Annotated in this window: 51 protein-coding genes, 1 tRNA gene and 3 pseudogenes; 32 read left to right on the top strand and 23 right to left on the bottom strand. The window is 68.9% G+C overall.

Annotated elements, in window-relative coordinates; translation table 11 throughout:
• Positions 1 to 94 precede the first annotated feature (94 nt).
• The 4 genes from AB0D57_RS21495 to AB0D57_RS21510 form a co-directional block, all read right to left on the bottom strand.
• Positions 95 to 751, bottom strand: coding sequence for a DUF433 domain-containing protein (locus tag AB0D57_RS21495; protein ID WP_362075044.1), 657 nt, complete (start codon positions 749 to 751; stop codon positions 95 to 97).
• A gap of 85 nt (positions 752 to 836) precedes the next feature.
• Positions 837 to 1,721 (bottom strand): hypothetical protein, encoded by an 885-nt coding sequence (locus AB0D57_RS21500; RefSeq protein ID WP_362075047.1) that lies wholly within the window; start codon positions 1,719 to 1,721, stop codon positions 837 to 839.
• A gap of 272 nt (positions 1,722 to 1,993) precedes the next feature.
• Positions 1,994 to 2,131, bottom strand: a complete 138-nt coding sequence (locus tag AB0D57_RS21505; RefSeq protein WP_362075050.1) for a DUF397 domain-containing protein — start codon at positions 2,129 to 2,131, stop codon at positions 1,994 to 1,996.
• Positions 2,088 to 3,002 carry a helix-turn-helix transcriptional regulator gene (locus tag AB0D57_RS21510; RefSeq protein WP_362075234.1) on the bottom strand — a complete coding sequence of 305 codons (915 nt, stop codon included), beginning with the start codon at positions 3,000 to 3,002 and terminating at the stop codon, positions 2,088 to 2,090. The genes AB0D57_RS21505 and AB0D57_RS21510 overlap by 44 nt, the downstream gene beginning before the upstream one ends.
• Before the next feature lie 178 nt (positions 3,003 to 3,180).
• Between AB0D57_RS21510 and AB0D57_RS21515 the strand changes: the two genes are divergently transcribed.
• A complete protein-coding gene (locus tag AB0D57_RS21515; protein WP_362075053.1) occupies positions 3,181 to 3,708 on the top strand; it encodes an ATP-binding protein in 528 nt (175 codons plus the stop codon).
• A gap of 123 nt (positions 3,709 to 3,831) precedes the next feature.
• Here the strand turns inward: AB0D57_RS21515 and AB0D57_RS21520 are convergent, their stop codons facing one another.
• Positions 3,832 to 4,116 carry a hypothetical protein gene (locus AB0D57_RS21520; RefSeq protein WP_362075056.1) on the bottom strand — a complete coding sequence of 95 codons (285 nt, stop codon included), beginning with the start codon at positions 4,114 to 4,116 and terminating at the stop codon, positions 3,832 to 3,834.
• Positions 4,117 to 4,553: 437 nt separating this feature from the next.
• Between AB0D57_RS21520 and AB0D57_RS21525 the strand changes: the two genes are divergently transcribed.
• The 4 genes and pseudogenes from AB0D57_RS21525 (at position 4,554) to AB0D57_RS21540 (ending at position 10,803) form a co-directional block, all read left to right on the top strand.
• On the top strand, positions 4,554 to 6,833 hold the full coding sequence (locus AB0D57_RS21525; protein WP_362075059.1) for an Ig-like domain repeat protein: 2,280 nt from the start codon (positions 4,554 to 4,556) through the stop codon (positions 6,831 to 6,833).
• 1,107 nt (positions 6,834 to 7,940) lie between these two features.
• Positions 7,941 to 8,483, top strand: a complete 543-nt coding sequence (locus AB0D57_RS21530; RefSeq protein WP_362075062.1) for a DUF4262 domain-containing protein — start codon at positions 7,941 to 7,943, stop codon at positions 8,481 to 8,483.
• Positions 8,484 to 8,989: 506 nt separating this feature from the next.
• A pseudogene (locus tag AB0D57_RS21535) lies at positions 8,990 to 9,217 on the top strand (site-specific integrase); the annotation flags it as partial.
• A gap of 458 nt (positions 9,218 to 9,675) precedes the next feature.
• Positions 9,676 to 10,803 carry a hypothetical protein gene (locus AB0D57_RS21540; RefSeq protein ID WP_362075065.1) on the top strand — a complete coding sequence of 376 codons (1,128 nt, stop codon included), beginning with the start codon at positions 9,676 to 9,678 and terminating at the stop codon, positions 10,801 to 10,803.
• Positions 10,804 to 11,335: 532 nt separating this feature from the next.
• Here AB0D57_RS21540 and AB0D57_RS21545 read toward each other — a convergent pair.
• Positions 11,336 to 12,583, bottom strand: a complete 1,248-nt coding sequence (locus AB0D57_RS21545; RefSeq protein WP_362075068.1) for an XRE family transcriptional regulator — start codon at positions 12,581 to 12,583, stop codon at positions 11,336 to 11,338.
• A gap of 158 nt (positions 12,584 to 12,741) precedes the next feature.
• Entirely contained in the window at positions 12,742 to 13,122 is a 381-nt protein-coding gene (locus tag AB0D57_RS21550) for a GntR family transcriptional regulator (RefSeq protein ID WP_362075237.1), read from the bottom strand.
• Positions 13,123 to 13,578: 456 nt separating this feature from the next.
• On the opposite strand from AB0D57_RS21550, the gene AB0D57_RS21555 reads away from it, so the two are divergent.
• From AB0D57_RS21555 to AB0D57_RS21620, 14 genes are all read left to right on the top strand, one after another.
• Entirely contained in the window at positions 13,579 to 14,346 is a 768-nt protein-coding gene (locus AB0D57_RS21555; protein WP_362075071.1) for a DUF4097 family beta strand repeat-containing protein, read from the top strand.
• Positions 14,347 to 14,504: 158 nt separating this feature from the next.
• Entirely contained in the window at positions 14,505 to 14,795 is a 291-nt protein-coding gene (locus AB0D57_RS21560) for a hypothetical protein (RefSeq protein ID WP_362075074.1), read from the top strand.
• Positions 14,792 to 14,938, top strand: a complete 147-nt coding sequence (locus tag AB0D57_RS21565) for a hypothetical protein (protein ID WP_362075077.1) — start codon at positions 14,792 to 14,794, stop codon at positions 14,936 to 14,938. The genes AB0D57_RS21560 and AB0D57_RS21565 overlap by 4 nt, the downstream gene beginning before the upstream one ends.
• Positions 14,935 to 15,924: a DUF2637 domain-containing protein gene (locus AB0D57_RS21570; protein ID WP_362075080.1), complete on the top strand. Its 990-nt coding sequence runs from the start codon at positions 14,935 to 14,937 to the stop codon at positions 15,922 to 15,924. Before AB0D57_RS21565 ends, AB0D57_RS21570 begins: the two co-directional genes overlap by 4 nt.
• On the top strand, positions 15,924 to 16,295 hold the full coding sequence (locus AB0D57_RS21575) for an RRQRL motif-containing zinc-binding protein (RefSeq protein ID WP_362075240.1): 372 nt from the start codon (positions 15,924 to 15,926) through the stop codon (positions 16,293 to 16,295). The genes AB0D57_RS21570 and AB0D57_RS21575 overlap by 1 nt, the downstream gene beginning before the upstream one ends.
• 255 nt (positions 16,296 to 16,550) lie before the next feature.
• The gene (locus AB0D57_RS21580; protein WP_362075083.1) at positions 16,551 to 18,779 is read left to right on the top strand and encodes a cell division protein FtsK; all 2,229 of its coding nucleotides are present in this window, start codon (positions 16,551 to 16,553) and stop codon (positions 18,777 to 18,779) included.
• 141 nt (positions 18,780 to 18,920) lie between these two features.
• Positions 18,921 to 19,196, top strand: a complete 276-nt coding sequence (locus AB0D57_RS21585; protein ID WP_362075086.1) for a hypothetical protein — start codon at positions 18,921 to 18,923, stop codon at positions 19,194 to 19,196.
• Positions 19,193 to 19,387, top strand: a complete 195-nt coding sequence (locus AB0D57_RS21590) for a hypothetical protein (RefSeq protein WP_362075089.1) — start codon at positions 19,193 to 19,195, stop codon at positions 19,385 to 19,387. The genes AB0D57_RS21585 and AB0D57_RS21590 overlap by 4 nt, the downstream gene beginning before the upstream one ends.
• A 14-nt stretch (positions 19,388 to 19,401) precedes the next feature.
• Positions 19,402 to 19,866 (top strand): hypothetical protein, encoded by a 465-nt coding sequence (locus AB0D57_RS21595; RefSeq protein ID WP_362075092.1) that lies wholly within the window; start codon positions 19,402 to 19,404, stop codon positions 19,864 to 19,866.
• A gap of 161 nt (positions 19,867 to 20,027) precedes the next feature.
• On the top strand, positions 20,028 to 20,918 hold the full coding sequence (locus AB0D57_RS21600; RefSeq protein WP_362075095.1) for a bifunctional DNA primase/polymerase: 891 nt from the start codon (positions 20,028 to 20,030) through the stop codon (positions 20,916 to 20,918).
• Positions 20,915 to 21,271, top strand: coding sequence for a hypothetical protein (locus AB0D57_RS21605; protein ID WP_362075098.1), 357 nt, complete (start codon positions 20,915 to 20,917; stop codon positions 21,269 to 21,271). The genes AB0D57_RS21600 and AB0D57_RS21605 overlap by 4 nt, the downstream gene beginning before the upstream one ends.
• Positions 21,268 to 22,434 (top strand): DUF3631 domain-containing protein, encoded by a 1,167-nt coding sequence (locus AB0D57_RS21610; RefSeq protein WP_362075101.1) that lies wholly within the window; start codon positions 21,268 to 21,270, stop codon positions 22,432 to 22,434. Before AB0D57_RS21605 ends, AB0D57_RS21610 begins: the two co-directional genes overlap by 4 nt.
• Positions 22,435 to 22,659: 225 nt before the next feature.
• Positions 22,660 to 22,869 carry a helix-turn-helix domain-containing protein gene (locus AB0D57_RS21615; protein ID WP_362075104.1) on the top strand — a complete coding sequence of 70 codons (210 nt, stop codon included), beginning with the start codon at positions 22,660 to 22,662 and terminating at the stop codon, positions 22,867 to 22,869.
• Positions 22,870 to 22,942: 73 nt separating this feature from the next.
• Positions 22,943 to 24,148, top strand: coding sequence for a site-specific integrase (locus tag AB0D57_RS21620; protein WP_362075107.1), 1,206 nt, complete (start codon positions 22,943 to 22,945; stop codon positions 24,146 to 24,148).
• An 83-nt stretch (positions 24,149 to 24,231) separates the two neighbouring features.
• Here AB0D57_RS21620 and AB0D57_RS21625 read toward each other — a convergent pair.
• Together AB0D57_RS21625 and AB0D57_RS21630 are read right to left on the bottom strand one after the other, a co-directional pair.
• Positions 24,232 to 24,305: transfer RNA gene (locus tag AB0D57_RS21625), tRNA-Pro, on the bottom strand.
• A gap of 34 nt (positions 24,306 to 24,339) precedes the next feature.
• A pseudogene (locus AB0D57_RS21630) lies at positions 24,340 to 25,135 on the bottom strand (Pr6Pr family membrane protein).
• Positions 25,136 to 25,261: 126 nt separating this feature from the next.
• Here AB0D57_RS21630 and AB0D57_RS21635 point away from each other — a divergent pair.
• Positions 25,262 to 25,408, top strand: a pseudogene (locus AB0D57_RS21635) (PT domain-containing protein); the annotation flags it as partial.
• Here the strand turns inward: AB0D57_RS21635 and AB0D57_RS21640 are convergent.
• The gene (locus AB0D57_RS21640; RefSeq protein WP_362075110.1) at positions 25,342 to 26,268 is read right to left on the bottom strand and encodes a metallophosphoesterase; all 927 of its coding nucleotides are present in this window, start codon (positions 26,266 to 26,268) and stop codon (positions 25,342 to 25,344) included. The pseudogene AB0D57_RS21635 and the gene AB0D57_RS21640 overlap by 67 nt on opposite strands.
• Positions 26,269 to 26,392: 124 nt before the next feature.
• Here AB0D57_RS21640 and AB0D57_RS21645 point away from each other — a divergent pair, with 124 nt between their 5' ends.
• Positions 26,393 to 26,857, top strand: a complete 465-nt coding sequence (locus tag AB0D57_RS21645) for a GatB/YqeY domain-containing protein (protein WP_362075113.1) — start codon at positions 26,393 to 26,395, stop codon at positions 26,855 to 26,857.
• Positions 26,858 to 27,036: 179 nt separating this feature from the next.
• On the opposite strand, the gene AB0D57_RS21650 is transcribed toward AB0D57_RS21645, so the two are convergent.
• Positions 27,037 to 29,346, bottom strand: a complete 2,310-nt coding sequence (locus AB0D57_RS21650; RefSeq protein ID WP_362075116.1) for a transglycosylase domain-containing protein — start codon at positions 29,344 to 29,346, stop codon at positions 27,037 to 27,039.
• A gap of 419 nt (positions 29,347 to 29,765) precedes the next feature.
• On the opposite strand from AB0D57_RS21650, the gene AB0D57_RS21655 reads away from it, so the two are divergent.
• On the top strand, positions 29,766 to 30,104 hold the full coding sequence (locus tag AB0D57_RS21655; RefSeq protein ID WP_362075244.1) for a WhiB family transcriptional regulator: 339 nt from the start codon (positions 29,766 to 29,768) through the stop codon (positions 30,102 to 30,104).
• Between the two features lie 372 nt (positions 30,105 to 30,476).
• Here the strand turns inward: AB0D57_RS21655 and AB0D57_RS21660 are convergent, their stop codons facing one another.
• A complete protein-coding gene (locus AB0D57_RS21660; protein WP_362075119.1) occupies positions 30,477 to 31,976 on the bottom strand; it encodes an ArsA family ATPase in 1,500 nt (499 codons plus the stop codon).
• On the bottom strand, positions 31,973 to 32,950 hold the full coding sequence (locus AB0D57_RS21665) for an ArsA-related P-loop ATPase (protein ID WP_362075122.1): 978 nt from the start codon (positions 32,948 to 32,950) through the stop codon (positions 31,973 to 31,975). The genes AB0D57_RS21660 and AB0D57_RS21665 overlap by 4 nt, the downstream gene beginning before the upstream one ends.
• 95 nt (positions 32,951 to 33,045) lie before the next feature.
• On the opposite strand from AB0D57_RS21665, the gene AB0D57_RS21670 reads away from it, so the two are divergent.
• From AB0D57_RS21670 to AB0D57_RS21685, 4 genes are all read left to right on the top strand, one after another.
• Positions 33,046 to 33,207, top strand: a complete 162-nt coding sequence (locus AB0D57_RS21670; RefSeq protein WP_143608830.1) for a DUF4177 domain-containing protein — start codon at positions 33,046 to 33,048, stop codon at positions 33,205 to 33,207.
• Complete coding sequence (locus AB0D57_RS21675; RefSeq protein WP_362075126.1) at positions 33,204 to 33,674, top strand: RidA family protein; 471 nt, start codon at positions 33,204 to 33,206, stop codon at positions 33,672 to 33,674. Before AB0D57_RS21670 ends, AB0D57_RS21675 begins: the two co-directional genes overlap by 4 nt.
• Positions 33,675 to 33,942: 268 nt before the next feature.
• The gene (locus tag AB0D57_RS21680) at positions 33,943 to 34,815 is read left to right on the top strand and encodes an NUDIX hydrolase (protein WP_362075129.1); all 873 of its coding nucleotides are present in this window, start codon (positions 33,943 to 33,945) and stop codon (positions 34,813 to 34,815) included.
• Positions 34,812 to 35,642 (top strand): MBL fold metallo-hydrolase, encoded by an 831-nt coding sequence (locus AB0D57_RS21685; RefSeq protein ID WP_362075132.1) that lies wholly within the window; start codon positions 34,812 to 34,814, stop codon positions 35,640 to 35,642. Before AB0D57_RS21680 ends, AB0D57_RS21685 begins: the two co-directional genes overlap by 4 nt.
• A gap of 18 nt (positions 35,643 to 35,660) precedes the next feature.
• Here AB0D57_RS21685 and AB0D57_RS21690 read toward each other — a convergent pair whose 3' ends face one another.
• Entirely contained in the window at positions 35,661 to 36,470 is an 810-nt protein-coding gene (locus tag AB0D57_RS21690) for a nucleotidyltransferase domain-containing protein (protein WP_362075135.1), read from the bottom strand.
• 240 nt (positions 36,471 to 36,710) lie between these two features.
• Positions 36,711 to 37,385, bottom strand: coding sequence for a Crp/Fnr family transcriptional regulator (locus AB0D57_RS21695; protein ID WP_362075138.1), 675 nt, complete (start codon positions 37,383 to 37,385; stop codon positions 36,711 to 36,713).
• Between the two features lie 330 nt (positions 37,386 to 37,715).
• On the opposite strand from AB0D57_RS21695, the gene nth reads away from it, so the two are divergent.
• From nth to AB0D57_RS21710, 3 genes are all read left to right on the top strand, one after another.
• Complete coding sequence (gene nth / locus AB0D57_RS21700; RefSeq protein WP_362075247.1) at positions 37,716 to 38,747, top strand: endonuclease III; 1,032 nt, start codon at positions 37,716 to 37,718, stop codon at positions 38,745 to 38,747.
• A 52-nt stretch (positions 38,748 to 38,799) separates the two neighbouring features.
• Positions 38,800 to 39,504: a CoA pyrophosphatase gene (locus AB0D57_RS21705; RefSeq protein WP_362075141.1), complete on the top strand. Its 705-nt coding sequence runs from the start codon at positions 38,800 to 38,802 to the stop codon at positions 39,502 to 39,504.
• Between the two features lie 123 nt (positions 39,505 to 39,627).
• Positions 39,628 to 40,827 (top strand): MarP family serine protease, encoded by a 1,200-nt coding sequence (locus AB0D57_RS21710; RefSeq protein ID WP_362075144.1) that lies wholly within the window; start codon positions 39,628 to 39,630, stop codon positions 40,825 to 40,827.
• 35 nt (positions 40,828 to 40,862) lie between these two features.
• On the opposite strand, the gene AB0D57_RS21715 is transcribed toward AB0D57_RS21710, so the two are convergent.
• The 4 genes from AB0D57_RS21715 to nhaA all read right to left on the bottom strand — a co-directional run bounded on the left by AB0D57_RS21715 (position 40,863) and on the right by nhaA (position 44,115).
• Positions 40,863 to 41,042: a hypothetical protein gene (locus AB0D57_RS21715; RefSeq protein WP_362075147.1), complete on the bottom strand. Its 180-nt coding sequence runs from the start codon at positions 41,040 to 41,042 to the stop codon at positions 40,863 to 40,865.
• Positions 41,043 to 41,238: 196 nt separating this feature from the next.
• Positions 41,239 to 42,189, bottom strand: coding sequence for an alpha/beta hydrolase (locus AB0D57_RS21720; RefSeq protein ID WP_362075150.1), 951 nt, complete (start codon positions 42,187 to 42,189; stop codon positions 41,239 to 41,241).
• Positions 42,186 to 42,662 carry a phage holin family protein gene (locus AB0D57_RS21725; protein ID WP_362075153.1) on the bottom strand — a complete coding sequence of 159 codons (477 nt, stop codon included), beginning with the start codon at positions 42,660 to 42,662 and terminating at the stop codon, positions 42,186 to 42,188. The genes AB0D57_RS21720 and AB0D57_RS21725 overlap by 4 nt, the downstream gene beginning before the upstream one ends.
• A gap of 55 nt (positions 42,663 to 42,717) precedes the next feature.
• Positions 42,718 to 44,115, bottom strand: a complete 1,398-nt coding sequence (gene nhaA, locus AB0D57_RS21730; protein WP_362075156.1) for a Na+/H+ antiporter NhaA — start codon at positions 44,113 to 44,115, stop codon at positions 42,718 to 42,720.
• A gap of 656 nt (positions 44,116 to 44,771) precedes the next feature.
• On the opposite strand from nhaA, the gene AB0D57_RS21735 reads away from it, so the two are divergent.
• The gene (locus AB0D57_RS21735) at positions 44,772 to 45,887 is read left to right on the top strand and encodes an XdhC family protein (RefSeq protein ID WP_362075159.1); all 1,116 of its coding nucleotides are present in this window, start codon (positions 44,772 to 44,774) and stop codon (positions 45,885 to 45,887) included.
• Here the strand turns inward: AB0D57_RS21735 and AB0D57_RS21740 are convergent.
• A complete protein-coding gene (locus AB0D57_RS21740; protein ID WP_362075162.1) occupies positions 45,884 to 46,390 on the bottom strand; it encodes a metallophosphoesterase in 507 nt (168 codons plus the stop codon). The two genes, AB0D57_RS21735 and AB0D57_RS21740, sit on opposite strands and share 4 nt — an antisense overlap.
• Positions 46,391 to 46,400: 10 nt before the next feature.
• On the bottom strand, positions 46,401 to 47,900 hold the full coding sequence (locus AB0D57_RS21745) for a hypothetical protein (RefSeq protein WP_362075165.1): 1,500 nt from the start codon (positions 47,898 to 47,900) through the stop codon (positions 46,401 to 46,403).
• Positions 47,901 to 48,044: 144 nt separating this feature from the next.
• Here AB0D57_RS21745 and AB0D57_RS21750 point away from each other — a divergent pair, with 144 nt between their 5' ends.
• Positions 48,045 to 48,437: a hypothetical protein gene (locus AB0D57_RS21750; RefSeq protein WP_362075168.1), complete on the top strand. Its 393-nt coding sequence runs from the start codon at positions 48,045 to 48,047 to the stop codon at positions 48,435 to 48,437.
• A gap of 132 nt (positions 48,438 to 48,569) precedes the next feature.
• Here the strand turns inward: AB0D57_RS21750 and AB0D57_RS21755 are convergent, their stop codons facing one another.
• Complete coding sequence (locus AB0D57_RS21755; RefSeq protein ID WP_362075171.1) at positions 48,570 to 51,011, bottom strand: SpoIIE family protein phosphatase; 2,442 nt, start codon at positions 51,009 to 51,011, stop codon at positions 48,570 to 48,572.
• 265 nt (positions 51,012 to 51,276) lie between these two features.
• Here AB0D57_RS21755 and AB0D57_RS21760 point away from each other — a divergent pair, with 265 nt between their 5' ends.
• Positions 51,277 to 53,313 carry a SpoIIE family protein phosphatase gene (locus AB0D57_RS21760; protein WP_362075249.1) on the top strand — a complete coding sequence of 679 codons (2,037 nt, stop codon included), beginning with the start codon at positions 51,277 to 51,279 and terminating at the stop codon, positions 53,311 to 53,313.
• 122 nt (positions 53,314 to 53,435) lie between these two features.
• On the opposite strand, the gene AB0D57_RS21765 is transcribed toward AB0D57_RS21760, so the two are convergent.
• Entirely contained in the window at positions 53,436 to 54,779 is a 1,344-nt protein-coding gene (locus tag AB0D57_RS21765; protein ID WP_362075174.1) for a S1 family peptidase, read from the bottom strand.
• Between the last annotated feature and the right edge of the window lie 625 nt (positions 54,780 to 55,404).

Here is a 55,404-nt window from a genome sequence, read left to right on the forward strand (position 1 = left end):
CCCGCCGACGCGTCAACGTCCTGTGGGCCCTGATCCGTGACCGACGCTGCTACCAAGTCACGCTTCCAGCTTCCGCAGCCGGTTGACAACAGCATTAGGAAGCAAGATGCACCACTGCTTGGCAGAGGGCATCCACCTGCTCAGGTGTCATGTCGTAGTCGTACGCGATGTCCTCGACGGATTCCCCGGCCTCCCACAGGTCGGTGATGGCCTTGACCGAGACCCGGTTGGCGGCCACCACGGGGAGACCGTGACCGAACCTCGGGTCGATCACGACGGGGACAGAGTCCGGGTACTGCCTCAACCGCAGGCTGGAGGGGAAGTCGTCGCCAGGCTCCCAGGTGAGATAGCGGAGATAGTCGGAGACCACCTCCTTGATGGGGACCTGGCCGTCGCGGGCTCTGCGGAGATCCCCCCAACCGTGCTCGATGAAGATGTCCACGCCGTCCGTCGCGATCCGCTTGGACACGAGCCCGTAGGGGGTGTCGAAGGCGTCCCGTACAGCGGCGGCCGCCTCCCTGATCTCGCTCATGCGGAGCCCCAAGGAGCGCAGGGAACGAAGCACGTGCGCCTCGGCGACCGCGATGAAAGGCACCGAAGGCTGTCCCTTCCGTACCGGCTCCACCTGGTGGACCAGAGGCGCTCCGGCGGCCTTGCCCTTCAACCACGAGGTGAGGGTCGACTGCGGAATCTCAAGGTAGGAGGCGGTCTCCGTGGGCGTCAGAAGTCCGTCCTTGAACCTGTCGACCATGCCCCACCTCCTCTTGATGCCGGGTTTCGCATCGTCGCATATCCAGCCTCCCACCCGAGGTCCCACCGCACACCCACCCACCAGCTCAGCCGGCCGCACGGAGACAGTCCCTGGATCGGCAGTCGCGGCAGTGTCCGGGGGCGGAGGCGCGGAAGGCTCGCTCGCAGCCGTCGCAGGTCTGGAAGGGCAGGACAGCTGCCGGACGTTCCACGGGGTGCGCCGACGGGGGTGGAGCGGGCAGGGGCGTCTCTCGTAGGCGGAAGGCGAGGATGGCTGCGGGACGAGCAAGGAAGTTGTCGGGGAGCCCTGCGGTGAGCAGCTCGGTGATCTGGGACGCTCCCACACCCGCCGCGAGCCACTGGGCGACGGCGGGTGCCAGGCGGGCGGCCTCCTTCTCGGACAGGATCAGCCGTCGATCGATCCGGCGCAGCGCGGCGAGTACGGCGACGGCCTGTGGGGCCGCGTCGGCGAGGGGGATCGGCGCCTCCGCCTCGGACTGCGCGGGTGTGTGCACCGCTTCCTGCGCGGTGGCGGACGCAGGCGTGGCCGTCGCTGCGGCGGGCTGCTTTCGGGGCCGACGCGGCTTCGGCGGCTCGGGAGGCCCGTCCGGATCCGGATCACCGCCGGGCACGTCGTAGAAGTACGTCCGGGTACGGATCTGCCCGGTGGACAGTCGCTCGCGGCGGCGTTCCAGGTATCCGGCTTCTTCGAGTTCTCTGAGCGCCCGCGAGATCAGGATCTCGCCCTCGGTGAAGTGCTCGCACAACGCGGCGATGCTCACGGGGGTGCCGGTGGGCAGGGAGAGGATGTAGACCGCCACGCCGACCGTGACGGCGCTGCCGCGCCGCTGCGCGAGGGCGTTCGAGATCACGGTGAAGTCGGCCGTGAGGCGGGTGCGTACGTGGATCACGCCGGAGGTCGGAGCTCCGGCGTCGGCGCGCAGGCGCGCGTTAGACTGCGGGTCAGCCATTGGGAAGGTCGTTGCTTCCTGATCGGTCAGGCCCTCGATCGGGATTGCCGTCCCGGCCGGGGGCCGTATCTGTTTGCGGTTGTCGCGGCGAACGTAACCGTCCGAATCCCGCACCTGCAAGCCGGTCACTCGGACGGGTGACACGGGCCGGGAGGGTGGGTGGGCGGGTAGTTCTTTCCCCCGGTTCTTTGGGAGGTCAGCGGCCCGCCGGGCCCTCGCGGGCAAGGATCCGGTGGACCCGGAAGGCGGGCCGTGACCGGGACCTGGCCGGTTCAGAGGCGGTGCTGACCGGCCTTCAACTCGCCTATGAACGCTGCCCAGGAGCCGACTTCGAAGGACAGCGCGGGACCGTGTGGGACCTTGTTGTCACGGACGGGCACGAGGCCGGGGAACCCGTCCGCCACCTCCACGCAGTTGCCGCCCTCCTGATTGCTGTAGCTGCTCTTGCGCCACGCGGCGCCGTTCAGATCGGGACGGGACCTTCGCTCCACGGTGGTTGCCCTCCATCACGGATCGGATCATGTCGAGCGACATGAGCGGGGGCAGGGCTGCCGCCCGTAGCCGATCGTAGGTCAAGGAAAACCTCCTGACTTCGGCTGGATCCTCGATGAGTTGGCCGTAGTGCGCGCCTTCCGTGTAGGCGACTTCCGAGCCGTCAGACAGCGCGAGAATCGTCAGCGAGCCTCCCATCGCGTCGTGCTCGCCTTGGTCGAACGGCAGTACCTGCACGTCGATATGAGGCTCCGCCGCGGCCTCGATCAGACGCTCCAGCTGCCCACGCATCACTGCATGACCACCGACCGGGCGCCTCAGTACCGCCTCGTCGAGGACGACCCACAGTGCAGGTCGATCAGCTGAGCCGAGCCGCTCCTGACGTCCCATGCGTACAGTGAGCCTCTCCTCCAACTGCGCCTCACTGCTGAGGGTGAGGCCGACGCTCAGGACGGCCCGCGCGTACTCCTCGGTCTGGAGCAGGCCGGGCACCACATGCGCTGCGTACTCTCCGATGGCCACCGCCCGCTCCGAATGCGCCATGAACGCCCGCGACCAGTCCGGGAACGCCTCCCGATACACATACGGCCACAGCTCGACCAACAAGTTGTCCGCGCCCAGGGCAGCGTCGAGCGCCCGTGCCAGTGCCAGCGTCGGTTTCGCCCCGGAGGCCCGCTCGATCTGCGTGATCCGGGTGCTCACCACGTGGGTCCTGTCGCCGAGTTCGGCCTGGGTCAGTCCGGCCGCCGTACGGAGTCTGCGTACCCGTGAACCGAACAGCGCGGCCATCGACGTACTGGGATCAATTCCGTTGGCCAAGGCGTCACTTCCGTTCCTTACGGACTGAAAAGTAAGGCTGTGTCACCTTCCGAGCGTAGGGCCGCCCGACGACTCTTGAGTACGGAACGTGATGACCCGCGTACATCGCGGCACGTCCCGGAACTCGACGGACAAGGACGGTCACGCTGTGCTGACAGGAACGACCACCGCGGGCGAAGACCCCCGAAGGGGCACCGAAGCCCCCGTGACGGAACCCGTCGCGCTCGACGGCGGGGCCACCGAACACCCGCCACTCGCAGCGCAGTTCGCCTCGTCGCCCCGAGGTGCGAGGCTCGCCCGACGCGGCGCCGTGTGGCGCATGGAGGAGTGGGGATACCCGCCGGAGTCGGACGCGTCGTGCGCGGTCGCCCTCGTCGTGGGTGAACTCGCCGCGAACGCCGTCCAGCACGGCCACGTCCCGGGCCGCGACTTCCGTCTCAGGCTCGGCCTCGACGAGGTGGCGGGCCTGGTGCGGATCGAGGTCGCCGACGCCGCCACCGCGAAACGGCCGCCTGCCGCTCCGCCCTCGTCGTACCCCGACGGCGAGTCGGGTCGAGGCCTGCTCCTGGTGGATGTCCTGGCCGTGCGCTGGGGCTCGACACCTCGTCACCCCGTGGGCAAGACGGTCTGGGCAGAGGTGGCGATCGCTGCTTCAGCAGGTCTGAACGCACTGTGAGTTGCGATAACTATGGGTATCGCCAAAATCTTGGATCGAAGAACTGCTCTGACGGGCGACCAGGTGGGCACTGCAGGCCGATACAGCCCTGGAGGCCATCTCACGTGGCTGGTCCGACCGCTGTCATGCGGAAGCCACCACCTCGCCGGCCATGACCTGGGGAGGGTTGGGGAGCAGTGACGCAAGGTTGTCCCGTACGAAGTCCGCAGCCCTGGAGATCGATTCCTCGGCACCGGCCTGGTCCTGGAAGACGCTGGTCGAGACCATCACTCCGTCCCCGGCATCGATCCAGTAGTAGGCCACGAAGCCGGAGACCTGGCGCATGAGCGACACGAACCCCTCGTTCACGAGACGTGCCGCCTCGGCCGAATCGGTCACCCCTTCGTACCGCCGGACTGCTGCGTACATCGCCAAGCTCCTCACGGCGTTCTGGGATCGTCCTTCGCTGAGACTTCGTACCCCTGCGACGGCTGCCTGGCTCATGAGGCGCCCGGCAATCACCTGAAGGGCTGCCTCGGGTGACCCGAACGGCGGCCGCAGGCCCTGACATACGGCATGCGTTCGCGCTTGCACGGCGCCGCGAACGTCCGCGCGCGCAGCACCGGTTTGGCGATCTCCTGCGGATATGCCTGACTCCAGGGGCGCGAGAGGGTGGCTTCGTGCAGGGGGATGGCTTTGTGGGCATCGCCGTGGGAGAGGCCCCGGAATCTCTTCTTCCCGCGCACAACCATTCCGACGGCTCCGTTGTCACACCCGTGTCATAGGCATCCGGAACATGCCGCGCCCGGTGCCTTCCAACCTCCGGTGACGCGCGGCCTCCCACGGCTCATGAGGTTTGAACCACCTTGCGCAACCGCAGAATCTCCACCGCGACGGCACTCGCCGTCCTCTTCAGTTCCATGGCGCTGACGGGCCTCGAGGCCACGGCCGCCCACGCCGACGGCAACGCCGTCCTGCCCGTCGCCTCCGTCGCCGACATCGTCGTGGACAGCGTGCACCAGCGCGTCTTCGTCAGCGACCGGGTCGGCGGCAAGGTCGTCGCCACCGACTACAGCGGCAACGTCGTCGGGACGCTCGGCTCGCTGCCGGAGGCCGACGGCCTGGAACTCTCGGCCGACTCGCAGACGCTGTACGTGGCCGTCGCGGGCAGCGACGAGATCGCGGCGATCGACACGGCCGGCCTCACCGAGTCCGCGCGCTACTCGACCGGTACTGCCGACGCCCCGAGGACCCTCGCCCGCGCCGGCGGGAAGCTGTGGTTCGGCTACGGCACGACGACGCACGGGGACATCGGCTCCCTCGACCTCTCGGGCCCGGATCCTGTCCTCGCCGTGGCCCAGGACAGCGGCAGCCGCTGGTACTACGCGCCCCTGCTGGAGTCCAACCCGGCCGCGCCCGGTGTGCTGGCCGCGGGTGTGCCGGGCCTCAGCCCCTCCGCCGTGGCGACCTATGACGTCTCCGGCACCGGCGCGCCCAGACTCATCGCCCAGGGCCAGGCCGGCAGCAACCTGCGCGACCTCGCGGTGACCCCCGACGGCAACCAGGTCGTCACGGCCAGCGGCGCGCCCTACAAGCACCAGGTGCTGTCCACCACCGACCTGAAGGAAGTCGGCAGCTACCCGACCGACGCCTACCCGAACGCCGTCGACATCGCCGCGGACGGCACCGTCGCCGCGGGCATCGACGGCTCGTACGAGCCGGACGTCTACATCTTCAAGCCCGGTACCACCCAGCCGGTCCGAAAGTACGAATTCGCCGACACCGGCACCGGCACCCTGGTTCCGGACGGCCTGGCCTGGGAGCCGGACGGCAACCACCTCTTCGCGGTCACCGAGAGCGGCAGCACGTACCGCCTCAACACGCTGAACGCGCCGACCAAGGCCGCCACCACGGTGACGGTGAGCGCGCCTTCCTCGGTTGCTCCCGGTAAGCCGCTGACCGTCACCGGGAAGGTCAGCGGTGGTGATGCGCTGCCGGCCGGGACGTCGCTGACGGTCACCCGTACCGATGCGGAGTCGCCGTCGGGCAAGGCGCTGGCCCCGGTGACGACCGGCGAGGACGGATCGTTCTCCTTCACCGACACCCCGTCGGTTGAGGGCGACGCAAAGTACACCGTCTCCTACGCGGGTGACGCCGGCCACGCTCCGGCGTCCGCCACGCGGACCGTGGCCGTCTCCCGCAGCGCCACCACGGTGACGGTGAGCGCGCCCGCCACCGCCACCCGTGCCAAGTCACTGACCGTCACCGGCAAGGTCGCCAACGCCGAGGCGCTGCCGGCCGGCACGGCACTCACCGTCAAGCGCACGGACCTGGAGTCGCCCTCCGGCAAGGCGCTGGCCTCGGTGAAGACCAAGGCGGACGGCACCTTCTCCTTCACCGACACCCCGCCTGCCGGCGGCGACGTGAAGTACACCGTCTCCTACGCGGGCGACGCGACCCGTGCCCCGGCCTCCAGCTCGGACACGGTGGCCGTCTCCCGGACCGCCACCACGCTGAGCCTGAACAACAGCGGCAAGGTGTACTCCTACGGTCAGGACGTCACCTTCACCGCACACCTGGGCACCACCTACAAGAGCCGCACGGTGGAGATCTGGGCCAACCCCTATGGCTCGGACAAGCCCAACGTCCTGGTGAAGAAGGCGACCGTCAACTCCAGCGGAAACGTCTCCGCCGTGGTGGACATGAAGCGGGACACCACCGTCACCGCGGTCTTCGCCGGTGACGCCCGCACCGCCCCGAAGTCGGTCAAGGTCACCGCGTACGCCAAGGTGAGCGTCTCCACCTCGCTGACGAAGTACTACAAGACCGGCAAGGTCAGCACCAACTCCTCGACGTACTACTGGTACCGAAAGAACACCGGCCCGCTGTTCACCACCACGATGAGCGCCTACCCGGGCCGCAGCCACCGGCTGGACATCGACGTCTACTACCAGGGCGCGTGGCACCGCGGTTACGAGGAGTTCTTCGAGCTGGGCGCCGACGGCAAGAGCGTCATCGACCTCGGTGCATCCGACGAGGCAGGCCTCCGCGTCCGGGTCCGGTCGGCCTACATCAACGACTCCTCCGGAGACAACGTCAACTCCACCACCTACAGCTCCTGGAAGTACATCTACTTCACCAACTGACCTGCGGACCCGGGCCGTCGGTGGAGAAGTGCCGCGCCGCCCGTCGGCCAGGGCTTCTGAGAGGGTGGCTGTGACGGGGAAGCGGCGTCACAGCCTGAAGCAAGCCGGGGACAGCCGGGACTCGTCAACGTGTGCGTGTCTCGGCTGTTTGAGCCGGCCAGGAAGCCGGCGGGACACCATTCATGGTTCAGCCCGCGCGTTGGCTGCAAGACCTCGGCCGGGCCAGGCCCGGCTCTCTCATGCGAATCAGGCTCCTGGCCTGGTACTTCCCTGTCGGGGTGGCGGGATGTGAACCCACGACCTCTTCGTCCCGAAGCACCTCGCCTGGACGTTCCACCTTGGGCCGGTCTGCCGCTCACCTGCTGCGATGGTCCGCAGGTGTGCGTGGTTGTCCGCCGCTGTGCGTCCGCGTTGTCACGCAGTTAGACACTCACCTCTGGCGCGAGGACAAGGGCCGTCCACGTCTCATCGGGGTCACGGCGTCAGTCTGACGTCTTGCAGACGACCGCTGTGACAACGACATCGGGCTCCGCGTCGGCGTAGGCGATAACGTCGCGCTCCGTGTCGGCCGACGGTGTCGGCGTCGGCGCCGAACATCCCGAAGAAGAACTCGATGACGACGGTTCCGGCCGGGGACCCGACGTTGGCTCAATCCCATCGTTGATCGACTCCGTGAACGACCAGCTGACGACAACCAGCACGAGCCAACCGCTGATCAGCCACCCTTTCGCGCGCCTGCTCATCACGCCCCCCTCCGAAGTCCCCACGGCAAGCGGCCAGTCTGCCAGCCGAACGACAGCGCCCCTCGCAGACCACCGCATTAGGAGTTCGATCCGAGGCCGCTTTGGCTGGCGTCGGCGACTGGTGTGGCGGCCGGACAGAGACGCTGGCGTACGCCTTCGTCTGGCGTCGTTGATGTCAGCCGTAGATGTCGGAAGCGTTCTGATCCGTAGCTCTAGCCGGATCGGTCAGCGACAGTCATTCCGGTCGCTCCACGGCCCCGGAGGGACGCTACCGGTCGGGGGCGGCTGCTGGGGTTGCGGTATTCGCTGCTGTACGCCTACCCCGGGAGACGGCCCCGTGTGCGAGCAGGCCTACTCTCCTCGGATGGACGACGCCCCTTGCTTCTGCCTCCTCTGCGCCCCGACGGAATGGGGCGGCCCCGTGTCGGAGGAACGCGACAGCCGCATAGCCAAGAGCGTCGCGGACTTCGGCTGGCACGTCATGGGCGTGGCCGGCGGTGATGCCCCCGGCGATTGGGGCTACTCCATCGGCCTCTGGCACACACTGCGTAGCCCCGAGGTAAGCGTGTTCGGCCTGCCGTCGCAGGCCGCGATGCGCGTAGCGAACGCCGCTGGGGCAGCGATACGGGATGGCAACCCACTCGAGCCCGACCAGCGCCGGGGAGACGTCCTCAGCGGCTACGACGTGGCCGTCTGGCCCGTGCACCCCAGCTGGTACCACGACTTCTTCGGCGCAGGCATCGACTTCTACCAGACCCCGCCACTGCCAATCACGCAGTTGTTCTGGCCGGACAAGGCCGGGCGGTTCCCTTGGGAAGAGGGAGCGGACGAGCGTTGCCGCACGGGGCAACCACTGCTCTGGATTCCAAAAGACGAGACCACCGGCCCGTGGACCGAAATCACGTGAGGTCGGTGGAGTTTCAATGGTCGAGTCAACCCGCTTGAGCAATCTTGAAAACCGTCATGGCGCGAGTCACCGTGGGTTCAAATCCCATACCCACCGCAGTGGCTGAGAACCTCTGACCAGCAACATCGGTCGGAGGCTCTCTCTATGTCAGGTATCCATCAGCGTGCTGGACTAACGGTCGCGGCTACGTCGGCGGCGCACTCGCGACACAGTCCAGATCCCGACCCCGATGATTGGGAACACGATCAACGACATCGTCAGAATGGCGGTGATCCCCGCGACGAGGAACGTGATCAGCAACTCCCATATCGAGGGATCCGGTTCCATGCCCTGCCTTCTTGATGTAGTCGCCTGACGTTGTCTGGCGATGACGCATGTGCGGAACCTTCCGGTTCCTCAACGCTCCAGCATCATGCGCCTTCTGCACCCACCACTCACGGCCGGCACTCGCGAACGGCGCCCCCGCCATCCTGGAGCCTGAGCGCCCCCGCCGGAGGCATGTCTTCAAAGACGCCGAGGGGATCAACGCCGACGAGTGGACGCCTCGGGAGCTCCGGCCAAGCTTCGTGTCGCTGCTCTCCGACCGGGGTGTCCCTCTGGAGGAGATCTCCCGGCTCGTCGGGCACTCGGGTACGGCCGTGACCGAGGAGGTCTACCGGAAGCAGATCCGGCCCGTGATTCAGACCGGTGCCGTCGTCATGGACGGCATCTTCAAGCGCGACCCGGAGCGCTAGTCACTCAGATAGACACGCAGCAACGACAGAGGGCCCTCACCGATTCGGTGAGGGCCCTCTGACCTGCTACTTAGCTGTCGGGGTGGCGGGATTTGAACCCACGACCTCTTCGTCCCGAACGCGATCAGGGGCCTACGTGACCTTGCGTCGGCGGTCACCGACCTGCTCGTTCGACTCCGGCACAGTCCATTATTGTCCGCGGCTGTCTTCGTGAGGCTGCCGTGTTTGGCCCCCCGTTTGGCCCCCTGGATCGTCGGCCGCATGGGGGCGTCTTGGCTGGTCAGCTCTTGATCCCGGGGCAGTGACCGCGTAACGCACATGCGAGTGGTTGTAGGGCAGAGCGAGCATGTGACTGCGATGACGTTGTTCGATTGCTTCTGACGTTGCGACAGAGCAAAATTGATCTGCGCTGGAGTACACACCCGGGGTTCTGGCGCTGGCTCAGTAGGGTGGGGGGCATGGGCACGGAGAGTCGCACTTTTGGATCTTGGCGCTTGCGAGGCGGGCGTTACGAGCAACCGGGCCTGCCCGTTGAAGTCCTGGCAGAGTTCGCTAGGTATGAGCGCTTGGTTGTGGACGTGGCCCGAGGTCTCTACAAGCAGCGCCATGCGACGCGACAACGCGTACCCAGGGGTTTCGCCTCATCTTTTTCACTTCGGCTGTCCGATATTCAACCTGGCAGTGTCATTCCCGTTCTAGAGCGAACAGTCGTCGACGCAGATGCACTCTTTGACGATCGCGATGCGGGCATCTTTGAAGAAGCCAGGATGGTAATTCAGGATGCACTACGTTCGATTCAGGCGGGGTCCGGTATCCCTCGGAACTTCCCTCCGCACGCGTTGCGTGAGTTTTCCAGTTTCGGGAGGACTCTGCGAGGTGACGAGTTCATTGAGTTCGATAGTGAGACTCCTAAGGCCGTAATTTACTCGCAGTCAGTTCGCCGCCAGATTCAGGAACAGGCGCGTCTCGAAAGATTCGAGATCGAGACACTCGTCTACGGGCAAGTTACCGGCGTTAGTGCGGATAGGGGCACCTTTGAATTCCGTCTGACTCGGGGTGAGCGGGCAATTCTTGGGCGTTTTTCTTCGGATGACATCGTCGCGGATCTAAGGCAGTATGTCGATCGCTCGACAATGGCGCCAACCGTGGCCATCAGTGCTGTGGCTATTCAGTCGATGGATGAAGAGATCATCGAGATCCAGGATGTTCTTTCCGTCGAACCCGTGCTACCGGCTGATTGGTCTGATCGCCTGAGTGAGCTGCATGACCTTGAGGCGGGATGGCTAGACGGGGTTGGGCGGCAGGTGAGTAGAAAAGTCCTCCGCGAGGTTGAGTCGCTTCTACTCGAATTTCTCGATGAGCAAGTTCAGCGCCCTTACATCTACCCGACGGAAGATGGTGGCGTTCAGCTTGAGTGGCCCTACACGGCAGGGGAAGTAACGCTGACTGTCACGGCGGATGGGAAAGTCGAAGCTTACGCATTCTCAAAGTCGGATGATCAAGAGGATGATAAGACGTTTCACTGGCGACAGCTGAGTGAGATTACAGAGTTCGTGATCGGGGGGATCACAAAGTATGCCGACTGATGGCTCGAACCTTCGACCTGGTGAGATCGAGATAACGGATCAGGAAGAGAGGCTTTGGCGTCAAGTTCACCCGATCTGGATTCATGAAGGTCGAGTCACCAGTCAACTATTCAGTCCCACTCCGAAGGATTCAGGCGAGGTATCTGTAACTAGAGCTTCGCTCGTTAGTCCCGAAGAATCTCATCAGCATCACACCGAAACGCTGGGTTTGAAGTCGGTTGGCGTTTATTGCGTCGACGTTGCAGAGGTTCAAGAGGTAGATCTCAGAGCTGTTGATGACTCTCAAGTTGACGACGGCGAAGAGCGCCCTCCGGCGCATGCCTTTGTTGACTTCAAGGCTGTTGCGAGCCCCAAGCAGCAAAAGAAGCGCGCGAGTCTCTTGCGTGACAAAGCTGAGAAGCGCGGATGGCAATACGGGCCGACAGCCTGAGGGCTGTTCCTCGGTTTATCTCGCGCGCACCTGCCTAAAGCCGATGTTCGCAGTCGTTGTGGACGTCTTCGTTCGGACGTCCACAACGACTGACTAGCCCGTTCATCGGGGCATGAATCCGGGCTTCTGCTCAGCGAGCGAGTGAAGCCGTCCGAGGTAGTCCTGTGCCGCCGGTTCGGAGCTGTACCGGCGCCGCATCTCTGCAGCGAGTTCGCGGCTGGTCATGATGAGCGACGGCACCGACTGCCGGTCACCTTCGAGGGCCCGCTCACCCATGAGGAGTGCCTGTTCCAAGTCGCCTTCACGCGCCGCCGTGACGCCCAGCGTGACGCGGGCTTCAGCGTTGCGCATGGGCGAGCGCTCGATGCCGTCGAAGTCCGTTCCTGCCCTCAGCACCTCTTCGGCGAGCGTGCGCGCGAGCTTGTCCTCACCGACCAGGCGGTAGCAGTCCATCGCGTAGAAGTCGAACTTGGCCGGGTCCACCACGAAGTGGTTGTCCAAGTTCTCCGGGTACGGCATTCCTTCAAGGATTCGCCGCCCCTTGTCCAAGGCCACCTCGACTTGCCTGCGGTCTCCGAGCCGGGCCCATGCCTTGGCTTCCTGGGCAGCGAGCTGCACGGCCACGCCATGGTGTGCTGCCGTCTCCGCTCCGGCCCGTGCCGCCGCGATAACACCGCGGTAGTCGCCAGTCGTGAGGGCGAACCATGCCCGCATCTCGTGTGCCCACCCGGCGACCTCTGCATGGCCCGCCTCGCTCGCGAGCGAAAGCGCGGCCTGTCGCGTCGACTCGGCCGCGTGGCGGTCGCCCGTGTCGTACTCGACACAGCCGACCAGTAGCGCAAGCCAACCGGACAGTGCGAGCACCTCGCGGTGCTGCGCGAGCGTGAGGCTCTTCTTATGCAGGTCGACGACCCGGCGGAGCCACTGGCGGCCCTCGATAAGGAGCTGTTCGCTCGGCATGAACGGATACTCCGAGCTGAGCCGGTCCGCCGTGATCCGCAGAGCATCGAGCGTGGAGCTGTCGACGTCGGACCTGTTGAGACGGCTCACGATCTCAAGCGTCTCCATGCCGGACGCTGCCAGAATTTCGCTGTCCCCGTCGCGCCGTGAGGGCGCGGGGAAGAGCGCGTGTGTCACGGTGCCGAACGTGGCCGCGATGATCGGTTGGTAGAAGTCGTTCGGTGTCTGGCCGGACTCCCAGCGCTTCCACTGGCGGATCATGCTGTCTTCCGCCGGCAGCTCCGTTGGAGCGTGCGCCCGCAGAGCCCTGACTGCGTCACGTTGCGACCAGTCGCGCGCCGCGCGTTCAGCCGCGATGCGTCGCGCCCATGCGGGCCTGTCGTCGGTCATGCGCCCTCCTCCGAGTACCTGCTCCGAGTCTCGCGCGCGAGCCGGGGGGACAGGGAAGGTGACAGGGGGGTGTCACCGGGCATGTCCCCTCCCCTGCTCTGCCGTCCCCTGGCTGTCACTTACCTCACAACTCCCGTTCCACGCATGCTGGTTGCAGATCACGCACCACCCGGTTCGGAGCGATTTTCGAGAGCTTCGACCCTGCCGCGAAGTTCCGAGACTTGGGAGGTGAGATGTTCGAGCCGGCGCAGCACTTCGGGAACGTCGACAATCGCGTCGGTTCCGCTGCCTTCGCCGGCCTGCTCCGGGTCGCGGGCATAGCTGCCCCGCGACGTCGTCATGATGAGCCCGTCCTCACGGAGGATCGCAAGGGCCCGCTGCACTGTCATTCCCGAGATCTTGAACCGTTCGGTCAAGTCTCGCACGGAGCCCACATGCCCTCCGGGCTTGATGTCACCACGCAGGATCTCTTGCCGCAGGATGTCGGCCGCCTGCTCGGACTCTGGCCTTGGGTCGTCTTTCGAGATTTCAGCGCTCATCACGCCATCGAGCGTACCCACCCCTAGTACGACCTAGCACGAGTCTGTGGCGACCTCTTGCGCCATGGTGCGTGCTAGTACATGCTGTTACAAGTTAGTACGGCAAGCCCGGAAGGGCTCAGTCGACTGCACCCGTAAGCGCTTGAACTGCAAGACCGCACGACCAGGAGCCCCGCATCGGACGGGGGGAGGCGACCCGGCGCCTTGGCATTCACCGGAGGGCTCAGACCGAAAGGTCACGTCTCCATACGCCTACTTCGAGGCCGGACAGCTCTACCTGACACGGGAGCGCGGTCGCGATGAAGGAGACACGCACCACCTCAACTTCCGCCGTCCCGCCGCTTTGCAGCGTGATGGCTCTGCGGGACGGCCGCGTCTCACCACTTCACTGCCGCGGCCGTTCCGCCTGTTCGCGCACGTCGTGTCCCACTCCAACAAGCCTTTGGGGGCTTACCCATGACCGAGCGCATTTTCGACTCCGAGACCTCCGGTCCGATCGTGCTGGGACTGTCGCTGCCGGTCGGCAGCGTCCGTGTCCAGGTGATCGAGAACCTGCTCACCGCCCGCGTGGTGCTGCGCACCGACGACAACACGGGGCCCGCGGCCGACGCGATCAACCGTGCTCGCAGTCAGCAGAACGGGCAGGCGTTCGGCATCGAGGTACCGGAGATGCCGAACGGCGTGATTGTGCAGGGTCGCCGCGGCACCGTCATTCAGAGCGTCCGCAGCATGAACGTCGTTGGCGGCACGGTCCGGATCAACGGTCGTGTGGTCTCTGGCGGCATGGCCGACATGCCGACCGTCAGCCCGATCGAAGTGACGGTCAACCTGCCCGCGCAGTCCTCCCTTGCGGTCGTCTCGCAGTCTGCGGACACCGAGGTCTACGGCTACGTCGACCGTATGGAGTTTCGCTCCGTCTCCGGTGACCTCGGAGTTGATGGCGTCCGTGAGCTGCGAGCCAACACCACCTCAGGGGATATCCGCGTCGGTCGGGCCACCGAGCAGATCAACGCGCACTCGGTGTCCGGCGACATCAAGGTCCGGCTGTACGACGGTCGCAGCGCCGCCCTGAACACCACCTCTGGGGATGTCGAGGTACAGGCCACCAGCGGCGCCGCCGGGCACGTCAGCGCCCACAGCATCTCCGGCGATGTCGAGGTATCCGGCGCCCGCCACCTGAACGTGTCCGCCGACAGCGTCTCCGGCCGCGTCCGCAACCGCTGATCGCTCTACCGCCCCGATGGTCGCACGGACCGTTCGACTCGGTCCGGGGGCGCTTTCCCCTGCCGCGCTGCGGCTCGGGTTCTTCCGGAAAAGCCGCCGTCTCACCAAACGCCTGCGGCTGCTCCGGCTCTATGTCCCTCCCACTTCAGGAGCCTTCCATGCGCACGTACATCGGCCGTCAACAGGCCGTATCCGCCGAGGACTTCGCGGAACTCGCGCTCGGTACCCCGGTTGAGCTGTGGCTCGGGGTCGAGGGCGAGAGCGACGAAGAGCGCGCGGCCCGCCTGGACGCGGCGCGCGACATCCTCGCTGAGCACCCCGAGATGCCCGACGACCTGGTCCGCATCGCGGCCGAGGTTGTCGAGGCGCACCCCGAGTTGTTCGACGTCATCCCCCTGGTTCGGTTCGCCGGCCGCCGCCGCTCCGTACGGAAGGGAGCGGCGGCATGAGCGATGACCTGAACTTCGACGACCGCATGTTCCTGGAGAGCCAGGCCGTCTACGAGCAGATCGTCGCCGGACAGGTGGCCGACGTTCAGGCAGAGCTGATGAACGCACAGCTCCGAGCCTCCCAGGGTGGTGAAGCGGCATGACCGCCACACCGACCGCCCTTGCGGCGCCCCCGTCCGGGGTGCCGCCGCTGACCAGGCCGGAGATGGGTCTCGCCGGAGTCGCCGCGCTTGCCGCGGCCGGAGTCGGTGCGCTCGGTCTCATTTCCTCCTTCGACGCCGTGTCGGCGGCTGCGGCCCGCTGGGGATTCGGCGAGCCGTGGATGCTGCCGGTCGGTATCGACGTGGCCATTCCGGTGTTCACCGTGGCCAACCTGCTGTTGATCCGGATGGACATGGCTCTTGCGTGGGTCCGGTTCGTGCCTTGGGTGCTCACGCTCATCACGTGCGGGCTGAACGTTGCGGCCGGACAGGGCATGTGGGCCAAGGTCGCGCACGGCACCATGCCGCTGCTGTGGGTGGTGTTCTCCGAGATCGGCGCGCACATCTACGCGGCACGAATCGGCGCGGCCACCGGTCGACGCATGGAAAAGATCCGGTTCTCTCGATGGCTGCTCGCGTTCCCGTCGACGTTCGCCCTGTGGCGCCGCATGACGCTGTGGGAGGTCACCTCCTACTCGGAGGCACTGACGCGGGAGAAGGAACGGCAGTTGGCCAGTGCGGACCTGCGCGAGCGGTACGGCCGCAAGTGGCGCTCGAAGACCCCGCGGCGCGAGCGCGTGATGCTGCGCATGGGCGAACTGGCCCCTACCTCCGAGCAGGAGGCGCCCGCCGTGCCCCCGCCGGTACCTCCGGCCGACCCCAAGCCGCGCCCGCGCCGGCAGACGAACTCCAAAGCCAAGGCCAAGCCGCAACGCACCTTCGAGGAACTACTCACCGAAGCGCGCACGGCTACCGCAGAGTGGGCCGACTCGGAGCTGACGGCGGATCGCATCCGTACTGCCGTGCACGTCTCGCAGGCCAACGCTCGCAAGCTGCGCGACCAGTTGCAGACCGAGCGCGCCGACGGCCGCCCGCTGCACTCCGTTGCCGACTCGGACGGCGACGGCACAGCGGCTGAGGCTGCGTGATGTACGGCAAGTGCTTCGACCCGACCGGCGCGACGTACGGACTGCCCACCTACCCGTGGCGCTACGCCCCTGACGGACTCGCCACCAAACGGCAGTTACGGTCCCGCGGCTTACGTCCCGGCGGGCAGTCGATCGCGGCACAGATCATGCGCCCGCGCTACAGGCGCGGCCCGCTGGTCGCCTACCTCTACCGCGTCGACCGCGCCAAGCCCGTCCGGCCGATGACACCGGGCAAACGGGCCGCGCTTGCCAAGGCGATGCGCGCTCGCCGAACCTGTCCGGCCTGCCGTCAGGACGCCGGATACGTCATCCCTACCTCGCTCGGCACGTGCGTGCCCTGCGCCTATCCCGAGGAACAGCGCGCTGCGTGACCTACCAGATGTCCAGGAACTCCCAGACAGCTTCCGCGATTCGGTTCCTGCGGCGGTGTGCCTTGCTGCAAAAACGCCGCCTTCGCCAGCGGCTTTCTGGCTGCTGCACCGGCTTGCCGCACCACTCGCACGGCCGCGTCTTGGACTCAGATTTCCCCATGCCACCCCCCGTAGCACCGCCGTGCGGGGTCCGTCCGCCCACCTCCTACAGCGACGGCCGGACCCCGCCCTGCCTCCCATTGGAAGGAACCTTCAGTGAAGCACCCCGACGACGAGAACGAACTCTTCCACCGCCTCGAAGCCGACATGGCGGCCGACTCCGGGGGCGAGGTAGTCGACCTCGACAAGGCACGGTCGGCCCGCGACCAGTCGGCCGACCCGACCGCCCGACCCGACTCCGACCCGTCGGCCGACTCCGTGCCGGACCGGTCGGGTGGCGAGTCGGGCGACCCGACCGCACGCCGGTTGGTCGACCTTCCGACCGCCAAGGCGGCCGGTCCGGGCTACCTCGGTCGGCTGCTCGCCGCACAGCGCCGGCCGGTCGTTCCGCTGTGGCTGAAGTCCGTGGCGGAACTGAAGACCGCCGCGGCGTGGGTGGCCCGCCACTATGCCCACTCGGTCGGCTACCACGCGCTTCGCTCCCCGGTCTACGCCGCGCGCCTGACTCTCCAAGCACCCTCCGGTGCCGCGAAGTTCGTCGGCGGCACGATGCGGTGGGCGGCCGACCGTGAGGGCGAGCCGGTTCGACTCGCCGCGGTCCGGCGCGAGGACGCGGCCGAGTACCTGAAGCTGTCGCGGCAGCGCGACGGACGGGTCCGACTGCGCGCCCTCGTGACAGTGCTCGCCATGTTCACCGGGCTCGGTGCCGCGCTCGCCCTGTACGTGCTCGCCCCCGACTGGCTTCAGGCGGTGTCGGTGGGCGCGGTCGTCATGGCGCTCGGGGTCGCCGGCCGCCGTGCGGACGCCCCGGTCATCCACCGCGCGGTGGAACTGCCCAAGGCGGTCAAGCTCACCTCAGACATCGTGCTGCGGTCGCTCGGCTCGCTCGGCATCCCCGCCATCAACCAGGCGCAGGGCAAGGGTCGCGACGGGTTCGAGTTCACCGCCCCGATCACTCGCGACGGTCCGGGCTGGCGTGCGGAGGGCAACCTCCCGTACGGCGTCACGGTCACGGACATCATCGAGCGGCGCGAGCGGCTCGCTTCCGGCCTGCGCCGCCCGCTGGGCTGCGTGTGGCCGGAGGCAGTGCCCGACCAGCACACGGGGCACCTGGTGCTGTGGGTCGGGGATCAGGACATGTCCAAGGCCAAGAAGCCTGCGTGGCCGCTGCTGAAGTCAGGCAGTACGGACCTGTTCAAGCCGGTCGCGTTCGGCACTGACCAGCGCGGACGCTGGGTCGAGATCACGCTCATGTACATCGCGGCCGTCATCGGCGCGATTCCGCGCATGGGCAAGACCTTCCTGCTTCGTCTGCTGCTGCTCATCGCCGCGTTGGACCCGCGGGCGGAACTGCACACGTACGACCTCAAGGGCACCGGCGACCTGGACCCGGTTGGCGAGCGCGTCGCCCACCGCCACCGCGCCGGCGACGAAGAGGAGGACATCGAGTACGCGCTGCGCGACCTGCGCGCGCTGCGCGAGGAACTGAGGCGCAGGGCAAAGGTGATCCGCTCGCTGCCGCGGGACATCTGCCCCGAGTCCAAGGTGACGTCCGAACTGGCCAACAAGAAGTCGTTGGGGCTGCACCCGATCGTGGTCGGGGTGGATGAGTGCCAGGTCTGGTTCGAGCACGAGAAGTACGGCAAGGAACTCGAAGAGATCTGCACTGACCTGGTCAAACGTGGTCCCGCGACCGGGATCGTGCTGCTGCTCGCCACGCAGCGGCCGGACGCGAAGGCGCTGCCCACGGGCATTTCCGCCAACGCGTCGGCTCGGTTCTGCCTCAAGGTCATGGGGCAGTTGGAGAACGACATGGTGCTCGGTACGTCCGCTTACAAGCGGGGCGTCCGCGCGACCATGTTCTCTTGGGGTGACAAGGGCATTCACTACTTCGTCGGTGAAGGGTCGGACGCCCGGATCGTCGGCTCGGTGTATGTGGACGCGCCAAGCGCGGAGAGCATCGCCGCCCGTGCCCGCAAGTTGCGCGAAGCCGCCGGCACACTGTCCGGGCACGCGCTCGGGGAAGAGCCGGAGGCGGACGCGAGTACGTCGTACGACCTGCTTGCCGACATCCTCGCAGTCATCCCCGCCGATGAGCCCAAGGTGTGGTCCGAGACCGTCGTGTCCCGACTCGCCGAACTGCGGGCCGACGTCTACGACGGATGGGCGCCGGAGGCACTGGCCGCGGCCCTGAAGCCCCACGGCGTCTCCACTGTCCAGGTGGGCCGCCGTGTGGACGGCAAGGTCGTCAACCGGCGCGGTGTCGACCGCTCCCACATCGTGGCTTCGATTGCGGAGCGTGACGGAAGCCGCGACGCGGGATGACCGTCCGGGGCCGCTAGCGCTAGCGGCACACACCGCTAACGTTAGCGGCCCCGCTAGCGCCCCAAACCTGCTCTGATCTGGCCGCTAGCGGATAGCGGCCCACCTGCGGAAACCCCTGAAACCCGCCTGGAAGGGCCCGTGATGACCCCTGCCCTGCTCGCTATCACCCTCATGCTTGGCGTGACACTGTGTTACATCGCTGTGTGTGCCGCCTCCCCGTTCGGCAACTGCCGCAAGTGCAGCGGATGGGGCTTCCGGATGAAGACCGACCGCAAGGGCCGCATGAAGCGCGGGAAGGACTGCCGCCGCTGCAAGGCGACCGGCAAGCGCATACGCGTCGGCCGCTGGCTCTACAACCGCTGGGCCCGCGTCTACCGCGCCGGCACCGACGGCCCCCGTCCGGAGGCCTCCCGATGATTCTCACCTTCTCGGCGGTGCTGCTGTTCGGTATCGCCGCCTTCGTTGCCGTCAAGACCAAGGCGACCGGCGCGGGCGCCGCGGTGGTTCTGTTCCTCTTCGGTTTCTTCACCGCCGGGACCGGCGCCGACGGCCCGGTCCGTGACTTGGTCCGGGCGTTCGCTCACTTCCTTGCATCGCTCGGCACCTGACAGGAGGACCCGTCGTGAACGAACCCGTCAAGCCCCTCGTACCCGGCCACTGTGAGGCGACCGTGGAAGTCCACCGGCCCATTCCGCTCGCCCCCGTGCCGTCCGCACCGCTCGTGCCCATGCAGCAGGGCGCGATCCCGACGGTGACGAGCATCGTCCTACCGGACGGCCGCGTCGTCACCGGCTACTCCCTCGAGCCCGCCAAGCCCGGACCCGTCGCGGGCAAGCCGCCTGTCTCCCGCGCGGCGGTGAACATCGCCCTCGGAGGCATCGGGTTCGGCGCCGTCTGCGGCGGTCTGTTCCTGCTCACCGCGTTCATCACCGCGCTGACAGCGCTCATCACCCAGCTCATCACTCTCGCCGCCGTCATCTTTGGCGGTTGGGTCGCCGTGCAGGTCTTCAGCGCGAGCGGCCACAGCGGCGGCAACACGTTCCACATCCGCAAGGCCGTCTTCAAGCGCAACCACTTCCGCGGCTAGCTACGCCCGAGGCGGGCGCCGTCTCACCACAAGCCTGCGCCCGCCCCGGTTCTCCTGTCCCTCCAACAGAACAAGGAGACCTCAAGCATGACCCAACGACCGGCATTCGGCGAGAGCCGTCCGGCCCTTGCCACCCCATCGAGCGGATTGGAGGTGGCCGCATGAACCGCCACCTCCTGTACGCCGCGCTGGACGCTGCGGAGCGAGGTTGGGCAGTCCTGCCCCTTCGCCCCAGTGACAAGCGCCCCGCCCTGCACGGTGAGGACGTCTGCCCCGGCATCGGAGACTGCGCCGGCGGTCACCGGAAGTGGGAAGAGCGCGCCACGATCGACCCGGACCGCATCCGCCGGGCATGGGGCGACCTCCCGTTCAACGTCGGCATTGCGACCGGCCCGTCCGGGCTGGTCGTCGTCGACCTCGACATGCCCAAGCGCAAGTGCAGTACGGACACGCCTAACGGCATGACGACCTTCACAGCGCTCTGCGAGCGCGCCGGGCATGCCGTCCCCACCACGCGTACGGTGCGGACCGCGGGCGGCGGGATCCACCTGTACTTCGCGGCGCCGCCCGGTGTCCGGCTCGGCAACACGGCTGGACGTCTCGGCAAGCGCATAGACACCCGGGCATGGGGCGGCTACGTCGTCGCGCCCGGAAGCCTCACCAGCGCGGGCGCGTACGCGATCGTCAACGACGTGCCGCCCGCACCGCTGCCGGATTGGCTGTGCGCCCGCCTGACGGTCCGTCAGTCCTCGCGGGCACTAACGGCTGCACCAACGGCTGTACGAGCCTCTCGCTACGCGGCAGCGGGCTTGAACGCGGAAACCGCGAGCGTCCGAACGGCACCGGAGGGCGAGCGCAACGCCACGTTGCTGCGGGCGGCGCGAGCCTTGGGGCGGTTTATCGCGTCGGGCGACCTTCCCAGGGAGCAGGTTGAAGAGGCTCTTCAGTGGGCGGGGGAGCAGGCCGGTCTCTCGCCGCGGTCCTGTGAGGCGACCATTCGCAGCGGTCTGAACTGGTCGATTGCCCGAAACCAGCACCGGAGGGCGTCATGAGCACCCCTTCTGGCCCCCTCCTGAAGAGCCTCCCCGTTCTCCCGTCCGGCCCGCGCGCCGCCGCACAAGCCGCGCTCGGTCCGGCCGTGGGCGAGCCGACCGGCGCCGCCCGCAAGGGCGTCCGCTCTGCTGTTGGCCCTGACTCGCAGCAGGGAGACGGGCGGTACCCGGTCGCATGGCTGCGCATCTCCGCACCGGGCGGCGCCGTGCCTACCGCCACCTCGAAGTGCCTGTGCGGCAGGGACCGCAGCGCCGTCGGCCACACGAAGGTGCACGCCCTGATCGCAGACCACACCGCCCACCGCGACGTATGCCCGCTCCGCACCAACCAGGAAGGGAGGCACGCGGCATGAGCGCCAACTCGCCGGCACCCGTCATGGACGGCTCCGTACTGCTCGATGAGGTGGAAGCCTTCCACCGACGCTTCAACATCTTCCCGCTCGAAGCCGCGTACGTCGCCGTGACGCTGTGGGATGCGCACGCGCACATGCTCGACTGCTTCGACTCCACACCGCGGCTCGCGTTCCTGTCGCCGGAGCCGGGGTCGGGCAAGTCCCGCGCTCTGGAGATCGTGGAAACCCTCGTGCCGCAACCGATGGTGGCGGTCAACGCATCCGCGTCCGCACTGTTCCGTGCGGTGTCCGGAATGGAGGGACGGCCGACGATCCTGTTCGACGAGATCGATACGGTCTTCGGGCCCAAGGCCGGAGAGAACGAACAACTCCGGGGATTCCTGAACGCAGGACATCGCCGCTCCGGAGTCATGTGGCGCTGCGTGGGCGACGGCTCCAATCAGCAGGTACAGGAGTTCCCGTCGTTCTGCGGGGTCGCGGTCGCCGGGCTCGGCTCGCTGCCCGACACGATCTTGACTCGCTCGGTCATCGTCCGCATGCGGCGCCGCGCACCGAACGAGCAGGTCGAACCCTTCCGGCAGCGCATCCACGAGAAGGAAGGACACGAACTGCGCGACCGGCTCGCCAATTGGGCACAGTCCATCCGCCACCTGGTCGACGGAGTGTTCCCGGAACTGCCGGACGGCATCAGCGACCGGCCCGCGGACGTATGGGAGCCCCTGCTCGCCGTGGCCGACGCGGCGGGCGGCACGTGGCCGGAGCGGGCCCGCGCTGCGTGCATCGAGCTGGTGAACGCGGCCAAGACCAGCGACAAGGGCAGCGTCGGCATTCGCCTGTTGATCGACCTGCGCGACTACGTGTTCAACGGCATCGACCGTCTGCCTACCGTCGCCATCCTCGACAGGCTGCACAGCCTCGAAGAGGCGCCGTGGGCAGACATGAGCGGCAAGCCGCTCGATGCCCGCGGCCTCTCACGGATGCTGCGTGAGTACATGACCGCGGACAACGCACCGATCGCGGCCCGCAACATCAAGGCCGGCGGAAGCGTCATGAAGGGCTATTACGCGTCCGACCTTCACGACGCGTGGCAACGCTACTGCCCTCCCCCTGCGGAAAGTGCGCTACTTCCGCTACCTCCGCTACCGGGCAGGTCAGAACCCTAAAACCGGTAGCGGATCGGCACTCCGCATCCGCTACCGCGCCGCCCGTCCGCTACCCGCCCCGCGGCCACGATCCCGGGGCCGGTAGCGGCTCCATCCGCTACCGCTACCCATATCCGCTACCACGATCATGCCCTTGACCAGGGCGGTAGCGGAGGTAGCGGAAGTAGCGGACCTGACAGGAAGGGGGCCACCGCCCCTGACTCCCTGCCGAGGAGGCACCGCCGCATGAGCACCGCCGTTGCGTCTGCTGAACAACTCCTCTACCGGCCCGAAGAGGCCGCGAAGGCTCTCCGGATCGGCCGCTCGATGGTCTACGAGGAGATACGGCTCGGACGACTCCAGACCGTTCGCATCGGTCGACGTCGACTCGTGCCGCCTGAGTACATCGCGAAGTACGTCGAACTCCTCAAGCGTGAGGCAGAAGCCACCGCCTGAATTCCCCACCACCCATCACACCAGGGCCGCGCCCCTCAAGGCGCGGCCCTGTCCTATGGAGGCACGACACAGCATGACCGAGACCCCGAAACGCGCCACCAGGGCGGGCCACGGTGCGGACACGATCTATTGGGACCCCAAAAAGAAGAGCTTTGTGGGGGCCGTTTCTCTGGGTCACGCCCCGAATGGCAAGCGCCGTCGACCGAAGGTGTACGGCAAGACGAAGACCGAAGTCCGCAACAAGATCCGGGACTTGAAAAAGGAGGTACAGACCGGCGTCAAGGCGCCGGCCAACTACACCGTGGCGGACGCGGTGAACGACTGGTTGGAGCGCGGACTCAAGGGGCGCGACGAGAAGGGCACCATCGGCAAGAACCGCTCGATGGCGAACAAGCACCTGATCCCGTTCATCGGCAAGGCCAAGCTGAAGGAACTCAGCGCGGACGACGTCGACGACTGGTTGGACGACAGGGCCGAGTTCCTCGCGACGCGAAGCCTGCGTGACCTGCTCGCCATCCTGCGCCGGTCCACCGCGCACGCTCAGCGGCGGGACAAGGCAGCGCGCAACGTCGCCCTTCTCGTCACCGCACCGGAGGGGCGCCCCGGTCGACCGAGCAAGGCACTGAACTTGGATGAGGCGAAAGCCGTGCTCATTGCGGCACGCCCGTCACGGCTGTACGCGTACCTTGTGCTCTCGCTGCTCAGCGGCGTTCGTACGGAAGAGGCGCGGCCTCTCACCTGGGATCACGTCTTCCTTGAGACGAAGGACGACGTTCCGCCGCACGTCGCGGTGTGGCGCTCGGTGCGCAAGCACGGGGAGACAAAGACCAGGAAGAGCCGGCGGACCATCGCTCTGCCGAATCAGGTGGTCGACGTGCTCGAAGAGCATCTGAGGTGGCAGAAGCAGGAACGGGCGTCGAAGGGGAAGGAGTGGGACCCGACCGGCCGCGTCTTCACGACCCGGAGCGGCGAGCCGCTCGATGCCGCCAACGTCCGGCGCGACTTCAAGGCCATCGTGAAGAAGGCAGGGATGAAGCCGGAGTGGACACCGCGGGAGCTACGGCACAGTTTCGTGTCGCTGCTCTCGGACCATGGCATCCCGTTGGAGCGCATCGCGCTGTTGGTCGGTCACAGCAGTCAGGCGACCACGGAGGCGGTGTACCGCAAGCAGCTCCGACCGGTGATCACACAGGGGGCTGAAGCAATGGATGAGATCTTCGCTGAAGATCAGGAAGGGGGAAGTGCGGAGGACCAGGCCGAGGGCGACGCGGTGGCCTGACTCAATCCCTTTGGCCCCCCGTTTGGCCCCCCGAGCACAACAGAGGCCCATTCGCGATCAAGCGAATGGGCCTCTGACCAGCGTCGGGGTGGCGGGATTTGAACCCACGACCTCTTCGTCCCGAACGAAGCGCGCTGCCAAGCTGCGCTACACCCCGATTGTCGCTGCTTGTCGCGGCGACGTCGTTTACTTTAGCCCACTGGTGGCCGGAGACGAAATCCGGTTTTCGGGGCGTCGGCCGCGGCGGCGGAGTGGGTCGGGGCGGAGGTGATCGAGGGCGACGACGAGGAGGCAGAGGGCGTAGAAGGTGACGCCGAGGATCGCGGCGTTGCCGAGGATGCCGATGTAGCCGTGCTGGTCCACGTCCACGAAGGGGTAGAGGTAGCGCTCCGGGGTGCCCGTGGGCAGGATCGCGCCGCGGGTGAGGGAGAAGGCCAGGTAGGCGAGGGGATAGAGGAGCCACGTCGACGCGTGCCGGAACGCCAGCCGGCCGGGGCTGGTCAGCAGGAGCCAGTCGACCAGGACGGCGATAGGCGTCACGGTGTGCAGGATGTGGTTCGACACCGCCTTCCAGCCCGTGAAGGTCGTGATGTCCCCGGTCATGGAGAAGGGGCTGGACAGGTCCGCAAGGATCAGGTGGTACACCAGGCCTGTGATGGAGATGTAGAGCAGAGTGCCGCCCGTCAGTACGGGGGGTAGCGGACGTCGGGCCGTCCATGCCCGGCGGGCCGAGGCGGCGAAGACCACCGCCACCAGCAGGTTGCTCTGGATGGTGAAGTAGCTGAGCACGCGCGGCGGGCTGCCCAGCAGCAGATCGATGACCACGCCCGTCACGGCGACGAGGGCTACCAGGATGCGGAAGACCGCCGCCAGTCGGCGGCGCGCGGGGGTCACCACCGCTGTCGCCGGGACGATGGAGGGGGGCAGAGCCGGGATGCCCGGGATCGCGGGCAGGCCGGGTATGTCCTTGGGTATCGGGGCGATCATGCCCTCACGCTAAGCGGGGCGGGCGAATCGGGCGATATGGGTCGTCTGGGTGGGTTACGGCGGGGCCGTGCCGTGCCGACACCGCCCCGTCGACCGCCCCGACTGACCGACTGACCGACTGACCGACCGACTGACCGGCCGACTGACCGGCCGACTGACCGGCCGACCGACCGGCCGACCGACCGGCCGACTGACCGACCGGCCGACTACTGCGGGCTCACCAGCGTCAGCAGCGAGGCCTCCGGCGGGCACGCGAACCGTACCGGCGTGTAGCGGTTCGTGCCGCAGCCCGCCGAGACGTGCAGGTACGACGTCTGCCCTTCCGCCGTATGTGTGGACAGGCCCTTCACGCGGTCCGTGTCCAGGTCGCAGTTGGTGACGAAGGCGCCGTAGAAGGGGAGGCAAAGCTGGCCGCCGTGGGTGTGGCCGGCCAGGATCAAGGGGTAGCCGTCCGCCGTGAACGCGTCGAGTGTGCGCAGGTACGGGGCGTGAACGACGCCGAGCGAGAAGTCGGCCGAGTCCGACGGGCCGCCGGCCACGCGCGCATAACGGTCCCGCCTGATGTGCGGGTCGTCGAGACCGGTCAGCTCGATCTCGGCGCCTTCTATCTTCAGCGTCCCCCGCGTGTTCGTCAGATTCAGCCAGCCCGCCGTGTCGAAGCCTTCACGCAGGTCCTCCCACGGGTTGTGGACGGCGTCCACGACCGGCTTGTTGCCGTTCAGCCCGTGGCGGCCCTGGGTCTTCTCCACCAAGTACCGGGCGGGGTTGCGGAGTTTGGGGCCGTAGTAGTCGTTCGAGCCGAAGACGTACGCGCCCGGGAACTCCCTCAAGGGACCGAGGGCGTCCAGGACTTCGGGGACGCCCTCTGGATCGGAGAGGTTGTCCCCGGTGTTGATGACGAAGTCGGGGCGCAGTCCGGCCAGGGAGCGCAGCCAGCGCTGCTTCTTGCGCTGGCCGCTCACCATGTGGATGTCGGAGACCTGGAGGACTCGGAGCGGTCGCATGCCCGGTGGCAGGACCGGGACCGTCACCCGCCGGAGGCGGAAGGAACGGGCCTCGAACCCCGCCGCGTACAACAGTCCGGCGGCGCCCACCGCCGTGATTCCCAGGGGTACTCCGTATAGCGCGCGCATACGACCATCGTGTCAGACCCCGCGTCCCCCGCGTGCCCCCCTGTGGACAACCTCGGGCGCGCGCGGGCGGCGCGCGCCGAAATCAGCAGGCGACCGGCTCACCACACCTGCGACAATCGACGACATGACCACGCTCAAGTCGAAGCTGCAGGAAGACCTCAACGCCGCCATCAAGGAGCGCGACGAGCTCCGCTCCTCGACGCTCCGGCTGACCCTCTCCGCGATCACCAATGAGGAGGTCGCGGGCAAGACGAAGCGCGAGCTCTCCGACGACGAAGTGCAGAAGGTGATCACCCGCGAGGCGAAGAAGCGCCGTGAGGCCGCGGACGCCTTCGCGAAGGGCGGCCGCGCCGAGTCCGCCGAGCGGGAGAAGGCGGAGGGCGTGATCCTCGCCGCCTATCTTCCCCAGCAGCTGTCCGACGAGGAGCTTCAGCAGATCGTCGCGCAGGCCGTCGAGGAGGCCAGGGCGGCAGGCGCCGAGGGGCCGCGCGCCATGGGCCAGGTCATGAAGATCGTGAACCCCAAGGTCGCGGGGCAGGCCGAGGGCGGCCGCGTCGCCGCGGTGGTCAAGCAGCTGCTCGCGGGCTGATCCAGCGCCGGGAGGTTCTCGGCCAGGGGTTCACCGCCCCGACGCGGGGCAGCTCTCACAGGCCGGGCCCGGGCCCGTAGGTCTGATCGACACGACAGGGAGGGCTTGGCCAGTCAGGCCAGGCCCTCCCTGTCGTGGAGTCGTGGAGTTACAGGGTTACGGGGTCTCCCGTTACCCCGTTACCCGTTACGACCCCCCGTGCCGTCCTGCCCTTGAATGAAGCCCTCGGGAATCGAGAAGGAAGGCGTCGGGATCGTGCCGCCGCCCGTCTGGCCGCCGTCGGTGCCACCGGTGGTGAGTCCGCTGATGGTGTTCCCGAAGGTCGTGTTCCCGTTCCCGCCCCCGTTCCCATTGTTGCCGTTGCCGTTGCCGCCGTTGTTCCCGTCGCCCCGGCCCTTGTCCTTGTCCTTGTCCTTCTCGACATCGGGAATGGTGACGAGATTGAAGGAGGGGGACTCCTTGCCCGCGAGGGCGCCGGTCATGGCGTCCTTCCAGATGGGGCCCGGCACCTGGCCGCCGTAGACCTCGGCGTGGTAGACGCCGCCGATCTGGATGTTCACCATCTTGACGTCCTGCTTGGGGCTGCCGACCCAGACCGCACCCGACAGGTTCGGCGTGTACCCGACGAACCAGGCGTTCCTGCGCTCGTCCGTCGTACCCGTCTTACCGGCGTTGGCGCGGTCCGTCAGACCGGCCTGCTGACCCGTACCGGAGTCGATCACGCCACTCAGCAGGGTGTTGATGCTGTCGGCGGTCTTCTCCGACATCGCGCGCGAGCACGTCGACTTCGGTACCTCGAGCGACTTCTGCTTGCCGTCGACCTGCTGGGTGATCGACTCGATGGCGATCGGTGTGCAGTACATGCCCCGGCTGGCGAAGGTGGCGTACGCGCTCGCCATGGTCAGCGGGGAGATGCCCTTGGAACCGAGGGTGATGGCGGGCACCTCGGGCAGCTTGTCGCCGTTGCCCTGAACGACGTGCAGCTTGTTGGTCAGGTTCACCACCGGGCAGATGCCGATGTCCGAGATCATCTGCACGAAGTAGGTGTTGACCGAGAGGGCCATCGCCTCCTTCAGGGGGTAAGGGCCCTTCTCCGAGGTGCTCTCGTTCGACAGCGTCTCGTTGCCCTGGTTGGTCCAGGGAGCGCTGCCGCACGTCTGGACGGGGCTGGGGTAGGACATCTTGTACGGCGCCGAGTACTGCTGTGTCACCGGGCGCCCCTCCTCCAGCGCGGCCGCGGCCACGAACGGCTTGAACGTCGAACCGGTCGGGAAGCCGTAGTTCGAGCCGCCCATGTCACGGTCGACCGAGTAGTTGTACTCGGTCTCGTTCTTCGCGTAGCCGTACGGCTTCGACTGGCCCATGCCGACGATCTTCCCGGTGCCCGGCTCGACCAGCGTGGCCGCCGTGGCGACCGAGTCCGACTTGTTGACGTGGCTCTTGATCGAGGCCTGCACCGAGTCCTGCGCCTGCGGGTCGAGCGTCGTCCGGATGGTCAGGCCGCCCCGGTTCCAGATCTTCGCCCGGTCCTCCTTGGTCTTACCGAAGACCGGGTCGCTCAGGAAGACCTTCTCCACGTACTTGCAGAAGAAGCTCGCGCCCTTGACCGCCGTGATGCAGCCGTTCTTCGGCTGGCTGACCTTGAGGCCGAGCTTCGTCTCCTTGGCCTGGTCGGCGTCCTTCTGGGAGATGTCGTTCACGTCGGCCATGCGCTGCAGCACGGTGTTGCGGCGCTTGGTGGCCTCCGCCTCGTCGTTGACCGGGTCGTACCGGCTGGGCGACTGGACGATACCCGCGAGCATCGCCGATTCCTGGAGGTTCAGCTCCTTGGCCGACTTGGAGAAGTAGCGCTGGGCGGCGGCCTCGATGCCGTACGCCTGCTGACCGAAGAACGTGATGTTCAGGTAGTTCTCGAGGATCTTCTTCTTGCCGAGCTTCTCCTCGAGCTGGATCGCGTACTTGAGCTCGCGGACCTTGCGGCCGAGGGTCTGCTGGGTGGCCTGGCGAACCTTCGTCGGGTCGTCGCCGGCCTCCTCCACGAAGTAGTTCTTCACCAGCTGCTGTGTGAGCGTGGAGGCGCCCTGGGCCACTCCGCCGTTCTGCGCGTTCTGGTTCAGGGCGCGCAGGATGCCCTTCAGGTCGATCGCGCCGTGCTGGTAGAAGCGCGAGTCCTCGATCGCGACGATCGCCTTCTGCATGTACGGCGAGATGTCCTTGAGGTCGACCACTGTGCGGTCGCGCGAGTAGACCGTCGCGATCTGGCCGCCCTCGCTGTCCAGGATCGTCGTGCGCTGACTGAGCGCCGGACTTTTCAAGTTGTCGGGGATCTCGTCGAATCCCTGGACGGATCCCTTGGCCGCGAGGCCGAGCGCGCCCGCGGCGGGCAGCGCGATTCCGGCCGCCACGGCTCCCGCGAGCACACTGACACCGAGGAACTTGGCGGCTTGCTGCGTAGCCGACAGACCCCCACCCGAGCGCTTCTTTGGCATGAGGGCAGCCTACGTTCTCATTCGCCGGACACGCGTATAGGCCTTGGCCTAAGCTGCTCTCAACTGTCACAGCAGTATGGCCACGTATCAATACGTCCGGCGACCCCGAATCGTTCCGGAGGTTCCCCAACTTTTTTGTCGGGGGTTCGTTGAGGTCGTGTCCGAATGAGCCTCATGTGTTACCGGGCGTCCGTTGTGACTCAGCTGAACTGCCCCGCTTTGCCGGGATGGTTACGCATGTCCTCGGCTCACTCCCCCGGGTGATCTGTCGCTTACGCATAGTCCGTTCGGGCCATTCAAGATTGGGCCCGAAGGGGGTGTTGCGCTGTGCCCACCTTCCGTAACGTCCTCAACTGGCGGCGGTGAATATGCCGCTGCCGCCGTGGGGGAGCCTCGATTCGGGAGAGGACGGCGCCGGTATGGGCTGGGTAACCGACTGGAGTGCGCAGGCGGCCTGCCGCACTACCGATCCAGATGAACTGTTCGTTCAAGGAGCAGCGCAGAACAGGGCGAAGGCAGTGTGTACCGGATGTCCGGTACGCACGGAGTGCCTCGCCGATGCGCTCGACAATCGCGTCGAATTCGGCGTGTGGGGTGGCATGACGGAGCGGGAGCGCCGCGCACTGCTGCGCAGGCGTCCCACCGTCACCTCGTGGCGTCGCCTGCTGGAGACCGCGCGTATCGAGTACGAGCGCGGTGCGGGCTTGCTGCCCCTCGACGAGGAAGAGGTGTACGAGCGCTACGCGGCGGCGGGCTGAGGGCGTCCCCCTCGGGCCACCGGGTGGGACGGGGCGGTCACCCCCGGCCCCCCTCAGCCACGCATGGGCCGGCGCACGCATGGGCCGGCAAGGGCCACGGCTCCGGGGCTCCGGCCGCGCTTGGGTCCGCGAGGGTCATGGCTCCGGGGCTCCGGCCGCGCTTGGGTCCGCGAGGGTCATGGCCCGCGGGCCCGGTCGTATCGGCCTGCCCGGTGCGCGGCTGGTCACGTCTGCCTGGCTGGTCACGTCGGCCTGCCTGGCCAAGGGCACGTCCGTGCCCCTGTTGTGTCCTGTATTCGCCATGAGGCCGGTGCAGGGCCACCCATAGGCGATCAGGTGATGCGGCATCAGCCAGGCCCTCGCGGCCTCGGCTCAGATGCCGGAGGTGGGCAGCTCGGGCCGATTGGCCGCGAGCCGTTCCCCGATGTTCCGCAACCCCGCGAGGTCATGCACATCGCCGGGCAACGCGGCCACTTCGGCCACGGCCACCTCGGGGTGGAGCGAGGTGAAGCGGTCACGCGTGCGCTGCTCGCGGGAGAGCAACTGCATGCGCTCGGCGTGCAGCCTCAGCAGGCCTGCGGTGAGCTGTTCGACGGTCCGGCCGGTGTCGTCCGTGGCGGCGGGGGAGCCTTCGTCAGGATCGAATTCGGCACCGGATTCAGGGTCGGATCCGGCATCGGAGTCGGCATCGGACTCGGGATCGGTTTCAGGACCAGGGTCAGGAGCTGGTGCTTCGGAAGCGAGAGATTCTGAACTGCCGTACGTGTCGGGAGAGTTACGAAGTCCAGCTTTCCCGCCCTCCTGATCGACAATGCGGGTGTCGTCAAGATTTTCTGCGGCCGCGGAGTCAAGATCTTCCGCGGCGGCGAGTGCCCGCTCGGCCGACAGCTGGGCGGCGCCGCTGCCGTGCACCCGATTGAGCACCAGACCGGCGAACGGCATGTCCTCGGCGGCCAGCCGCTCCACGAAGTACGCGGCCTCGCGCAGCGCGTCCCGCTCCGGGGCCGCCACCACCAGGAAGGCCGTGCCGGGCGCCTGGAGCAGCTTGTACGTGGCGTCCGCGCGCGTACGGAACCCGCCGAAGGTCGTGTCCATCGCCGCCACGAATGTCTGGACGTCCTTGAGGAGTTGTCCGCCCAGCAACTTCCCCAGGGTGCCGGTCATCATCGACATCCCGACGTTCAGGAACTTCATCCCCGCGCGGCCGCCCAGCTTCGCCGGGGCCGTCAGAAGCCGGATCAGCCGTCCGTCGAGGAAGGAGCCGAGCCGCTTCGGCGCGTCCAGGAAGTCGAGCGCGGAGCGGGACGGCGGCGTGTCGACGACGATGAGGTCCCATTCCTCCCGCGCCCGCAGCTGCCCCAGCTTCTCCATCGCCATGTACTCCTGCGTGCCCGCGAAGCCCGCCGAAAGCGACTGGTAGAAGGGGTTGTTCAGGATCGCGGCCGCGCGCTCGCCGTCCGCGTGCGCCTCGACGATCTCGTCGAAGGTGCGCTTCATGTCGAGCATCATGGCGTGCAGCTCGCCGCCCGCGGAGTCGTCGATGCCTTTCACCCGGCGCGGGACGTTGTCCAGCGAGTCGATGCCCATGGACTGGGCGAGCCGTCGCGCCGGGTCGATGGTGAGCACGACCACCTTGCGGCCGCGCTCGGCGGCGCGCAGTCCCAGGGCCGCCGCCGTGGTGGTCTTGCCGACGCCACCCGAGCCGCAGCACACCACGATGCGGGTGTCCGGATCGTCGAGCAGCGGGTCGACGTCCAGGATGCGGGCGGAGCCGATCGCGCGGGCAGGATCATGTCCGCGGGCCGGGTCGTGTGTGTGGGTGGGGCTCTGGGCGTGTTCGGAGCCCTGGGGGTGGGCCGGGTCCGGACTCATGAGATCCCTTGCTGACGCAGTTCCGTGGCCAGTTCGTACAGGCCCGCCAGGTCCATTCCCTCGGCGAGCAGGGGGAGTTCGTGCAACGGCAGGCCCTGCTCGGTCAGGACGGCCCGCTGCTCGCGCTCCAGGGTGTGCCGCTCGGCGTACTCCTCGGCCTGCTCCATGAGGGGGCCGACGAGCCGCTCGGCGTTCCCCCCGCGGCGTGCGCCGCCGAGTCCCGCCGCGGAGAGCGACTTGGCGATGGCGCTGCGGGAGACGGCGCCGGTGAGCTCCAGGTCGGCGTCGTCGAGGAGCGCGGGCCGCGCCATGTTCACGATGATCCGCCCCACCGGCAGCGTCGCGGCCCGCAGCTCGGCGATGCCGTCCGCGGTCTCCTGGACGGGCATCTCCTCCAGCAGCGTCACCAGGTGCACCGCCGTCTCCGGGGACTTGAGAACGCGCATCACGGCCTGTGCCTGATTGTGTATCGGGCCGATCCTGGCGAGCCCCGCGACTTCGTCGTTGACGTTCAGGAAGCGGGTGATGCGCCCTGTGGGCGGCGCGTCCATGACCACGTAGTCGTAGGCGAACCGTCCGCTCTTGTCCTTCCTGCGTACGGCCTCACACGCCTTCCCCGTGAGGAGTACGTCCCTCAGGCCGGGCGCGACGGTGGTCGCGAAGTCGATGGCGCCGAGCTTCTTCAGGGCGCGGCCGGCGCTGCCCAGTTTGTAGAACATCTGGAGGTAGTCCAGAAGGGCCAGTTCGGGGTCTATGGCGAGGGCGTGCACCTCCCCGCCCCCCGGAGCGACGGCGATCTTCCGCTCCTCGTAGGGCAGCGCTTCTGTCTCGAAGAGCTGCGCGATGCCCTGTCTGCCCTCGACCTCGACGAGGAGAGTGCGCTTGCCCTCGGTGGCGAGGGCGAGCGCGAGGGCCGCGGCTACCGTGGTCTTGCCGGTACCGCCCTTGCCGCTGACGACCTGGAGCCTGCTCACGTCTTCGAGCCTAACCAGTCTGCCGCCGGACTACGCAGGAGGCTGTGGACAACGTGTGCGTGAGGCCCCGGACGGCAACGGCTACAGTCGGCCATATGACCAAGTGGGAATACGCAACCGTGCCGCTGCTCGTCCACGCCACGAAGCAGATTCTGGACACCTGGGGCGAGGACGGCTGGGAGCTCGTCCAGGTCGTGCCCGGGCCGAACAACCCTGAGCAGCTGGTGGCCTACCTGAAGCGCGAGAGGTCGGCATGAGTGGCGCCGTCGAGGCGAGGCTCGCGGAGCTGGGGCTGAGTCTGCCGGACGTCGTCCCGCCGCTGGCCGCGTACCAGCCGGCCGTGCAGTCCGGGGTGTACGTCTACACCGCCGGCCAGCTTCCGATGGTGGACGGCAAGCTTCCGGTCACCGGCAAGGTGGGCGGCGAGGTCACGGCCGAGGAGGCCAAGGAGCTGGCCCGCGTCTGCGCGTTGAACGCGCTCGCAGCCGTCAAGTCGGTGGCGGGCGACCTGGACCGTATCGCGCGGGTCGTGAAGGTCGTCGGCTTCGTGGCCTCCGCCGCGGACTTCACCGGGCAGCCGGGGGTCCTGAACGGTGCCAGTGAGCTGCTGGGCGCGGTCCTCGGCGACAAGGGCGTGCACGCCCGTAGCGCGGTCGGCGTGGCGGTCCTCCCGCTGGACGCCCCGGTGGAGGTCGAACTCCAGGTGGAGCTGACGGGGGCGTAGGCGGGAGACGCCGGGTGCGGGTTTCGTCCGCCTCCGCCGGACAGGCATTTCAGCCCGTCCGGCGTTTGAGGACGAGGCCTTCGAGGCCGATACGGGGGGTCCTGGGGGCGGAGCCCCCAGGGATGATGGGGGTCCCCCCTGCTCGAGCGAAGCCGAGAGCTTGGGGGAGGGTAGGGGCGGCGGGGGCGAACACCCGTGGCCCAGCCCCCCACCCCGCGATCCTCCACGGGCACTCGAACATTCGCCCGGCTCGGGATAGCCTCCGGCCATGGCGAATGGGCAGTGGTATCCACCGGAGTGGCCCGAAAGGATCCGCGCGCTCGCGGAGGGCACGCTGACACCGGTGCCCCCCAGGCGTGCGGCCACCGTCATGCTGCTCAAGGACACCGACGGCACCACCCCCGTGGTGCACATGCTGCGCAGACGCGCCTCCATGGCTTTCGCCGGAGGCGCGTACGCGTATCCGGGCGGCGGCGTGGACCCGCGCGACGACGACCACCAGATCCGCTGGGCGGGCCCTACGCGCGCGTGGTGGGCGCAACGGCTCGGCGTCGACGAGACGTCCGCCCAGGCCATCGTGTGCGCGGCAGTCCGGGAGACGTATGAGGAGGCCGGCGTTCTGCTCGCGGGCCCCACCCCCGACACCGTGGTCGGCGACACCACTGGCGACGACTGGGAGGCGGACCGCGCGGCACTGGTCGCCCGCGATCTCTCCTTCGCCGAGTTCCTCGACCGCAGGGGGCTCGTGCTCAGGTCCGACCTCCTGGGCGTCTGGACCCGCTGGATCACCCCGGAGTTCGAAACCCGCCGCTACGACACCTGGTTCTTCGTGGCCGCCCTCCCGGAGGGCCAGCGCACCCGCAACGCCTCCACGGAGGCCGACCGCACCGTCTGGATCCGCCCCGCGGACGCGGCCGACGGGTACGACAAGGGCGAGCTCCTGATGATGCCGCCCACCATCGCGACGCTGCGCCAGCTCATCCCGTACGACAGCGCCGCCGACGTCCTCGCCGCCGCGCCCGCCCATGACCTGACCCCCGTCCTGGCCAAGGCCCGCCTGGAGAACGACGAAGTGATCCTCGCCTGGCCCGGCCACGACGAGTTCACCAAGCACATACCGACCGGTGGAGCCCCCGCATGACCGACGCCGCCGCCCTCCCCGGCCAGCCGCGCGGTGAGGTCCTCTCCGGCCCCGCCACCGCGCGTGCCGTCAACGTCCTCGCCCCCAACGCGTCCGCGATGACCCTGGACGGCACCAACACCTGGATAGTCGCGGAGCCGGACTCCGAGCTCGCGGTGGTGATCGACCCCGGGCCCCTGGACGACGTACATCTGCGCCAGGTCGTGGACACCGCGGAGAAGTCGGGGAAGCGGGTCGCGCTGACCCTGCTGACGCACGGGCATCCCGATCACGCCGAGGGCGCCGCGCGGTTCGCTGAGCTGACGGGGACGAAGGTGCGGGCGCTGGACCCGGCGCTGAGGCTCGGGGACGAGGGGCTGGCACACGGGGACGTCATCACCGTCGGCGGCCTCGAGCTGCGCGTCGTACCGACCCCCGGCCACACCGGCGACTCGCTGTGCTTCCATCTCCCGGCCGATCGGGCCGTCCTGACGGGTGACACCATCCTCGGCCGTGGCACGACCGTGGTGGCCCATCCCGACGGCCGCCTGGGCGACTATCTCGACTCGCTGCGGCGGCTGCGCTCGCTGACGGTCGACGACGGCGTCCACACGGTCCTTCCGGGGCACGGGCCCGTCCTCGAGGACGCCCAGGGCGCCGTCGAGTTCTACCTCGCCCACCGCGCCCACCGCCTCGCCCAGGTCGAGACGGCGGTCGAGAACGGCTACCGGTTGCCGACCGAGGTCGTCGCGCATGTGTACGCGGACGTGGACCGTTCGCTGTGGCCCGCGGCGGAACTCTCGGTCCGGGCCCAGATGGACTACCTGCGCGAGCACGGCCTCATCTGATCCGGATCTGATGCGGATTCAGTCCGGCCGCGGAGCCTTGACGCCGTGCACGCGCGCGTACTCCTCGGCCAGCCACGGTCCGAGGTCGTCGACGTACGACCGCAGGACGGCGGGGTCGCCGCTCGGCTCGTAACCGAGGGCGGCCGCCTCCCGTAGTTGGGCGGCCCGCTCCGGGTAGTACGCGCCGAATGCCTCAGCCATCTCCTTCAGGTCGCTGGTCCAGCCGTTCCAGCGGGGCATGACCAGCGTGAAGCAGGTCCGGACGAGATGGCGTGACATGAAGCGGACCAGCGGGCGCCGGGCCTCCTCGGTGTCGGCGGCCAGATCGATCCGCTCGCGCCAGCGCGGCAGGAGCAGGGCGAGGTCGCCGTTCGTCTCGCGGGCGAGGCGGGAGTCGGGGCGGTAGCGGGGCAGGTCCTCGGCCAGGTCCTCGCCCAGGAGCGGCGTACAGAGGCAGGCGACGAACCAGCCGAGGTCGTACGTCTCCAGGTCGCTCAGCAGCCGCCCACGGCTGAACAGCAGCGTTCCGGCCCCGTCGATCTGCGCGAACTCCTTGTCGAGCGACTCGTCGAGCGCCCGCGCGTCCGCCCGGTCCGACTCAGTGGGCTCCTCGCGCAGGGCGAGCAGCAGATCGAGGTCGGAGCGGCCCACGCGCGCGGTGCCGCGCGGAATCGACCCGTAGAGGTACGCGCTCGTCATCCGCGACCTGAAGACGTCCAGCAGCCGGTCGCGGGCCGCGGCGACCACCGGCCGGAACTCCCGCGGGATCAGTCCGAGGGAGCCCTCGCGCGCGATGTATCCCTGGCCGTCGAGTCCCTTGTCGTGCATGAGACCACTGTGCAACGGCGGGAGGCAGGGGTTCATGACATTTCCCGTGTCAGGGCGCGCTCGGCTGCTCCGCGTTCTCGCTCACTGCGTGGAGGGTGGGGAGCACCCTGGCCGCGGCGCGTCCCACATCCTGCGACACGTGAAGGGCCCCGCCGTTCGACGGGGCCCTTCACTACGGCGGTGTACCAGCACGTCGCCCAGGTACTACGGGACGTCCTGCGAAGAGGTGAAGATGCTCGGTCAGCGCGAGCGCTTCGCGAGTCGCTCCACGTCCAGCAGGATCACCGCGCGGGCCTCCAGGCGCAGCCAGCCGCGGCCCGCGAAGTCGGCGAGCGCCTTGTTGACCGTCTCGCGGGACGCGCCGACCAGCTGGGCCAGCTCCTCCTGCGTCAGGTCGTGCACGACGTGGATGCCCTCCTCCGACTGCACGCCGAAGCGGCGGGAGAGGTCCAGGAGCGCGCGGGCCACGCGGCCGGGCACGTCCGAGAAGACCAGGTCGGACATCTGGTCGTTGGTCTTGCGCAGGCGCCGGGCGACGGCGCGCAGCAGGGCGGCGGCGACCTCGGGCCGCGCGTTCAGCCAGGGCTGGAGGTCGCCGTGGCCGAGGCCGAGCAGCTTGACCTCGGTCAGCGCGCTGGCCGTGGCCGTGCGCGGACCCGGGTCGAACAGCGACAGCTCGCCGATGAGCTCACCGGGGCCCAGGACGGCGAGCATGTTCTCGCGGCCGTCGGGGGAGGTGCGATGGAGCTTCACCTTGCCCTCGGTGACCACGTAGAGGCGGTCGCCGGGGTCGCCCTCGTGGAAGAGAGCGTCGCCGCGTGCGAGCGTCACCTCACTCATGGAGGCGCGGAGCTCCGAGGCCTGCTCGTCATCGAGCGCCGCGAAGAGCGGGGCGCGCCGCAGAACGTCGTCCACGAGTTCTCTCCTTGTCGACCTGCTCAGGGGATCTTGCTCCCCGGTGCTACCAGGGGACCGTGCTCCCCATCTTGCCGGACGGTCCAAACAGTGTGATCAGTCACAAGTCTGCCGCACCGGCGTCCCGGGCAGTGCGGCAGGGGGCCAATTGGGGGCTGATCTTCTGGGTCCAGGGCGGATGTCGGTGGTGGGCTTTAGGCTGGCCGGGTGTCCAAATCACCGGTGAGAGCACAGGCCAAGGGGGCTGGGCGGGTGGTTGTACGGAAGGATTCCGCTGTGGGCGAACAGGCCTCCGGCGGAAGCAAGAAAGCGACAAAAGCGACAAAGTCGATGCCGGTGGAGGTGGCGACAAAGAAGTCCGCCAAAAAGGCGACAGCCGCGACCAAAAGGGCGTCAGACGCGGAGGCTGTCGGCAAGAAGCCGCCCACGAAAGCCGTCGGCCACAAGCCGCCCGCGAAGGCTGCCGCCGAGAAGTCGCTCACGGATGCTGCCGCCAAGAAGTCGCCCGCGAAGGCTGCCGCCAAGTCGCCGACGAAGGCTGCCGCCAAGAAGCCGCTCCCGACAGTCGTTGCCAAGAAGCCGCCCAAGACCGAGTCCCACACCGCCCTCGTCCGCCGCGCCCGCCGTATCAACCGCGAACTCGGCGAGGTGTACCCGTACGCCCACCCGGAGCTGGACTTCGAGAACCCCTTCCAGTTGGTGGTCGCCACCGTCCTGTCGGCCCAGACGACCGACCTGCGGGTGAACCAGACGACGCCGGCGCTCTTCGCCAAGTACCCCACCCCCGAGGATCTTGCCGCGGCGAACCCGGAGGAGGTCGAGGAGATCCTGCGCCCGACCGGGTTCTTCCGGGCCAAGACCAAGTCGGTGATAGGGCTCTCCAAGGCTCTGGTGGACGATTTCGGGGGCGAGGTCCCCGGCCGCCTCGAAGACCTCGTCAAGCTGCCCGGAGTGGGCCGCAAGACCGCCTTCGTGGTGCTCGGCAACGCCTTCGGGCGGCCTGGACTCACCGTGGACACCCACTTCCAGCGGCTCGTGCGCCGCTGGCAGTGGACCGACGCGACCGACCCGGACAAGATCGAGGCGGCCGTCGGCGCGCTCTTCCCGAAGAGCGAGTGGACGATGCTGTCCCACCACGTGATCTTCCACGGCCGCCGCATCTGCCACGCCCGCAAGCCCGCGTGCGGCGCCTGCCCCATCGCCCCGCTCTGCCCGGCGTACGGGGAGGGCGAGACGGACCCCGAGAAGGCCAGGAAGCTGCTGAAGTACGAGAAGGGCGGATTCCCTGGCCAGCGCCTCAACCCCCCGCAGGCCTACCTGGACGCGGGCGGCATCCCGGCACCCCCACTGGGCGCCGGATGACGGAACGAACACGGCGCCGCCCGGCGTTGGGAACAGCAGAACGGGGGTGGCGATGACGCACGTGAGCCATACGGGCAACGCGCACGACGGTCAGGTGCAGGTGAGCAAGGACGGCCTGCCCGCCTGGCTCACCCCGGTGGTGCGCGCCGCGGAGACGGTGGAGCCGCTCCAACTGAGCCGCTTCCTGCCGCCGACGAACGGCGCGGGGCGGCAGTCCGCCGTCCTCATCCTCTTCGGCGAGGGCGCCCGGGGCCCCGAGCTGCTGCTGATGGAGCGCGCCAGCTCGCTGCGCTCGCACGCCGGGCAGCCTTCCTTCCCCGGTGGCGCCCTCGACCCCGAGGACGGCGACCCGAAGGCCGACGGGCCGCTGCGGGCCGCGCTCCGCGAGGCCGAGGAGGAGACCGGCCTCGACCCCCGGGGCGTCCAGCTCATCGGCGTGCTGCCCAAGCTGTACATCCCGGTGAGCGGCTTCGTGGTCACCCCGGTGCTGGGCTGGTGGCGCGAGCCGACCCCGGTCGGTGTGGTCGATCCGGCCGAGACGGCCCGCGTCTTCACGGTCCCCGTGGCGGATCTCACGGACCCCGCCCACCGCGCGACGACCGTGCACCCCAGTGGCCACCGAGGTCCGGCATTCCTGGTCGAATCGGCCCTGGTGTGGGGCTTCACGGCGGGGATCATCGACCGATTGCTGCACTACGCGGGCTGGGAGCTGCCCTGGGACCGTGAGAAGCAGGTCCCGCTCGACTGGCGCGCATGACAGGGTGGCCCCCGTGCTGTGTTCTCCCGGGGTGCGCAGTGCTGTTCCATTGCCGCTGTGCGGCGGGCCGGACCCCCGGCCGGACGATCGCGACCGGAAAGTGACGAGGCGGGGCTTGAAGCGGTGAACGTGCTGGACATCCTGTTGCTGGTCGCCGCTGTGTGGTTCGCGATCGTGGGCTATCGCCAGGGCTTCGTCGTCGGCATCCTGTCGGTGATCGGCTTCCTGGGCGGTGGCCTCGTCGCCGTCTACGCGCTCCCCGTCATCTGGGGCTGGGCGACCAACGACACCGAGGTGAGTACGACCGCGGCCGTCGTCGCGGTGATCGTCGTGATCGTCTGCGCCTCCGTCGGCCAGGCCCTCACCACCCACCTCGGCAACAAGCTGCGCCGCTACATCACATGGTCCCCGGCCCGCGCCCTGGACGCGACGGGCGGCGCCCTCGTCAACGTCGTGGCGATGCTCCTGGTCGCCTGGCTGATCGGCTCGGCCCTCGCCGGCACGACGCTGCCGACGCTCGGCAAGGAGGTCCGCAACTCCAAGGTCCTCCTCGGCGTCTCCAGGGCTCTGCCGAACCAGGCCGACACCTGGTTCGCGGACTTCTCCTCGGTCCTTGCGCAAAACGGCTTCCCGCAGGTCTTCAGCCCGTTCGCCAACGAGCCCATCACCGACGTCCAGCCCCCCGACCCGGCCCTCGCGAGCAGCGCTGTGGCCATCCGCGCACAGAAGTCCATCGTCAAGGTGATGGGCACCGCCACGAGTTGCGGCAAGGTCCTCGAAGGCACCGGCTTCGTCTTCGGCGACCGCCGTGTGATGACCAACGCGCATGTCGTCGGCGGAGTCGACGAGCCCACCGTCCAGATCGGCGGTGAGGGCAAGAGGTACGACGCCACGGTCGTCCTGTACGACTGGGAGCGCGACATCGCCGTACTCGACGTACCGAACCTGGACGCGCCCGCCCTGCAGTTCACCACCGAGGACGCCAACAGCGCCGACAACGCGATCGTCGCCGGCTTCCCGCAGAACGGGTCGTACAACGTCCAGCCCGCGCGCGTGCGCGGCCGCATCACGGCCAACGGCCCGGACATCTACCACCGCAAGACGGTGCGCCGCGACGTCTACTCGCTCTACGCGAACGTGCGCCAGGGCAACTCCGGCGGCCCCCTGCTCACACCCGAAGGCAAGGTGTACGGCGTGGTCTTCGCGAAGTCGCTCGACGACGCCAACACGGGGTACGCGCTCACCGCGGACGAGGTCCAGGAGGACATCACCAAGGGGCGTACCGCGAACCAGCAGGTGGACAGCGACAGCTGCGCGCTGTAGGTCCTAGTGGTGCGGGGCCCGGTGGGGGCGGCCGGTCAGCCGCGAGGATGCCGCAACCGCACGGAGACCCAGCGGGCCCGCCGACGCAGAATGTGCGGGATCCCCACTCGGGGGTCCGCGCCCGGCAACTGCGGGGTGCCCCTCTGGTGGGAGCTCAGGCCCGTGGCCGAGCGGCGTGTGCGTGCTACGTCACTGTAGTCGTGCGTCCAGCCCATACCCCGACGTCTGCCCCTGCCCCAAGGTCGATAACCGCGCCCGCGCTCCCCAATTGGCCTATGCGCGAGGCACTTGGCTGTTCGTAGGACACGCGTTCCTGTCCGCATAGCGGACGCGGTGCCGGGTGCGGTGCCGGGCGCGATACCGGACGCATTCCGACGGTCATCGACAGGCCGTCGACAGATCACCGATGGGTCACCGATCGGGCTCGGGGTCCTTCAGCCAGTTGATCAGTTCGGTCGAAAACGCCATGGGGTCCTCCTCGTGCGGAAAGTGCCCGAGACCGTCGAACAGCCGCCAGCGATACGGCGCTTCGACGTACTCCCCGGAGCCCGCCGCGCTCCGCGTCCGCATCACCGGGTCGAGCGAGCCGTGCAGATGCAACGTCGGCACCCGAACCGGCCGCTTCATGCGCCGGTTGAACTGGATCCCGTCCGGTCGGGCCATGGACCGCACCATCCACCGGTACGGCTCGATCGAGCAGTGCGCCGTGGAGGGGATGCACATGGCGCGGCGGTACGTTTCCACCGCCTCGTCGTCCGGCAGCCGCGGCCCCGACCAGTCCCGCATCAGACGGCCCACCAAGGCGCCGTCGTCCGCGACGAGTTGACGCTCCGGGATCCACGGCCGCTGGAATCCCCAGATGTAGGAGCCCGCGGCCGTCTGCTTGACGTCGGAGAGCATGGCCGAGCGCCAGCGCCGGGGATGCGGCATCGAGGAGACGGCGAGCCGGCGGACCAGCTTGGGGCGCATCGCGGCCGCCGTCCAGGCCAGATATCCGCCCAGGTCGTGCCCGACCAGTGCCGCGTCCGGCTCACCGAGGGACCGTACGACCCCGGTGATGTCGAGCGCGAGATTGGCGGGGTCGTAACCGCGCGGGGTGCGGTCGCTGCCGCCGACTCCCCGCAGATCCATGGCCACGGCCCGGAAGCCGGCGTCGGCGAGCGCGACCAGCTGATGGCGCCACGTCCACCAGAACTGTGGGAAACCGTGCAGCAGCAGCACGAGCGGCCCGTCGCCCATCTCGGCGATGTGGAAGCGCGCACCGTTGGCGGCGACATCCCGATGGGTCAGCTCCTGCCCGCCGGGGACGTCGAGTCGTACGACCGAGGTGGGTTGCGCCGAAGGTGTGGCGGGGTCCGTCATGAGGATGAGCGTGTCACAGCTTCGACGGCGTCCTCGACCCGCTCCGCCCGGGGGTGAGGCTTGGCGCTCTGCAGGACGCCCGCCGTCTCCTTCATCGAGGCGGCGACCTTCTGGGGACCCTTCCCCTTCTTGGCCTTCTTCGCGAAGACGACACCCATGAGTGCGAGGACGGCGGCGACCAGCACGTTCGCCGCGAACGACAGCAGGAAGCAGATCGCGAGATTCCAGTGGCTCCAGGTGCGGATGCCGTACGCCAGGGCGAAGTTCAGCATCGGCAGGGAGAAGATCAGCACCGCGCCGGCCGCGGAGAACGAGCCGCCGCTCACCGCACCGCGCTTGACATCGTGCTTGAGCTGCGCCTTCGCCAGCGCGATCTCGTCGTGCACCAGTGCGGACATTTCGGTCGTCGCCGAGGCGAACAGCTGGCCGATGCTGCGTTCGGCGCCGACCGGGCTGCCGTCGGGTGCGCTCATCGCGGACTCCCTGTTTTTGCGTGCTGGTCTTCTTGGTTTGTTTTGTCGTGTCCGATCATGCCGGACCGTCGTTCTCCTCGCTTGCCCCGCCCGTTACTTCGGCAAGCCTCCGGTGTTCAGCGGCCTTCCGCTCGTGAATCTCGGCCATCCGCAGGTGGTATGCCGGGTTGTCCTGCTCGTAGATGTCCGGGATGCCGTCGAGGTCCTCGTCTCGCTCCTCCGTCTCGCACAGCGCACGGTACTTGGCGTTACGTATCTTCAGCAGCGCGGTCGCGCATACGGCGGCTATGAGCGAGCCGATCAGGACGGCGGCCTTCACCTCGTCGGTGAGCGCAAGGTCGCTCTGGAAGGCGAGCTCGTCGATGAGCAGCGAGACGGTGAAACCGATACCGGCGAGGGAGGCGATGGCGAAGACGTCCGGCCAGACCAGATCGTCGCTGAGCGAGGCCTTGGTGAACCGGGCCGTGAGCCACGTACCGCCGAAGATGCCGACCGCCTTGCCGACGACGAGTCCGAGCACGACACCCAGTGTCTCGGGCCGCGTGAACACATCCCCCAGCGCCCCGCCGGAGACCGCGACCCCCGCGCTGAACAGGGCGAACAGGGGAACGGCGAGTCCCGCCGACAGGGGCCGCACGAGATGCTCGATGTGCTCGCCGGGGGAGTGCTCCTCGTCCTCGTGCCGGTGGCAGCGCAGCATCAGGCCCATCGCGACACCGGCGATGGTGGCGTGCACGCCGCTGTTGTACATCAGGCCCCAGTTGGCCAGCGCGAGCGGTACATACACGTACCACCCGCGTACGCCCTTGCGCAGCAGCAGCCAGAACACGGCGAGCCCGATGACGGCCCCGCCGAGAGCCGCGAAGTCGATCCTGTCGGTGAAGAAGATCGCGATGATGAGTATCGCGAACAGATCGTCGACGACGGCGAGGGTGAGCAGGAAGGCGCGCAGGGCGGACGGCAGCGACGTCCCGATCACGGCGAGCACGGCGAGCGCGAAGGCGATGTCGGTGGCGGTCGGTACGGCCCACCCCGCGAGGGACCCGTCCCCCATGACATTGGTGAGGGTGTAGACGAGCGCCGGTACGGCCATCCCGCAGATCGCTGCGGCGACCGGCAGCAGGGCGGCCCTCGGATCCCGGAGATCCCCGGCCACCAGCTCTCGCTTGAGCTCGATACCGGCGACGAAGAAGAACACCGCGAGCAGTCCGTCGGCCGCCCAGTGCTGGACGGACAGGTTCAGGCCGAGCGCCGCGGGCCCGAGATGGAAGTGGCTCACGTCCGCGTAACTGTCCCGCAGCGGCGAGTTCGCCCAGATCAGTGCGGTGACGGCAGCGACCAGCAGCAGCACGCCGCCCACGGTCTCGGTCCGCAGTGCGTCGGCGACGAAGTTCCGCTCGGGCAGGGACAGCCGTCCGAGGAACTTGCGGGGGTTCGTGCTGGGCGCGGCCACGGGGTGCACCTTCCGGGTCGGTATCAGTTGCTGACGGCCGTCACGAGGGGTCACTGACGACGTTGCCGACCAGACTTCCCGGCGCACCCTATGGCCACTACTTTACCTTGTCATTACGGACGCATATCTCGCATTCTGAACATGCGGCCCATAGCGCGCTCCGCCCAGCCCTCTGCCGCCCTGGTCCGCCCCACGGGAGAACGACGCCGTTCAGCCCTCTCGCAGCACCGCGAAATACCTGACGGGGTCGCCAACAGATGCGGGGAGCGCGCTTCGCCCGCGTGCGGCAGCACCTGCACGGGGACGCTGGGAAGGCCCCCTCAGCGGCCGGAGGGTGCGGATGAGCGGGGGGCGGGGAAGACGGTCCGCCGGCGGGACAACTGCGCGCGGACGCGGCCCTGGGGCCCGGCGGGCAAAGAAGAGCACGCGCGGGGGACCCGACGGACGCGGCTTCCCGCCGGGACGCAGGTCCGGCGCGCTCCGCTCGCCGGGTGGTGTGGGGCGTGCGGGCTGCTGCCGGGGTGCAGGGGCCACTGGGGTTGCCGTTTGCGGGGGCGCGCGGTCTTCCGCCGGGGTGCTGGGGCGGAGCCCCGCGGTCGCCGGCGAGAGGAGCGGAACCTTGAGTGGGACGCACCCTGCGGAGAGCGGAGCGAGCCATGCGTGAGATCCTCCCGGCGCTGCACCGGTGGTACACGGCGGGGACCCCGTTCGGGCTCGCCACGGTGGTGGCGGTCAGCCGCAGCGCGCCCCGCGACCCGGGAGCCGCCATGGCGGTGGGGCCCGGCGACGAGGTCGTGGGCAGTGTCTCGGGCGGCTGTGTCGAGGGGGCGGTCTTCGAGCTGGCCCAGGAGGTGGTCGAGTCCGGCGAGGCACGCCTCGCGACCTTCGGATACAGCGACGAGGACGCGTTCGCGGTCGGCCTCACCTGCGGCGGCGAGATCACCCTGCTCGTCCGCCGGGTGACGCCCGACGAGGATCCCTCCTTCGGCGCGGTGGCCGAGTCGGTGGCCGACGGACGCCCCGTGACCGTGGCGACGGTGATCGGCGGACCGGCGCCGCGCGGGGCCACGCTCGCCGTCTGGCCCGACCAGGTCGCCGGCTCCCTCGGGGCGACCGGTCTCGACGTGGCCGTCACCGCCGACGCCCGCGGCGAACTGGCCCAGGGCGCCACCGGACAGCGGCACTACGGTCCGAACGGCGAGCGCCGCGAGGACGCCGTCACCGTCTTCCTCCACTCCTTCGCACCGCCGCCGCGCATGCTGGTCTTCGGCGCGATCGACTACGCGGCCGCGGTCGCCCGCATCGGCGACTTCCTCGGCTACCGCGTCACCGTGTGCGACGCCCGCCCTGTCTTCGCCACGCCAAAGCGGTTCCCCGAAGGCGTGGAGGTCGTCGTCGACTGGCCGCACCGCTATCTGAGCGCTACGACGACCGACGCGCGCACGGTGATCTGCGTCCTCACCCACGACCCGAAGTTCGACGTGCCCCTGCTGGAGGAGGCGCTGCGCCGCCCCGCCGCGTACATCGGGGCGATGGGCAGCCGACTTACCCACGACGACCGGATGCGACGGCTGCGGAACGTCGGGCTCGATGAGCGCGAGCTGTCACGGCTGCGTTCGCCGGTCGGACTCGACCTGGGCGCGCGTACACCGGAGGAAGTGGCCGTGTCCGTCGCCGCGGAGATCGTCGCGCTGCGGTGGGGCGGCAGCGGGACGCCATTGACGGCGACGGGCGGCGCGATCCATCCACGGCACCTCGAACCAGAGAGCTAGCCGGCGCGGGGCGAAAGCCGGTGCAGGGTCACGTCGGCCAACTGTCCGTCGGCCACGGTCGCGGTCATGTACGTGCAGTGGGGCTGGCGACGACGGTCGGTCGGGGAGCCCGGGTTGAGGAGGCGCAGGCCGGTCTCCGTGGTGGTGTCCCACGGGATGTGGCTGTGGCCGAAGACCAGGACGTCGAGGTCGGGGTAGCGCTCGGCGCAGCGCCGCTCGCGGCCCTCGGCGGCGCCGGTCTCGTGGACGACTCCGAGGCGTAGGCCGTCGAGTTCCACGCGGGCGACCTCGGGGAGGCGTGCGCGCAGGGCCGCGCCGTCGTTGTTGCCGTACACCCCGACGACCCTGTGTGCACGCTCCTCCAGGAGATCGAGGGTGGCGGTGTCCACCCAGTCGCCCGCGTGGACGACGACGTCGGCGCGCGGAAGTTCGGCCAGCAACTGCAGGGGCAGTTCCTTGGCCCGCTTGGGGAGGTGGGTGTCGGACATGAGGAGCAGACGCACGGCGTCCAGGCTATGTCCTGCCGTCCAGGGGTGCCGCCGCGAGTCGGCGGATGGTGTCCGCGTCCCATGCCGGGTTCGCGGCGGCCACGTGGGCCAGTTCCTCGTCGTCGAGGAGTTCCGCCAGCCGGGGTGGCGGGAGGTTCGGGTGGCGTGCCAGGGCGGCCCGTACGGCGGGGTCCGGGTCCCGGGTGAGGCGTTCCACGGTTGCCGGACCTGTCTCGGGGTCGAGCGCGACCAAGGCGCGGACCTCGGGGTCCTCGTGGTCGGCGAAGGCGGCCAGTCCGGTGGTCGGGAAGTTCGGCCGGGTGGTGAGATGGGCGCGCTCGCGGCCGGTGTACTCCAGGAAGCTGCGCAGCAGGAGGGGCGCCGGGGCGTGCGGATGGTTCTGGGCCAGCAACACGCGCACGCCGAGGTCCTCGTCGGCGGCCAGGCGTGCCACGAGGTCCGGCGGCAGCGAGTGGTCCCCGGCCGCCTTCCGGCGTAGCAGCGGGTGGGCGGAGAGTGCGTCGCGGCGAACGGCCTCGGGGGCCGGGGGCACCTCGGGCGCGTGTCGGAAGGTGAAGCCGCAGTCCATGGGGACCTCGTAGTCGATGGCGGCCCGCTCCTTCTCGCTCAGCTCGGGGTGCACGGACACCGCCAGTCGCACCTTCGGGTCGGGGTCCACGGCGAGTCCGCGGCGCTCATCGGGCCCGAGGTCCGCGCGGGACGCGATCCTCCTCCGTACCTCCGGGTCCGGATCGGCGGCCAGCAGGACCACCACGTCGGTGGGGAGGCTGGGGTTGGCGGCGATCGTCGCCCGCTCATCCTCTCTGGCCGGAGCGGTGAGGACGCCGTCCACGACTGCTCTGCTGAGGGCCCGGTTGAGCAGGATGTCGGTGCGTCCGTGGCAGGGCCTCGCGGGCAACTCCCTCTCCATGCACGCCGGATCCTCGTAGCGCTCGTGCCGCTGCGCCCGCTCCCGGACATCGGCGTCGGGGTCCGCCAGCAGCGCGGCCCGCGCATCGGCGGACAGCCCTGACCACCTGCCGACCCCCCAACAGCGGACCTTCGCGACCGGATGCGTGTGCAGGGACCGTCTCAGCCCGGTGGAGATCTGCTGGTAGAAGCCGAGGCTGCCCATGTTTTCGTCCTCGTACGTGCTGATCATGTGCACGATGGCCTCGTCGGGCAGCGGCTTGGGCCGTGCCGGGCTGGGCATCCGGGGCCCCTCGGCGAGGTGGGCGCGGACGAACCACTCCGGGTCGTCGATCAGCCGTGCCCGCTGGGCCGGATCGACGTGCGGGTTACGGGCGAAGAAGCTGCGGGTGTACGTGTCGGGGTGCTCGATCACGGCATCGACGACGGCGTCGGGCAGGATCCGGTCCCGGCACAGCACCATCCGTACGGCGAGCGGACCGTCGGCAAGCAGGCGCAGCAGGACGTCCTGCGGCGCGGACGGGTTGAGCGCCAGCCCGGCGAGCCGTCGGGTGGGCAGATCGGCGTCGTTCCATATCTGATCCGGCGTCTGCATGCCTGGTGCCCCCTGTGTCGACCGGCCCATTCGGAGCGTCTGGTCCGCGACCTTATCCGCCTTACCCACACCAGCCCCACAGACAACTGCCGCTTCGAGGGCCAGCTGTCAGGGCCTCGAAGCGCCGGGGCCACAATCATCGTCATGTGGAGGAGAAAGAAGCACGACAGGCCCGAGCGCACACCTGCCGAGCGCTTCATCGCACCGCTGAAGAAGAACATGCAGGGCGCCGGAGACTTCAGCCACGAGGCCATCCGGAAGCTGGGGAACCCCGTACCCATGCTGGTACAGAACGACGGCACCGAGTTGCTGGAGCTGTGGCTGGAGCCGTTCGGCCAGGACTACTGGCTCCTGCCTGGAGAGGTGGTCAGGGTCACGTCGTACGGGCACTGGGACGACCACCCGTTCCATACGATCCACGAGCCGGACCGCATGACGGTCTGGGCCACTTCCTGGTTCGCCACGGTCTCCGACAGCAACGGCGACGAGATACCCGGTGCGCATCGGCGGCCGAAGGGGAAGTACGAGGATGTCTGACGCCACTTGAGCAGGCGGACGGCCGGTCGAGGACCGGCGGCGAACGGGGTGGTGCACCGGTGAACCCCTCCGTCGGCCCTTTGGAGGTCGCGGCAATCCGGCCGGCGCCGCGGGTGCGTCGAAGAAACGAGCTCAGTCCAGAAGGATCTCACTCCACACCTGCTTGCCGCCACTGACCGGCACCGTGCCCCAGGCCGCCGACATGGCCTCGACGAGGAGGATGCCGCGGCCGCCGGTGGCCTCCCAGCCGATGCTGGTGGGCTTGACGGGTGTCCGCGGTGAGGAGTCCGCGACGGCGATCCGCAGGCGGTGGTTGATGAGCATGAGGTCGAATCGGACCGGACCGTCGGTGTGCACGAGGGCGTTGGTGACGAGTTCGGAGACGACGAGGAGCGCGGCGTCGATCTCGTCGCCGACACCCCAGGCGCGCAGGGTGCGCCGGGTGAAGCGGCGGGCGTGCCGGACCGCCTCGGGAACGCGCCAGACCGTCCAGGTCTCGCGCAGCGGGCGCACTGCCAAGCCGTCGTAGCGCATGAGGAGAAGGGCGACGTCGTCGCTGCGGTTGGCGCCCGTGAGGAGTCCGTCCGCCACCACTCCGAGGTGTGCGGGGTCGGAGGCGGCGAGCTCCCCGGCGAGCCGGTCCAGGCCGTCCTCGATGTCGACCTCGACGGATTCGACGAGCCCGTCCGTGGTCAGGGCCACGATCGTGCCGGGCTGGAGCCGCAGCGGGCTCATCGGGAAGTCGGCCTGCAGGACGACGCCGAGCGGCGGCCCGCCCTCGGACTGGACGATCTCCGTACCCCCGTCCGGGTGGCGCAGCACCGGCGGATGGTGTCCGGCGCGTACGCACCAGGCGGAGCCCTCCTCCATGTCCACGTCGACATAGCAGCAGGTGGCGAAGAGGTCGGTCTCGAGGTCCATGAGGAGGCGGTTGGCGTGCGAGACGACGACGTCCGGGGGGTGGCCCTCCACGGCGTACGCGCGTAGCGCTGTGCGCATCTGGCCCATCAGCGTCGCGGCCGAGGCGTTGTGTCCCTGGACGTCGCCGATGACGAGGGCGACGTGGTTGTCGGGCAGCGGGATCACGTCGTACCAGTCGCCACCGACCTCCAGGCCCGCCGTGGTGGGCAGATAGCGGGCCACGGCGACCGCTCCGGCGAGCTTGGGCAGCCTGCGCGGGAGCAGGGTGCGCTGGAGCATGCCGATCAGCTCGTGTTCGGCGTCGAAGGCGTGGGCGCGCATCAGGGCCTGGCCGGCGAGGCCGGCGGACGCGGTGAGCAGGGCGCGTTCGTCGGTACCGAACTCGTGCGGGGAGTCCCAGCCGATCAGGCAGGCGCCGGCGATGCGCCCACCGGCGGGCAGCGGGAGGACGGCGAGACCGCCGGGACCCACGTCGGCGAGCGCGGGTTCCAGGGGTGCCCCGGCGGGCCAGACGACGGGGCGCCCCTCGCTGAGGGCCGCCGCGAGCGTCGGCATGGAACGTACTGGCGCGTCGGGCCACTCCGAGCGCCACTCGGTGCGCCACAGGTCGGGCCAGGCATCTGCTTCGGGCGGGTCAAGGACGGTGACGACCAGGCGGTCTCCCTCGAGCTCGGCGAGGGCGATCCGGTCGGCCTGGAGGGGCGCCCGCAGCGCGGCGACCACGGCCCGGCCGACGTCGCGGACGGTGCCCGCGGTGGCGAGGGCGGCGGCGAGCCGCTGGACGCGGGCCACGTCGTTGACGCCGGGGCGCATGCTGGAGGCGTCGGAGACCGTGCCCACCAGCCGGGCCGGGCGGCCCTCTCCACCGGGCAGGAGGCGGCCGCGCAACCGTAGCCACTTCTGCTCGCCGGAGGGCTGCAGGATGCGGAACTCCAGCTCGCGGTCGCCGATGGACATGTGGTCCGCCTCCACCACGGACATCAGCGAGGGCAGGTCCTCCGGGACGGTCAACGACAGCAGGGTCTCGACCTTGCCGTCGAATTCGGCCGGGCCCAGGCCGAACAGCTCCAGCATCTCGTCGTCGACCTCGACGTGCCCGGTGTCCATGGCGAGGTCGAACGAGCTGGCCGGCAGTTCGTCGTGGTCGACCGCGGCGGCGGGGGGCGGGGAGACTCCGGCCTCGGCGATCAGCGCCAGACATTCCCGGTTCTCGGGGTCGAATCCGCCCGGCTTCTCGCTGACGGCGACCAGGCAGCCGGAGTCCCGCAGCGGCAGGACGGCCAGCCAGAAGTCCTGGGACGGCAGCCGACGGGCATCGGCGCAGCGGCCCAGTTCCGCCGGGCCGAACCACCGCGGGCGGCCCGAGCGCTGTACGTCCGCCGCGAGGGATTCGCCGGTGAGGAGATAGCTGTCGCGCAGCCCGTAGAGCGTCCTGGGCACGCCGACGGACTCGGCCAGGCGGAGTTCGTCACCGCTCTGTGTGGGCGAGTACACCGCGACGATGGTCGCGTCGGCGAAGACGAGGGCCTGTTCGAGGAGGCGGCGCAGTCGTTCGAGCGGTTCCAGGTCCGTGGTGAGCGTCTTGAGGGCAAGTTCGGCACGCAGCGTTCTCGTTCCGCGTTGCGTCGCGCCCTCACTTGCCACGTCCGTCATTACAGCGCTTCCGGGGCGCTCGCGCAGCCCTTGTGACCGTTCCGAGGCCGTCGGGCCTGCGGCGGAGCCCAGCAGCCGCACCCCACGCCGGGCGTGGCTCGCCGTGCGGAAAGCTCGGTCAAGGGGGAGCCTTGATCCCTGGGACCTTCGCGCGGCCTGCTAGGAGGTGGTCGGCGTGTCCGACAGGCAGGGGTCCGAGCGGGCGTCGGCCGAAGGGGCGGCGCCGGTCGAAGGGCCGCTGCTGTCGTTGACGCTGGCCTCGCTGATGGACGACGTGCACGCCCTCTCGGGCGGGGTGTATCTGCTGGCGTCCGGCGAGCCCGTCCTGGAGATGGCGGTGATGGCAGGCATGCCCAGGGCGTTCGCCGCGCCGTGGGAGCGAGTGGGGCTCAACAGTCCGATTCCGGTAGCCGCGGCGGTGCGCGAGTGTCGGCCCATCTGGGTCAGCGGCGAGGAGGAGATGGCCCGCCGCTTTCCCCGGGTCGCCGTGGTCCTGCCCTACCCCTTCGCGCTGGCAGCCCTGCCGGTGGCGACCGAGAAGACCACCTACGGCGCCGTCTTCCTGCTCTGGCCCGGCGCCCGTCCGCCGGAGCTGTACGAACGGGTCCGCGGCCGTATCACCGCGGCCTGCGACCGGCTCGCGCTGCACCTGGAACGGGCGGCGGAAGAAAACCGGCCGGTCGACCACGAGCCGGATCTGCTCGCCGGCCCGCTCGGCGCGGCGGAGGTGACGCGGATGGTGGCCCGGCTGCCGTACGGGCTGTGCGCACTGGACCTGAACGGGCGGGTCAGCTTCGCCAACGCCGCGACGGCCGAGCTGCTCGGCGTCCCGGTGGGTGATCTGCGGGGCACCCGGCTGTGGGAGACCGTGCCCTGGCTGGACGACCCCGTTTACGCGGACCGATACCGCGGCGCGCTGATCAGCCAGCAAGTGACGTCGTTCGTGGCGCTGCGGCCGCCGGGCGACTGGCTGTCGTTCCGTCTCTATCCCAGTACGAACGGGTTGAGCGTACGCATCTCCCGGGCCCGGCCGGTGTCCAGGTCGAGCCGCGGCGGGGCGCAGGACGGCGACGACGCCATCCCGGGTCTGGTGACCATCTCCCATGTGCTCAGCCTGGCCAGCGCGCTCACCGAGGCGGCGAGTGTGCAGGACGTGGTGCAGCTGGTCGCGGACGAGATCGCGCCCGCCGCGGGAAGCCAGGCCCTGGCCGTCCTCGGTTCCCGGGCGGGCCGCCTGCATGTGCTCGGACACCATGGGTACCCGGACGCGCACATCGTGGAGCGCTGGGAGGGGCTGCCGCTCAGCGAGCACACGCCGGGCACCCAGGCCCTGAACACCGGGGTGCCGGCCTTCTTCGACTCCCGTCAGCAGTTGGAGCACCTCTATCCGGCCCGGCGCGCGACACCCGACGGCATGGCGGCCTGGGCGTATCTGCCGCTGATCGCGTCCGGACGTCCGGTGGGCACCTGCGTCCTCGGGTACGCGCAGCCGCACACCTTCCCGGCGGAGGAGCGGGCGGTGCTGACGAGCCTGAGCAGTCTGATCGCGCAGGCGCTGGAGCGGGCCCTCCTCTATGACGCCAAGCTGCGGCTGGCGCACGGTCTGCAGGCCGCACTACTGCCGCACTCACTGCCTTCGCTGCCCTCGATCGAGGCGGCCGCACGTTATCTCCCGGCCACCCAGGGCATGGACATCGGCGGCGACTTCTACGACCTGGTGCCCTCGCACGGGCGGGCCGCGGCGGTCATCGGAGACGTCCAGGGCCACAACGTGACGGCGGCGGGGCTGATGGGGCAGCTCCGTACGGCCGTACGCGCGTACACGACCGTCGGTCAGCCACCGGAGGAGGTCATGCGCAGCACCAACCGGCTCCTGATCGACCTGGGTACCGAGCTGTTCGCGAGCTGCCTGTATCTGTGGCTCGACCCCGCGCGCGAGGTGGCCGTCATGGCGCGGGCGGGACACCCGCCCCCGCTGCTGCGCCGGCCGGACGGCCGGGTGCGGGTGCTGGACCTGGCCGGAGGGCCGCTGCTGGGGATCGACGCAGACGCCAGGTATCCGACGACCGAGGTCCCGTTCACCCCGGGTTCCGTGCTCACCCTCTACACGGACGGCCTGATCGAGTCCCCCGGCACGGACATCGAGGACGCCCTGGCCGACCTCGGGCGGTGGCTCGCCGAGGGCGACGACCTGCCGTTGGACGCGCTGGCCGACAGCCTGGTCCAGCGGAGCCTGGCGGCGATGCGGGAGCGACGCGACGACGTCGCGCTGCTCCTGCTGCGGGCGCGACCGCACGACTGAGGCAAGCCTCAGGGCGGTTACGCCAACAGTGCGGTCCGGCCCTCCCGCCGGAGGGCCGGACCTTTCCACTGTCGACCGGGACCGTTGTTCCGGGCCAGGTCAGTGGCTCTGCGTCACCGGCGTCACGGGGTGACCAGGCCGGAACCGTCGTCCACACCGGTGCCGGACTCGTCACCCGCGGCGCCCGACTCCTCGGCGCCGGCCCCGGCCTCGTCACCCGCGGCGGGGTCGCTGGGCTCGGCGCTCACGTCTCCGGCGCCACCCTCGGCGTCACCCGCGCCGCCTTCGGCTTCACCCACGCCGCCCTCGGCGTCACCCACGCCGCCTTCCGCGTCACCCTCGCCGCCGATGGCGTCACCCGCTCCCAGCGTCGCGCCGACCGCCTCCAGCGCGGTGGTCACAGGCTGGAAGAAGGTCTCGCCGCCCACGGTGCAGTCACCGCTGCCGCCCGAGGTCAGGCCGATCGCGCTGCCGTCCTGGGTGAAGAGCGAGCCGCCGCTGTCGCCCGGTTCGGCGCAGACGTCGGTCTGGATGAGCCCGGTGACCGTGCCCTCCGGGTAGTTCACGGTGGCGTCGAGTCCGGTGACGGTGCCGTCGAACAGACCGGTGGTACTGCCCATCCGGAAGACCTCTTGGCCCACCGCGGCGTCGGCGGCCTGGTTGATCTCGACGGTCTGGCCGTCTCCGACGTTGACCACGCTGTTGGTCACCGTGGCCGGGTCGTCGTACTTGACGAGGGCGAAGTCGCCGTCGCCGGGGAACGTGGCCTGGTCGACGGTGGCGATCGGCTCGCCGTCCTGCGCGTCCGACCACGCGGCCGCGGCGACACCGCAGTGGCCCGCGGTCAGGAAGGCGGGGCTGCCGTCGCCCGCGGTGACGTTGAAGCCCAGCGAGCAGCGGGCTCCGCCGCCGAAGATGGCGTCGCCGCCGTCCACGAACGTCTTGAACGTACCGGCGGACTTCTTGACGGTGGCCACGCCGGAGCCGAGCGAGTCGACGGTCGACGTCAGCTGGTCCCACTTCGCACCTGTGACGGTGGTGTCGGCGGTCACCTGTATCTGGTTCGTCTTGGGGTCGACGGACCATGCCGTGCCGGGGATGGTCGCGTCCTTCTTCAGCGTCTGGGCCGCGGTCTCAAGGGCGGCCAGGCTGTTGTCCACGCTGCGCGGGACGGCTCCGGCGCTCTCGATCACCTGGACGACACTGCTGTTGTCGCCGACGACGTTGATGATGACCTGCTGCTTCGCGGCGTCGTAGTACGCGCCACCGAAGGCCTCACCGAGCTGGGAGGCGAGGAGGGCAGCGAGGTCCGAGGCGTCCGCGGCCTTCAGCGTCTTGGGCGCGGCGTCGGTCGCATCGGTCTGGGACGCATTGGCGTTGGGCAGCAGCAGGGCCGCCGCTCCGAGCGCCGCGACGCTTCCTACAGCCAGTGCGGCCTTGCGCTTGGGAATCCTTTTGTGACTCAACTCTTGACCTCCTGGGGACGGGGTCGATGCCGCCGTCCGGCAGCTGACTAGGGGGGCGCCTGGATGCTTGTTGGTACGCGTGAGCCGCGTGGGTTGTTCAACTGCCTTGAAGAAAACCAGGAGTTGCATCGGTGAAAGGTACGGATTACCAGGCAATCGGGCCTTTCCGCTGCCCCCGGGAGCTCGAGCTGCCTGTCGGCCGACACGGCGCGCACGAGCAGCGCGCACGCACCCCTCGACCGAACAGCACACCGTCCGCCACCACTTGGTGACGCTCCGTCTCCCTGCCGGATCGGAATCCCTGCTTCAGGGAATCTGCACATCGAATACGCAGGCGCGTCACGGCGTGCGACAGATCTGCACAGTCGCGTCGGCCGCTCCGCGCCATTGCGGTGGGACTGTCCCTTTCGCTCACGGGGAGGCAAGGGCCGGCCCAGGACTTTGCTGTGCAGCATGTGAAGAACTGGCCGTCGATACGTGCGCACACCTGCACGGTTGGACCGCGACGGTGCTCAAATCCCCTGGTGAGAGCCCTGGTTGATTGGATGCGTACCCTGCGGCCGTGCTTTGATCCGTTGCACCGCGGAGGTCGCAGCAAAGCTCCGGGAACGGGGACCACACGGTT

It is taken from the genome of Streptomyces sp. NPDC048275, assembly GCF_040652275.1.
Classification (GTDB): Bacteria; Actinomycetota; Actinomycetes; order Streptomycetales; family Streptomycetaceae; genus Streptomyces.

Bases quoted from the DNA above. Each gene is read 5' to 3' on its own strand.
- AB0D57_RS21495 (WP_362075044.1), bottom strand. From the start codon at position 751: ATGGTCGACAGGTTCAAGGACGGACTTCTGACGCCCACGGAGACCGCC.
- AB0D57_RS21500 (WP_362075047.1), bottom strand. From the start codon at position 1,721: ATGGCTGACCCGCAGTCTAACGCGCGCCTGCGCGCCGACGCCGGAGCT.
- AB0D57_RS21510 (WP_362075234.1), bottom strand. From the start codon at position 3,002: ATGGCCGCGCTGTTCGGTTCACGGGTACGCAGACTCCGTACGGCGGCC.
- AB0D57_RS21520 (WP_362075056.1), bottom strand. From the start codon at position 4,116: ATGTACGCAGCAGTCCGGCGGTACGAAGGGGTGACCGATTCGGCCGAG.
- AB0D57_RS21530 (WP_362075062.1), top strand. From the start codon at position 7,941: ATGGACGACGCCCCTTGCTTCTGCCTCCTCTGCGCCCCGACGGAATGG.
- AB0D57_RS21540 (WP_362075065.1), top strand. From the start codon at position 9,676: ATGGGCACGGAGAGTCGCACTTTTGGATCTTGGCGCTTGCGAGGCGGG.
- AB0D57_RS21545 (WP_362075068.1), bottom strand. From the start codon at position 12,583: ATGACCGACGACAGGCCCGCATGGGCGCGACGCATCGCGGCTGAACGC.
- AB0D57_RS21550 (WP_362075237.1), bottom strand. From the start codon at position 13,122: ATGAGCGCTGAAATCTCGAAAGACGACCCAAGGCCAGAGTCCGAGCAG.
- AB0D57_RS21555 (WP_362075071.1), top strand. From the start codon at position 13,579: ATGACCGAGCGCATTTTCGACTCCGAGACCTCCGGTCCGATCGTGCTG.
- AB0D57_RS21560 (WP_362075074.1), top strand. From the start codon at position 14,505: ATGCGCACGTACATCGGCCGTCAACAGGCCGTATCCGCCGAGGACTTC.
- AB0D57_RS21565 (WP_362075077.1), top strand. From the start codon at position 14,792: ATGAGCGATGACCTGAACTTCGACGACCGCATGTTCCTGGAGAGCCAG.
- AB0D57_RS21570 (WP_362075080.1), top strand. From the start codon at position 14,935: ATGACCGCCACACCGACCGCCCTTGCGGCGCCCCCGTCCGGGGTGCCG.
- AB0D57_RS21575 (WP_362075240.1), top strand. From the start codon at position 15,924: ATGTACGGCAAGTGCTTCGACCCGACCGGCGCGACGTACGGACTGCCC.
- AB0D57_RS21585 (WP_362075086.1), top strand. From the start codon at position 18,921: ATGACCCCTGCCCTGCTCGCTATCACCCTCATGCTTGGCGTGACACTG.
- AB0D57_RS21590 (WP_362075089.1), top strand. From the start codon at position 19,193: ATGATTCTCACCTTCTCGGCGGTGCTGCTGTTCGGTATCGCCGCCTTC.
- AB0D57_RS21600 (WP_362075095.1), top strand. From the start codon at position 20,028: ATGAACCGCCACCTCCTGTACGCCGCGCTGGACGCTGCGGAGCGAGGT.
- AB0D57_RS21605 (WP_362075098.1), top strand. From the start codon at position 20,915: ATGAGCACCCCTTCTGGCCCCCTCCTGAAGAGCCTCCCCGTTCTCCCG.
- AB0D57_RS21610 (WP_362075101.1), top strand. From the start codon at position 21,268: ATGAGCGCCAACTCGCCGGCACCCGTCATGGACGGCTCCGTACTGCTC.
- AB0D57_RS21615 (WP_362075104.1), top strand. From the start codon at position 22,660: ATGAGCACCGCCGTTGCGTCTGCTGAACAACTCCTCTACCGGCCCGAA.
- AB0D57_RS21620 (WP_362075107.1), top strand. From the start codon at position 22,943: ATGACCGAGACCCCGAAACGCGCCACCAGGGCGGGCCACGGTGCGGAC.
- AB0D57_RS21640 (WP_362075110.1), bottom strand. From the start codon at position 26,268: ATGCGCGCGCTATACGGAGTACCCCTGGGAATCACGGCGGTGGGCGCC.
- AB0D57_RS21645 (WP_362075113.1), top strand. From the start codon at position 26,393: ATGACCACGCTCAAGTCGAAGCTGCAGGAAGACCTCAACGCCGCCATC.
- AB0D57_RS21650 (WP_362075116.1), bottom strand. From the start codon at position 29,346: ATGCCAAAGAAGCGCTCGGGTGGGGGTCTGTCGGCTACGCAGCAAGCC.
- AB0D57_RS21655 (WP_362075244.1), top strand. From the start codon at position 29,766: ATGGGCTGGGTAACCGACTGGAGTGCGCAGGCGGCCTGCCGCACTACC.
- AB0D57_RS21660 (WP_362075119.1), bottom strand. From the start codon at position 31,976: ATGAGTCCGGACCCGGCCCACCCCCAGGGCTCCGAACACGCCCAGAGC.
- AB0D57_RS21670 (WP_143608830.1), top strand. From the start codon at position 33,046: ATGACCAAGTGGGAATACGCAACCGTGCCGCTGCTCGTCCACGCCACG.
- AB0D57_RS21675 (WP_362075126.1), top strand. From the start codon at position 33,204: ATGAGTGGCGCCGTCGAGGCGAGGCTCGCGGAGCTGGGGCTGAGTCTG.
- AB0D57_RS21680 (WP_362075129.1), top strand. From the start codon at position 33,943: ATGGCGAATGGGCAGTGGTATCCACCGGAGTGGCCCGAAAGGATCCGC.
- AB0D57_RS21685 (WP_362075132.1), top strand. From the start codon at position 34,812: ATGACCGACGCCGCCGCCCTCCCCGGCCAGCCGCGCGGTGAGGTCCTC.
- AB0D57_RS21690 (WP_362075135.1), bottom strand. From the start codon at position 36,470: ATGCACGACAAGGGACTCGACGGCCAGGGATACATCGCGCGCGAGGGC.
- nth (WP_362075247.1), top strand. From the start codon at position 37,716: ATGCCGGTGGAGGTGGCGACAAAGAAGTCCGCCAAAAAGGCGACAGCC.
- AB0D57_RS21705 (WP_362075141.1), top strand. From the start codon at position 38,800: ATGACGCACGTGAGCCATACGGGCAACGCGCACGACGGTCAGGTGCAG.
- AB0D57_RS21715 (WP_362075147.1), bottom strand. From the start codon at position 41,042: ATGGGCTGGACGCACGACTACAGTGACGTAGCACGCACACGCCGCTCG.
- AB0D57_RS21720 (WP_362075150.1), bottom strand. From the start codon at position 42,189: ATGACGGACCCCGCCACACCTTCGGCGCAACCCACCTCGGTCGTACGA.
- AB0D57_RS21725 (WP_362075153.1), bottom strand. From the start codon at position 42,662: ATGAGCGCACCCGACGGCAGCCCGGTCGGCGCCGAACGCAGCATCGGC.
- AB0D57_RS21735 (WP_362075159.1), top strand. From the start codon at position 44,772: ATGCGTGAGATCCTCCCGGCGCTGCACCGGTGGTACACGGCGGGGACC.
- AB0D57_RS21745 (WP_362075165.1), bottom strand. From the start codon at position 47,900: ATGCAGACGCCGGATCAGATATGGAACGACGCCGATCTGCCCACCCGA.
- AB0D57_RS21750 (WP_362075168.1), top strand. From the start codon at position 48,045: ATGTGGAGGAGAAAGAAGCACGACAGGCCCGAGCGCACACCTGCCGAG.
- AB0D57_RS21755 (WP_362075171.1), bottom strand. From the start codon at position 51,011: ATGACGGACGTGGCAAGTGAGGGCGCGACGCAACGCGGAACGAGAACG.
- AB0D57_RS21760 (WP_362075249.1), top strand. From the start codon at position 51,277: ATGGACGACGTGCACGCCCTCTCGGGCGGGGTGTATCTGCTGGCGTCC.